The sequence below is a fragment of the Bacillus sp. AFS018417 genome (assembly GCF_002560985.1).
Lineage (GTDB): Bacteria > Bacillota > Bacilli > Bacillales > Bacillaceae_G > Bacillus_A > Bacillus_A rhizoplanae.
This window is the reverse complement of the sequence record NZ_NTTM01000023.1, coordinates 1-57671: the sequence shown is the minus strand read 5'-3', so window position 1 is coordinate 57671 and position 57671 is coordinate 1. Positions and strand designations below refer to the sequence as shown.

The 57671-nt window shown below is 37.7% G+C and carries 65 protein-coding genes, 1 pseudogene and 1 riboswitch (1 of these 67 running past the window's edge); of the genes and pseudogenes, 47 read left to right on the top strand and 19 right to left on the bottom strand.

Annotated features, from left to right (window positions below; genetic code table 11):
- Window positions 1–484: the 3' portion of a proline dehydrogenase family protein gene (locus tag CN326_RS10130; protein WP_098308881.1), read on the top strand. Its footprint begins 434 nt before the window's first position; only the last 484 of its 918 coding nucleotides appear in the window; its start codon lies beyond the left edge, outside the window; the stop codon is at window positions 482–484.
- 24 nt (window positions 485–508) lie between these two features.
- Here the strand turns inward: CN326_RS10130 and CN326_RS10125 are convergent, their stop codons facing one another.
- Together CN326_RS10125 and CN326_RS10120 are read right to left on the bottom strand one after the other, a co-directional pair.
- On the bottom strand, window positions 509–1348 hold the full coding sequence (locus tag CN326_RS10125; protein WP_098308879.1) for a D-alanyl-D-alanine carboxypeptidase family protein: 840 nt from the start codon (window positions 1346–1348) through the stop codon (window positions 509–511).
- Between the two features lie 83 nt (window positions 1349–1431).
- Window positions 1432–1578, bottom strand: a complete 147-nt coding sequence (locus CN326_RS10120; protein ID WP_090916082.1) for a YuzL family protein — start codon at window positions 1576–1578, stop codon at window positions 1432–1434.
- 261 nt (window positions 1579–1839) lie between these two features.
- Between CN326_RS10120 and CN326_RS10115 the strand changes: the two genes are divergently transcribed.
- The 10 genes from CN326_RS10115 to CN326_RS10070 all read left to right on the top strand — a co-directional run bounded on the left by CN326_RS10115 (window position 1840) and on the right by CN326_RS10070 (window position 12284).
- Entirely contained in the window at window positions 1840–4221 is a 2382-nt protein-coding gene (locus CN326_RS10115; RefSeq protein ID WP_098308877.1) for a 3-hydroxyacyl-CoA dehydrogenase/enoyl-CoA hydratase family protein, read from the top strand.
- A 15-nt stretch (window positions 4222–4236) separates the two neighbouring features.
- On the top strand, window positions 4237–5412 hold the full coding sequence (locus tag CN326_RS10110) for an acetyl-CoA C-acetyltransferase (RefSeq protein WP_098308875.1): 1176 nt from the start codon (window positions 4237–4239) through the stop codon (window positions 5410–5412).
- A 132-nt stretch (window positions 5413–5544) separates the two neighbouring features.
- Window positions 5545–7329 carry an acyl-CoA dehydrogenase family protein gene (locus tag CN326_RS10105; RefSeq protein WP_098308873.1) on the top strand — a complete coding sequence of 595 codons (1785 nt, stop codon included), beginning with the start codon at window positions 5545–5547 and terminating at the stop codon, window positions 7327–7329.
- A gap of 222 nt (window positions 7330–7551) precedes the next feature.
- Window positions 7552–8274: an MBL fold metallo-hydrolase gene (locus CN326_RS10100; protein WP_098308871.1), complete on the top strand. Its 723-nt coding sequence runs from the start codon at window positions 7552–7554 to the stop codon at window positions 8272–8274.
- Between the two features lie 3 nt (window positions 8275–8277).
- A complete protein-coding gene (locus CN326_RS10095; protein WP_098308869.1) occupies window positions 8278–8835 on the top strand; it encodes a TetR/AcrR family transcriptional regulator in 558 nt (185 codons plus the stop codon).
- Between the two features lie 99 nt (window positions 8836–8934).
- Complete coding sequence (locus CN326_RS10090; protein ID WP_098308867.1) at window positions 8935–9510, top strand: permease; 576 nt, start codon at window positions 8935–8937, stop codon at window positions 9508–9510.
- A 111-nt stretch (window positions 9511–9621) separates the two neighbouring features.
- Window positions 9622–9807, top strand: coding sequence for a hypothetical protein (locus tag CN326_RS10085; RefSeq protein ID WP_098308865.1), 186 nt, complete (start codon window positions 9622–9624; stop codon window positions 9805–9807).
- A 13-nt stretch (window positions 9808–9820) separates the two neighbouring features.
- Complete coding sequence (locus tag CN326_RS10080) at window positions 9821–10069, top strand: spore coat protein (RefSeq protein WP_098308863.1); 249 nt, start codon at window positions 9821–9823, stop codon at window positions 10067–10069.
- Window positions 10070–10299: 230 nt separating this feature from the next.
- On the top strand, window positions 10300–11250 hold the full coding sequence (locus tag CN326_RS10075; RefSeq protein ID WP_098308861.1) for an L-lactate dehydrogenase: 951 nt from the start codon (window positions 10300–10302) through the stop codon (window positions 11248–11250).
- A gap of 20 nt (window positions 11251–11270) precedes the next feature.
- Window positions 11271–12284 (top strand): PTS sugar transporter subunit IIC, encoded by a 1014-nt coding sequence (locus tag CN326_RS10070; protein WP_098308859.1) that lies wholly within the window; start codon window positions 11271–11273, stop codon window positions 12282–12284.
- 107 nt (window positions 12285–12391) lie between these two features.
- Here CN326_RS10070 and CN326_RS10065 read toward each other — a convergent pair whose 3' ends face one another.
- Complete coding sequence (locus CN326_RS10065) at window positions 12392–13030, bottom strand: phosphatase PAP2 family protein (protein WP_098308857.1); 639 nt, start codon at window positions 13028–13030, stop codon at window positions 12392–12394.
- A gap of 601 nt (window positions 13031–13631) precedes the next feature.
- On the bottom strand, window positions 13632–14078 hold the full coding sequence (locus tag CN326_RS10060; RefSeq protein ID WP_098308855.1) for a DUF3978 family protein: 447 nt from the start codon (window positions 14076–14078) through the stop codon (window positions 13632–13634).
- A 369-nt stretch (window positions 14079–14447) separates the two neighbouring features.
- On the opposite strand from CN326_RS10060, the gene CN326_RS10055 reads away from it, so the two are divergent.
- From CN326_RS10055 to yunB, 17 genes are all read left to right on the top strand, one after another.
- Entirely contained in the window at window positions 14448–14813 is a 366-nt protein-coding gene (locus tag CN326_RS10055) for an arsenate reductase family protein (protein ID WP_098308853.1), read from the top strand.
- Window positions 14814–14854: 41 nt separating this feature from the next.
- The gene (gene gcvH, locus CN326_RS10050) at window positions 14855–15238 is read left to right on the top strand and encodes a glycine cleavage system protein GcvH (RefSeq protein ID WP_098308851.1); all 384 of its coding nucleotides are present in this window, start codon (window positions 14855–14857) and stop codon (window positions 15236–15238) included.
- Between the two features lie 210 nt (window positions 15239–15448).
- On the top strand, window positions 15449–15793 hold the full coding sequence (locus CN326_RS10045; RefSeq protein ID WP_098308849.1) for a toprim domain-containing protein: 345 nt from the start codon (window positions 15449–15451) through the stop codon (window positions 15791–15793).
- An 11-nt stretch (window positions 15794–15804) separates the two neighbouring features.
- Window positions 15805–16104, top strand: coding sequence for a thioredoxin family protein (locus tag CN326_RS10040; protein ID WP_098308846.1), 300 nt, complete (start codon window positions 15805–15807; stop codon window positions 16102–16104).
- 142 nt (window positions 16105–16246) lie between these two features.
- Entirely contained in the window at window positions 16247–16591 is a 345-nt protein-coding gene (locus CN326_RS10035) for a hypothetical protein (RefSeq protein ID WP_098308951.1), read from the top strand.
- 126 nt (window positions 16592–16717) lie between these two features.
- Window positions 16718–16825: riboswitch (SAM riboswitch) on the top strand.
- A 311-nt stretch (window positions 16826–17136) separates the two neighbouring features.
- On the top strand, window positions 17137–18162 hold the full coding sequence (locus CN326_RS10025) for a methionine ABC transporter ATP-binding protein (protein WP_098308842.1): 1026 nt from the start codon (window positions 17137–17139) through the stop codon (window positions 18160–18162).
- A complete protein-coding gene (locus CN326_RS10020; protein ID WP_098308840.1) occupies window positions 18155–18820 on the top strand; it encodes a methionine ABC transporter permease in 666 nt (221 codons plus the stop codon). Before CN326_RS10025 ends, CN326_RS10020 begins: the two co-directional genes overlap by 8 nt.
- Window positions 18821–18920: 100 nt before the next feature.
- On the top strand, window positions 18921–19733 hold the full coding sequence (gene metQ / locus CN326_RS10015; RefSeq protein ID WP_098308838.1) for a methionine ABC transporter substrate-binding lipoprotein MetQ: 813 nt from the start codon (window positions 18921–18923) through the stop codon (window positions 19731–19733).
- Window positions 19734–19968: 235 nt separating this feature from the next.
- Window positions 19969–20754 (top strand): Fe-S cluster assembly ATPase SufC, encoded by a 786-nt coding sequence (gene sufC, locus CN326_RS10010; RefSeq protein ID WP_035433106.1) that lies wholly within the window; start codon window positions 19969–19971, stop codon window positions 20752–20754.
- Window positions 20755–20769: 15 nt separating this feature from the next.
- A complete protein-coding gene (gene sufD / locus CN326_RS10005; protein WP_098308836.1) occupies window positions 20770–22062 on the top strand; it encodes a Fe-S cluster assembly protein SufD in 1293 nt (430 codons plus the stop codon).
- Window positions 22062–23282 (top strand): cysteine desulfurase SufS, encoded by a 1221-nt coding sequence (gene sufS, locus CN326_RS10000; protein WP_098308834.1) that lies wholly within the window; start codon window positions 22062–22064, stop codon window positions 23280–23282. Before sufD ends, sufS begins: the two co-directional genes overlap by 1 nt.
- Window positions 23272–23703, top strand: a complete 432-nt coding sequence (gene sufU, locus CN326_RS09995; RefSeq protein ID WP_035433100.1) for a Fe-S cluster assembly sulfur transfer protein SufU — start codon at window positions 23272–23274, stop codon at window positions 23701–23703. Before sufS ends, sufU begins: the two co-directional genes overlap by 11 nt.
- Before the next feature lie 50 nt (window positions 23704–23753).
- Window positions 23754–25151, top strand: coding sequence for a Fe-S cluster assembly protein SufB (gene sufB, locus CN326_RS09990; RefSeq protein ID WP_098308832.1), 1398 nt, complete (start codon window positions 23754–23756; stop codon window positions 25149–25151).
- A 440-nt stretch (window positions 25152–25591) separates the two neighbouring features.
- Complete coding sequence (locus tag CN326_RS09985; RefSeq protein WP_098308830.1) at window positions 25592–27133, top strand: thiol-activated cytolysin family protein; 1542 nt, start codon at window positions 25592–25594, stop codon at window positions 27131–27133.
- Window positions 27134–27426: 293 nt separating this feature from the next.
- Complete coding sequence (locus tag CN326_RS09980) at window positions 27427–28842, top strand: bifunctional metallophosphatase/5'-nucleotidase (protein WP_369680112.1); 1416 nt, start codon at window positions 27427–27429, stop codon at window positions 28840–28842.
- An 80-nt stretch (window positions 28843–28922) separates the two neighbouring features.
- Complete coding sequence (locus CN326_RS09975) at window positions 28923–29225, top strand: YunC family protein (protein WP_098308826.1); 303 nt, start codon at window positions 28923–28925, stop codon at window positions 29223–29225.
- 52 nt (window positions 29226–29277) lie between these two features.
- On the top strand, window positions 29278–30015 hold the full coding sequence (gene yunB / locus CN326_RS09970; protein WP_098308824.1) for a sporulation protein YunB: 738 nt from the start codon (window positions 29278–29280) through the stop codon (window positions 30013–30015).
- Window positions 30016–30058: 43 nt separating this feature from the next.
- On the opposite strand, the gene CN326_RS09965 is transcribed toward yunB, so the two are convergent.
- Window positions 30059–31051: a M23 family metallopeptidase gene (locus CN326_RS09965; RefSeq protein WP_098308822.1), complete on the bottom strand. Its 993-nt coding sequence runs from the start codon at window positions 31049–31051 to the stop codon at window positions 30059–30061.
- Window positions 31052–31240: 189 nt separating this feature from the next.
- On the opposite strand from CN326_RS09965, the gene lipA reads away from it, so the two are divergent.
- Both lipA and CN326_RS09955 read left to right on the top strand, forming a co-directional pair.
- A complete protein-coding gene (lipA, locus tag CN326_RS09960) occupies window positions 31241–32137 on the top strand; it encodes a lipoyl synthase (RefSeq protein ID WP_098308820.1) in 897 nt (298 codons plus the stop codon).
- A 94-nt stretch (window positions 32138–32231) separates the two neighbouring features.
- Window positions 32232–32564, top strand: a complete 333-nt coding sequence (locus CN326_RS09955) for a DMT family transporter (RefSeq protein ID WP_098308818.1) — start codon at window positions 32232–32234, stop codon at window positions 32562–32564.
- 28 nt (window positions 32565–32592) lie between these two features.
- Here the strand turns inward: CN326_RS09955 and CN326_RS09950 are convergent, their stop codons facing one another.
- The 5 genes from CN326_RS09950 to CN326_RS09930 all read right to left on the bottom strand — a co-directional run bounded on the left by CN326_RS09950 (window position 32593) and on the right by CN326_RS09930 (window position 35816).
- Window positions 32593–33060: a YbaK/EbsC family protein gene (locus tag CN326_RS09950; protein ID WP_098308816.1), complete on the bottom strand. Its 468-nt coding sequence runs from the start codon at window positions 33058–33060 to the stop codon at window positions 32593–32595.
- Window positions 33061–33243: 183 nt separating this feature from the next.
- Window positions 33244–33468, bottom strand: a complete 225-nt coding sequence (locus CN326_RS09945; protein WP_176524581.1) for a hypothetical protein — start codon at window positions 33466–33468, stop codon at window positions 33244–33246.
- The gene (locus tag CN326_RS09940; protein WP_098308814.1) at window positions 33455–34021 is read right to left on the bottom strand and encodes a histidine phosphatase family protein; all 567 of its coding nucleotides are present in this window, start codon (window positions 34019–34021) and stop codon (window positions 33455–33457) included. Before CN326_RS09940 ends, CN326_RS09945 begins: the two co-directional genes overlap by 14 nt.
- Window positions 34022–34141: 120 nt before the next feature.
- On the bottom strand, window positions 34142–34918 hold the full coding sequence (locus CN326_RS09935; RefSeq protein WP_098308812.1) for a YhfC family intramembrane metalloprotease: 777 nt from the start codon (window positions 34916–34918) through the stop codon (window positions 34142–34144).
- 322 nt (window positions 34919–35240) lie between these two features.
- Window positions 35241–35816 carry a YhcN/YlaJ family sporulation lipoprotein gene (locus CN326_RS09930; RefSeq protein ID WP_098308810.1) on the bottom strand — a complete coding sequence of 192 codons (576 nt, stop codon included), beginning with the start codon at window positions 35814–35816 and terminating at the stop codon, window positions 35241–35243.
- A 370-nt stretch (window positions 35817–36186) separates the two neighbouring features.
- Between CN326_RS09930 and CN326_RS09925 the strand changes: the two genes are divergently transcribed.
- Complete coding sequence (locus CN326_RS09925) at window positions 36187–36489, top strand: YutD family protein (protein WP_098308808.1); 303 nt, start codon at window positions 36187–36189, stop codon at window positions 36487–36489.
- 54 nt (window positions 36490–36543) lie between these two features.
- Here CN326_RS09925 and CN326_RS09920 read toward each other — a convergent pair whose 3' ends face one another.
- The 3 genes from CN326_RS09920 to glpX form a co-directional block, all read right to left on the bottom strand.
- Window positions 36544–37044, bottom strand: coding sequence for an RNA-binding S4 domain-containing protein (locus CN326_RS09920; RefSeq protein ID WP_098308806.1), 501 nt, complete (start codon window positions 37042–37044; stop codon window positions 36544–36546).
- Window positions 37045–37415: 371 nt separating this feature from the next.
- On the bottom strand, window positions 37416–37682 hold the full coding sequence (locus tag CN326_RS09910; RefSeq protein WP_098308804.1) for a DUF3055 domain-containing protein: 267 nt from the start codon (window positions 37680–37682) through the stop codon (window positions 37416–37418).
- Window positions 37683–37697: 15 nt separating this feature from the next.
- Window positions 37698–38669, bottom strand: coding sequence for a class II fructose-bisphosphatase (gene glpX / locus CN326_RS09905; RefSeq protein ID WP_098308802.1), 972 nt, complete (start codon window positions 38667–38669; stop codon window positions 37698–37700).
- 148 nt (window positions 38670–38817) lie between these two features.
- On the opposite strand from glpX, the gene hepT reads away from it, so the two are divergent.
- The 5 genes and pseudogenes from hepT to CN326_RS25070 all read left to right on the top strand — a co-directional run.
- On the top strand, window positions 38818–39258 hold the full coding sequence (gene hepT / locus CN326_RS09900; RefSeq protein ID WP_098308800.1) for a type VII toxin-antitoxin system HepT family RNase toxin: 441 nt from the start codon (window positions 38818–38820) through the stop codon (window positions 39256–39258).
- A 201-nt stretch (window positions 39259–39459) separates the two neighbouring features.
- Window positions 39460–40095, top strand: coding sequence for a helix-turn-helix transcriptional regulator (locus CN326_RS09895; RefSeq protein ID WP_098308799.1), 636 nt, complete (start codon window positions 39460–39462; stop codon window positions 40093–40095).
- 92 nt (window positions 40096–40187) lie between these two features.
- Window positions 40188–40952, top strand: coding sequence for a TIGR01457 family HAD-type hydrolase (locus CN326_RS09890; RefSeq protein ID WP_098308950.1), 765 nt, complete (start codon window positions 40188–40190; stop codon window positions 40950–40952).
- 325 nt (window positions 40953–41277) lie between these two features.
- The gene (locus tag CN326_RS09885) at window positions 41278–42630 is read left to right on the top strand and encodes an MFS transporter (protein ID WP_483295641.1); all 1353 of its coding nucleotides are present in this window, start codon (window positions 41278–41280) and stop codon (window positions 42628–42630) included.
- Window positions 42611–42787: pseudogene (locus CN326_RS25070) on the top strand (iron ABC transporter substrate-binding protein); the annotation flags it as partial. The gene CN326_RS09885 and the pseudogene CN326_RS25070, both read left to right, overlap by 20 nt.
- A 28-nt stretch (window positions 42788–42815) precedes the next feature.
- On the opposite strand, the gene CN326_RS09875 reads toward CN326_RS25070, so the two are convergent.
- A complete protein-coding gene (locus CN326_RS09875) occupies window positions 42816–43397 on the bottom strand; it encodes an NAD(P)H-dependent oxidoreductase (RefSeq protein ID WP_098308756.1) in 582 nt (193 codons plus the stop codon).
- A gap of 182 nt (window positions 43398–43579) precedes the next feature.
- Between CN326_RS09875 and CN326_RS09870 the strand changes: the two genes are divergently transcribed.
- Entirely contained in the window at window positions 43580–44068 is a 489-nt protein-coding gene (locus tag CN326_RS09870) for a GNAT family N-acetyltransferase (RefSeq protein ID WP_098308754.1), read from the top strand.
- Between the two features lie 41 nt (window positions 44069–44109).
- Here CN326_RS09870 and CN326_RS09865 read toward each other — a convergent pair whose 3' ends face one another.
- Complete coding sequence (locus tag CN326_RS09865; RefSeq protein ID WP_098308752.1) at window positions 44110–44601, bottom strand: phosphatidylglycerophosphatase A family protein; 492 nt, start codon at window positions 44599–44601, stop codon at window positions 44110–44112.
- A gap of 116 nt (window positions 44602–44717) precedes the next feature.
- Between CN326_RS09865 and yutH the strand changes: the two genes are divergently transcribed.
- Window positions 44718–45719: a spore coat putative kinase YutH gene (gene yutH, locus CN326_RS09860; protein ID WP_098308750.1), complete on the top strand. Its 1002-nt coding sequence runs from the start codon at window positions 44718–44720 to the stop codon at window positions 45717–45719.
- A gap of 47 nt (window positions 45720–45766) precedes the next feature.
- Here the strand turns inward: yutH and CN326_RS09855 are convergent, their stop codons facing one another.
- Window positions 45767–46003, bottom strand: coding sequence for a NifU family protein (locus CN326_RS09855; RefSeq protein WP_098308748.1), 237 nt, complete (start codon window positions 46001–46003; stop codon window positions 45767–45769).
- 159 nt (window positions 46004–46162) lie between these two features.
- Here CN326_RS09855 and CN326_RS09850 point away from each other — a divergent pair, with 159 nt between their 5' ends.
- From CN326_RS09850 to CN326_RS09835, 4 genes are all read left to right on the top strand, one after another.
- Window positions 46163–47269 (top strand): RNA-guided endonuclease TnpB family protein, encoded by a 1107-nt coding sequence (locus tag CN326_RS09850; RefSeq protein WP_098308746.1) that lies wholly within the window; start codon window positions 46163–46165, stop codon window positions 47267–47269.
- 210 nt (window positions 47270–47479) lie between these two features.
- Window positions 47480–47788, top strand: coding sequence for a YuzD family protein (locus CN326_RS09845; protein ID WP_098308744.1), 309 nt, complete (start codon window positions 47480–47482; stop codon window positions 47786–47788).
- Between the two features lie 81 nt (window positions 47789–47869).
- On the top strand, window positions 47870–48160 hold the full coding sequence (locus CN326_RS09840; RefSeq protein WP_098308742.1) for a hypothetical protein: 291 nt from the start codon (window positions 47870–47872) through the stop codon (window positions 48158–48160).
- Window positions 48148–48945, top strand: coding sequence for a nucleotidyltransferase domain-containing protein (locus CN326_RS09835; RefSeq protein WP_098308740.1), 798 nt, complete (start codon window positions 48148–48150; stop codon window positions 48943–48945). The genes CN326_RS09840 and CN326_RS09835 overlap by 13 nt, the downstream gene beginning before the upstream one ends.
- A 48-nt stretch (window positions 48946–48993) precedes the next feature.
- Here CN326_RS09835 and CN326_RS09830 read toward each other — a convergent pair whose 3' ends face one another.
- A complete protein-coding gene (locus CN326_RS09830; protein WP_098308738.1) occupies window positions 48994–50064 on the bottom strand; it encodes an NAD(P)/FAD-dependent oxidoreductase in 1071 nt (356 codons plus the stop codon).
- A gap of 331 nt (window positions 50065–50395) precedes the next feature.
- On the opposite strand from CN326_RS09830, the gene CN326_RS09825 reads away from it, so the two are divergent.
- The 3 genes from CN326_RS09825 to CN326_RS09815 all read left to right on the top strand — a co-directional run bounded on the left by CN326_RS09825 (window position 50396) and on the right by CN326_RS09815 (window position 52163).
- On the top strand, window positions 50396–50635 hold the full coding sequence (locus tag CN326_RS09825; RefSeq protein ID WP_098308736.1) for a YuzB family protein: 240 nt from the start codon (window positions 50396–50398) through the stop codon (window positions 50633–50635).
- A gap of 266 nt (window positions 50636–50901) precedes the next feature.
- Window positions 50902–51768: a diaminopimelate epimerase gene (dapF, locus tag CN326_RS09820; RefSeq protein ID WP_098308734.1), complete on the top strand. Its 867-nt coding sequence runs from the start codon at window positions 50902–50904 to the stop codon at window positions 51766–51768.
- Window positions 51769–51809: 41 nt separating this feature from the next.
- Window positions 51810–52163 (top strand): HesB/IscA family protein, encoded by a 354-nt coding sequence (locus CN326_RS09815; protein WP_098308732.1) that lies wholly within the window; start codon window positions 51810–51812, stop codon window positions 52161–52163.
- 224 nt (window positions 52164–52387) lie between these two features.
- Here the strand turns inward: CN326_RS09815 and CN326_RS09810 are convergent, their stop codons facing one another.
- Window positions 52388–54715 carry an immune inhibitor A domain-containing protein gene (locus CN326_RS09810; RefSeq protein ID WP_098308730.1) on the bottom strand — a complete coding sequence of 776 codons (2328 nt, stop codon included), beginning with the start codon at window positions 54713–54715 and terminating at the stop codon, window positions 52388–52390.
- Between the two features lie 778 nt (window positions 54716–55493).
- Between CN326_RS09810 and CN326_RS09805 the strand changes: the two genes are divergently transcribed.
- Both CN326_RS09805 and CN326_RS24590 read left to right on the top strand, forming a co-directional pair.
- Complete coding sequence (locus CN326_RS09805; RefSeq protein ID WP_098308728.1) at window positions 55494–56729, top strand: helix-turn-helix domain-containing protein; 1236 nt, start codon at window positions 55494–55496, stop codon at window positions 56727–56729.
- A 310-nt stretch (window positions 56730–57039) separates the two neighbouring features.
- Entirely contained in the window at window positions 57040–57210 is a 171-nt protein-coding gene (locus CN326_RS24590) for a hypothetical protein (RefSeq protein ID WP_176524580.1), read from the top strand.
- Window positions 57211–57260: 50 nt separating this feature from the next.
- On the opposite strand, the gene CN326_RS09800 is transcribed toward CN326_RS24590, so the two are convergent.
- Window positions 57261–57671 (bottom strand): zinc ribbon domain-containing protein (locus CN326_RS09800; protein WP_141525018.1); only part of this gene is annotated, 411 nt, incomplete at its 5' end.

Genomic DNA, 57671 nt, shown 5'->3' with positions numbered 1-57671 from the left:
CTTCATGAAATTAAGAGAAGAATATGATAATGTTGGTACAGTAATTCAAGCGTATTTATATCGAACAGAGAAAGATATAGATGATTTGAATGCGTATCATCCAAATTTACGTCTTGTAAAAGGGGCGTATAAAGAGTCTGAAGAAGTTGCATTCCCAGAGAAGAAAGATGTAGATGACAATTATAAAAAGATTATTAGAACGCACTTATTAAATGGTAATTATACAGCAATCGCTTCACATGATGATGCAATTATTGAATATACAAAAAAACTTGCTGAAGAATACAACATTTCTCGTGATCAGTTTGAATTCCAAATGTTATTCGGCATTCGTACAGAGCGTCAACTTGAGCTTGTGAAAGAAGGATATAAAATGCGCGTGTATGTACCATATGGAAACGACTGGTACGGCTACTTCATGCGTCGCTTAGCAGAACGTCCAGCTAACGTAGCATTCGTATTAAAAGGAATGGTTAAAAAATAACCAAGGAAGTTTAAACTTCCTTGGTTATTTTAATTGTTCAAAAGCATAGTCCGCCATCTTTTTTGCATCAGGGTACAGTGTTTTGCGGCCAGAAGAGAGGACAACGGTAATAACCCTTTTCCCGTCTTTCTCATCTACTGTAGCGACTGTATATTCTGCTAATGTAGAAAGACCGCTTTTGCTTCCAATCGCATGTGGATCAGCGTACAGTTCTTCACGTCCATAGTTTGCGATTTTTTTCGTTTGCATGGATGTATGTATAGTTGTATGAATGGTATTCATATCTTGTAAGACTTCTGGATACTTTAATACTTTTTTTGTAATAAGTGCTAAATCATATGGTGAAATTTTATTTCCAAGCGCATCAGCCCCGCTTGCATTTTTAAACGTTGTATGTGTCGCTCCGAGCTGTTTTGCTCGTTCATTCATCATTTTTGCGAATTTTTCTTTGGAACCGGCGATATGTTCTGCGATCGATTCAGCGATTGGATCGGCGCTAATAACAAGCATCAACTTTAATGCCTCATCGCGCTTTAGCTTTTCTCCAGCATGTAGTGTAATTTTTTTACTTTGGCTTTCTGTTTTTATTGCATGTTCTGTAACGGTAATTTCTTCATCTTCTTTTACATTTTCTAGTAGAAGAAGAGCAGTCATCATTTTCGTTACACTTGCTGGGTAGGAGCGTTCATGTTCACGTTTTCCATATAAAACTTCTCCTGTATTTGCATCAATTGTCACGCCGTACTTTCCGTATATATCAGGCTGGGCAGCTCTGGCTACTTTTTGTCTGTGCGCATATAAGGAAAAAATCATCGCAATAAATAATGTAGCAGTAATAACAAGTAGTGTAATCGTTCGTTTCATTCTGTACCCTCTTTTATGTATGGAATAGGCAGCGATATAGCCTATTTTTCATTATGCCACGTTCGCTGCCTATAGTTGTACTCTTATTTTTCACCCATGTTTTGTTTTTTATATTGCTGATTGTTTCCTTGTCGGCCTTTTTCGATGCCGCGATCAACTGGACCAGCATTTCCTGTTACGCTTGTAGAACTAATACCTGCTTTTGATGGGTTTTTCTTAATTTTAGCCATAAGTTATGCCTCCGTGTGATCAATTTTATGGATTTTTAAAGTGTAACTAACCTTTTTAGGAGAAGGTGTTTTAAGAAAGGAAGTTCACTACATATCATGCCCAAAATATAAAAAAGAAATAAGTTCAGAAAATTTTATCTTTAAATATATTGCGAAAATTTAAACAATATCATATATTTATTAGTAGAGGCTCATTCATAGATTGCGACGTTTGTCGAAAAATTGAATGAGCATTCATTCAAGAATAAGGGGGAGAATTGGATGTTCCAAATTAAAAAGGCTGCAGTTCTTGGTTCTGGTGTAATGGGTTCTGGAATTGCTGCGCATTTAGCTAACATCGGTATACCGACATTATTGCTTGATATTGTACCGCCAACGCTTACAAAAGAGGAAGAAGCGAAGGGACTTACATTAGAACATAAAAGTGTACGAAATCGTTTCAGTAACGGAGCGCTGCAAAAATTGTTAAAGCAAAAACCAGCTCCTCTTACAATGAAAGAAAACTTAACGTTAATTGAAGCTGGCAATATGGAAGATGATATGGAGCGCCTTGCTGACGTTGATTGGATTATCGAAGTTGTTGTTGAAAATTTGGAAATTAAAAAGAAAGTATTTGAGAAAGTAGACGCTGTTCGCAAGTTAGGTTCTATTGTTAGCTCAAATACATCGGGTATTTCCGTTGAAAAAATGGTAGAAGGGCGTTCAGACGATTTCAAAAAACACTTCTTGGGAACGCACTTTTTTAACCCTCCACGTTATTTAAAACTTCTTGAGATTATACCGACAAAAGAAACGGCTCCTCATGTGTTAGACTTCATGAAATTATTTGGCGAAGATGGACTTGGAAAAGGTGTTGTTGTTGCAAAAGACACACCAAACTTTATTGGAAACCGCATCGGTACGTACGGACTGCTTGTAACGCTGCAAGAAATGCTAAAACGCGGTTATAGCATTGGCGAAGTAGATTCAGTAACAGGTCCGTTAATTGGTCGTCCGAAAAGTGCAACGTTCCGCACATTAGATGTTGTCGGATTAGATACGTTTGTTCACGTTGCAAATAACGTATATGAAAACGTACAAGAAGAAGAGCGTGAAGTCTTCAAAGTGCCAGCTTTCATGCACGACATGTTAGAACGAAAATGGCTTGGAAGTAAGACAGGTCAAGGCTTCTTCTTAAAACAAGGAAAAGAGATTTTAGAGTTAAATCCTGAAACGATGGAATACGAGGCTCGTAAAAATTTGAACGCGGCTTCTGTTGAATTAAGTAAACAGGAAAAAGGATTAGCAAACAAATTGAAAGCGCTTGTATACGCAAAAGACCGCGCTGGCGAATTGTTATGGAACATTATTACGCCAACTCTTCTATATTCAGCAAAGCTTATGAAAGAAATTGCTGATGATATTGTTGCAATTGATAATGCAATGAAATGGGGCTTTGGCTGGGAGCAAGGACCATTTGAAATTTGGGATGCAATTGGCGTTGAGAAGTCCGTTCAGAAAATGGAGGAAGACGGTCAAGTTGTTCCAGCGTGGGTAAAAGAAATGATCGAGAAAGGCATTACATCGTTCTATAAACATGATAATGGTGAGAGCTATTACTATGATAACGGTGAATATAAACAAATCGTTCGTAATAAAAAGGCAATTTCTCTAAAACAACTGAAAGAGAAAAATGGCGTACTGAAGAAAAATAGCGGTGCGAGCCTTATTGATTTAGGCGATGGCATCCTTTGCTTAGAATTCCATTCAAAGAGCAACGCAATCGGTATGGATATTACGCAAATGATTAATTACGCTGTCGATGAAGTTGAGAAGAATTATAAAGGACTTGTCATTGGAAACCAATCGAAGAATTTCTGCGTTGGTGCGAACCTTGCGATGATTTTAATGGAAGCGCAAGATGACAATTATTTTGAAATTGAGTGGGTCGTGAAAAACTTCCAAGATGCAATGATGAAAATGAAGTACTGCTCAAAACCAGTCGTGGCAGCGCCTTATGGGATGACACTTGGCGGCGGTACAGAGGTTTGCTTACCGGCAGCTAGCATTCAAGCGTCTAGTGAAACGTACATGGGATTAGTAGAAGTCGGTGTTGGTTTAATCCCTGGCGGAGGCGGTAACAAAGAGTTATACATTAAACATTTGAATAAAATGGCAAACGGTGTTGAGTTTGACCTGCAAAAAGTTGCAAATAAAGTGTTTGAAACAGTAGCGATGGCGAAAGTTTCAACATCTGCACAAGAAGCAGCTTCTCATAACTTCTTAGGCGATAAAGATGGTATTAGCGTCAATGGCGATCACTTACTATATGATGCAAAACAAAAGGCACTTGCTTTATATGAAGCGGGCTATAAAGCACCAATTCGTAAAAAGATCCCAGTTGTCGGTGAAACAGGATATGCAACGCTCGTGCTTGGGGCAGAAGCAATGCACTTATCTGGCTATATTTCCGAACATGACTTACACATTGCGAAAAAACTCGCATATGTCATTGCTGGTGGAAAAATCCCATATGGAACAGAAGTTGATGAACAATATTTATTAGATGTGGAACGCGAAGCATTTATCAGTTTAGTGAGCGAAATGAAATCACAAGCAAGAATGCAGCACATGCTTGTAAAAGGAAAACCATTACGTAACTAAGGAGGACGAGTGTTCATGAGAGAAGCTGTTATTGTTGCAGGGGCAAGAACGCCAGTTGGGAAAGCGAAGAGAGGATCATTAAAAACAGTACGTCCTGATGATTTAGGGGCATTAGTTGTAAAAGAAACATTAAAACGTGCGAATAACTATGACGGTCCAATTGATGATTTAATTTTTGGCTGTGCGACGCCAGAAGCAGAGCAAGGTTTAAATATGGCGCGTAATATTGGTGGATTAGCAGGACTTTCTTATAATGTTCCGGCTATTACAATTAACCGTTACTGTTCTTCTGGACTGCAAAGTATTGCTTTTGGTGCAGAGCGTATTATGCTTGGGCATTCGGAAGCAGTATTATCTGGCGGCGCTGAATCTATGAGTTTAGTGCCGATGATGGGACACGTTGTTCGTCCGAACAACCGTCTTGTTGAAGCAGCTCCAGAATATTATATGAGCATGGGACATACAGCGGAGCAAGTAGCAGTGAAATATGGAATTTCCCGTGAAGAGCAAGATGCATTTGCAGTAAGAAGCCATCAGCGTGCAGCAAAAGCATTAGCGGAAGGAAAGTTTGTGGATGAAACAGTACCGGTGGATGTAACACTTCGCACTGTTTCGGCAAATAACAAATTACAAGAAGAAACAATTGTGTTCTCACAAGATGAAGGTGTAAGAGCAGATACGACGTTAGATATTCTTGGGAAACTACGACCAGCATTTAACGTGCGCGGTTCAGTAACAGCTGGCAATTCTTCGCAACTGAGCGATGGCGCAGCAGCAGTACTACTGATGGATCGTGAAAAAGCAGTAAGCGACGGACTAAAGCCGCTTGGAAAATTCCGCTCCTTCGCAGTAGCTGGTGTACCGCCAGAAGTAATGGGAATCGGTCCAATTGCAGCGATTCCAAAAGCGTTAAAATTAGCAGGCTTAGAACTATCTGATATCGGCTTATTTGAACTAAATGAAGCATTCGCTTCTCAATCGATTCAAGTTATTCGCGAACTTGGACTAGATGAGGAAAAAGTAAACGTAAACGGCGGAGCGATTGCACTTGGACATCCACTTGGATGTACAGGAGCGAAATTAACATTATCTCTTATTCATGAAATGAAGCGCCGTAATGAGCAGTTCGGCATCGTGACAATGTGTATTGGTGGCGGAATGGGTGCTGCTGGAGTGTTTGAATTATTGTAAAAGCGAAATCACTATAAATAGATAGCATTTCAAAATGGAAGCGACTAAAGGGTATAAAAACAAACAAAGAAGGGCTAGCTTCTCTCACAACAAGAGAAGCAGCCTATGAAAATATGAAGGAGGAAATTTTTCATGGAAAAAATAGTAGGAAGTGCAGTAAAAGGCGGCAGCTTTTTAGTTGATGATTTTACAATTGATCAAGTGTTTACACCTGAAGATTATACAGATGAGCATAAAATGATCGCGAAAACGACAGAGGACTTTATCGTAAATGAAGTACTGCCAGAGCTTGAATATTTAGAGCAGCATGAGTTTGATCGTTCCGTTCGTTTATTAAAAGAAGCAGGTGAGCTTGGATTATTAGGTGCTGATGTACCAGAAGAGTACGGCGGCATTGGCCTTGATAAAGTTAGCTCTGCGTTAATTGCAGAAAAATTTTCGCGTGCGGGCGGCTTTGCGATTACGCACGGTGCTCACGTAGGGATTGGATCGTTGCCAATCGTATTATTTGGTAACGAGGGGCAAAAGAAACAATATCTTCCTGCATTAGCAACAGGCGAAAAGTTAGCTGCGTACGCATTAACTGAACCAGGTTCTGGATCTGATGCATTAGGAGCGAAAACAACGGCTCGTTTAAATGCGGAAGGTACACACTATGTATTAAACGGTGAAAAACAGTGGATTACAAACTCTGCTTTCGCTGACGTATTCATTGTATACGCAAAAGTAGATGGCGAACATTTCACAGCGTTTATCGTAGAGAGAGAATACGCTGGCGTATCCACAAGCCCGGAAGAAAAGAAAATGGGTATTAAATGTTCTTCTACTCGTACGTTAATTTTAGAAGACGCATTAGTGCCAAAAGAAAATGTGCTTGGTGAAATTGGGAAAGGTCACGTAATCGCATTTAACATTTTAAATATCGGCCGTTATAAATTAGGTGTTGGTACAGTTGGTTCGGCTAAACGTGCTTTAGAAATTTCAGCACAATATGCAAATCAACGTCAGCAGTTTAAGCAGCCAATTGCTCGCTTCCCATTAATTCAAGAGAAGCTTGCAAATATGGCAGCAAAAATTTATGCAGCGGAAAGCTCTGTATATCGTACAGTTGGTTTATTTGAAAGCCGTATGAGTACATTATCAGAAGAAGAAGTAAAAGACGGTAAAGCTGTAGCAGCTTCTATTGCTGAATATGCAATTGAGTGTTCTTTAAATAAAGTATTTGGTTCTGAAGTATTAGATTACGTAGTAGATGAAGGTGTTCAAATTCATGGTGGTTACGGATTTATGGCAGAGTACGAGATTGAAAGAATGTACCGCGATTCTCGTATTAACCGTATTTTCGAAGGTACGAATGAAATTAACCGCTTAATCGTACCAGGTACGTTCCTGCGTAAAGCAATGAAAGGTGAATTACCACTTCTCGAAAAAGCACAAAAACTACAAGAAGAATTAATGATGATGATGCCGGAAGAAGTAGGCGATGAGCCATTAGCACTGCAAAAACATTTAGTGAAGAATGCGAAGAAAATCGGCTTAATGGTAGCTGGATTAGCTGTTCAAAAGTATGGTAAAGCTTTAGATAAAGAACAAGAAGTTCTTGTGAATATTGCTGATATCGTAAGCAACCTATACGCAATGGAATCAGTAGTTCTTCGTACAGAAAAAGCAATTAAAACAACTGGCCTTGAGAAAAACAAACAAAAAGTTCTATACACTGAAGTATTCTGCCAAGAAGCATTCAATCAAATCGAAGCAGATGCGAAAGAAACAATTATCGCTGTAGAAAATGGCGATATGCTGCGCATGATGTTATCTGCGCTTCGTAAATTTACTCGTCACACACCGCTTAACGTAATTCCGAAGAAACGTGAAATTGCGGCGAAAGTGTTAGAGGATGAGCGTTATACAGTTTAATATGTAAAAAGCAGGAGTCGTTTAGAGCGGCTCCTTTTTTCGTGTTCATCGATATATCGGCGGAAGTAGTATATTTATCGGCGTTTCGATGATGTTCAACATGCGAATCGTTGAGCGACTCCTGCTTTTTTTTTGCCCAAAAATGGAATTTTCAGTGACAAAAACTAATACCATTAGTATAATAAAACTAACATCATTAGTTTTTAAAAGGGAGCTGGAAATATGAGAATGATGCATGAGAAAACGGTATATCAATTGTCATTTTTGCCAAGAGTGTTTCCTGTGAATTGTTACTTTGTGGAGGAAGAAGACGGTTTAACTTTAATTGATGCGGCGCTGCCATATAGCGCAAAAGGCATTTTACAAGCAGCTCAAAAAATCGGAAAGCCGATTACTAATATTGTATTAACACATGCACATGATGATCACATTGGTGCGCTAGATGCATTAAAAGAAGTACTTCCTGATGTTCCTGTTTATATTTCAAAGCGGGACGCACGTTTGTTAGAAGGAGATACGACATTACAAAGAGATGAACCAAATACGCCAATAAAAGGCGGTGTACCTAAAAAAGTAAAGACAAGACCAGATGTTTTATTAGAAGATGGAGATCGAATTGGATCGCTTCTTGCGATTATGACACCGGGACATACACCAGGTTCCATGTCGTTTCTTGATACGCGAAATAACACTCTTATTGTCGGAGATGCATTTCAAACAAGAGGAGGCACTGCCGTTTCAGGACAAATGAAATTTTGGTTCCCGTTTCCTGCGATGGCAACGTGGAGTAAAGAAGTAGCATTACAGAGTGCAGAGAGATTAAGAGAATATGGGTCTTCCTTACTTGCAGCAGGACATGGAAAAATGATAAAGGATCCAGCCACGGCAATAGACCGTGCGATTGAGGAAGCAAAGCGAAATATAGAAAGCATGAAAGAAGGTTAATTTATGTCACCGAGAATAGGGCTTACATTACAGAAAATCATCGATACAGCAGCAGAAATCGCAGATGTAAACGGAATGCAAGAAGTAACATTAGCGTCATTATCGCAAAGGCTAGGGATACGCTCTCCCTCTCTATATAATCATGTGAAAGGTTTACAAGACGTACGAAAAAACCTTGGTGTTTATGGAATAGAGCAGCTGCATGAGGAGCTGAAAGAGGCGGTAGAGGGTAAAAGTATGGATGAAGCAATTCATGCATTAGGAGAAGCGTACGTGTCGTTTGTCCGAAAACATCCTGGATTGTATGAAGCAACTTTTTTACGAGATGAAGAAGTACAACAAGCAGGAGATGGAATTGTAGAGCTTTGCCTTCATGTTTTACAACACTATGGTTTAGAGGGTGAAAAAGCAATCCATGCGACGCGTGGATTAAGAAGTATTTGTCACGGATTTGCGTCGATTGAACAGCAAGGTGGATTTGGATTGCCGCTGGATTTAGATGTGAGTTTACATTTATTACTGGAAACGTTTATTAAAGGGCTACATGTAATAAAAGAATAAATAAGGGGAGAGAAAACATGAATTTTTTGCTGTTCATGCTTCTTTTTACAGTAGGTTGCGGCTTGTTAGAGATGAAAGTGCAAAAGGATGTGAAGTGAAATGTTTGCAGGACATTTTGGCTTAGCTGCAGCAGTGAAGGCAAAGTCACCGAAAATACCGCTTTGGGCTCTCATGTTAAGCACACAACTATTGGACGTGATCTTTGTGCCGCTTTATGTTTTAGGAGTAGAGACAATAGAGCCTATTGGTGGTAATGGCTATGGTGAAGCAGTGATTCATGCGGATTATTCACACTCTTTAATAGGAGCACTGTGTATTGCCTTTTTTGCAGGAATAGTGGGTATGACGTTTTGGGGAAGACGAAGTGGCTTTGTTATTGGAGCGGTAGTTTTTAGTCATTGGATCCTTGATTTACTTGTGCATCGTGCTGATTTGCCATTACTTCCAGGGAATTTCGGAGACTTACCTATGCTTGGTTTTGAGTTGTGGCGATTTCCAGCTATTAGTATCGCATTGGAATGTATTCTTATTGCATTAGGTAGTATATCATACTTTCGATATGTTGTTTCGAGTGTAGAGCAACAAAAGAAATCTATAGCAAGAGTAGCCGGCGGTGTAGTAGTTGTGTTATTAATTCTTTCGTTAATTACAGATGTAGTTGGCTTTGCGGCTTGAGTATGAATAAGAGGGAACCTTAGAAGCGATCCTAAGTTTTTTTTAGTGCATACAATCTAAAAATAAATAGATACTAAATCTTGAATGAACAAAGAAAGGAAGGCTGTTACGATGCAAAATTTAAACGAGCTTGAAGTGGAGAATTTACGTCATCTTATTGGCGGGCATGCAACAGTTATTAACAAATTACAAGAGTATGCACAAGCATGTACGGATCCGCAGCTGAAGCAGATGCTGCAAAAAGATGTGCAAGATGCACAAAATACGAAACAACAATTAATGTCTTTTCTAGGATAGGGGGGTAAAGAACATGAATGAAAAAGATATGGTAAATGATTATTTAGCTGAATTAAATGCAAGTTTAACAGGCTATGCGAATTACATTGCTCAAACGAATAACGATCAATTATATCAAACGTTAATTCAAATTCGTAATCAAGACGAAATGCGTCAACGTAATCTGTATCAATTCGCAAAACAAAAGAATTATTATCAACCAGCAGCTCCTGCTAATCCAACGATTGTTCAGCAGTTGAAGAATCAATTAAGTGCACAATAAGAAAAGAGATTTTTTAAAACGGGTGACGTGATTGAGACGTTACCTGTTTTTTTGTGAAAGTAAAAAGTTCGTGACTTTGTCGAAATTATATGCAAGGGGACATAAAACGTCCATATTATTGTGATATATTTCACAAATTGTACATGGTTTCCATGGTAAAAACTTCTATAATAAAAAGTGTAAAGAACACAACAAAAAGAAAATTACACTAAGAAGCAGGTGAGATTGTCATGAATAGAAACACAAGAAAGATTGCGATTATTGGTACTGGATTAGTTGGATCAAGCTGTGCGTATTCTATTGTGAATCAAGGAATCTGTGAAGAATTAGCGTTAATTGATCTCAATCATGAACGAGCAGTCGGCGAAGCAATGGATTTATCACACTGTATTAATTTTACAAATACAAGAACAAAAGTATATGCAGGAACTTATGAAGACTGCAAAGATATGGATATTGTTATTATTACAGCAGGACCTGCTCCAAAGCCAGGTCAAAGTCGCCTTGATACTTTAGGGGCAAGTGCGAAAATTATGGAGAGTATCGTATCAAGTGTAATGGAGAGCGGATTTGATGGCATCTTCCTAATCGCATCAAACCCAGTTGATATTATTACTTATCAAGTTTGGAAATTATCAGGTTTGCCAAGAAATCGCGTCCTGGGTACTGGGACATCATTAGATTCTTCTCGTTTAAGAACAATTTTATCTGAAATGCTGGAAGTTGACCCTCGTAGCATTCACGGTTACTCATTAGGTGAGCATGGCGATTCACAAATGGTTGCTTGGTCACATGTAACAGTAGGTGGAAAGCCTGTCTTGCAAATTTTAGAGGAGCAAAAAGAGCGTCTAGGTGAAATTGATTTAGATGAAGTTGTGGAAAAAACAGCAAAAGCTGGTTGGGAAATTTATAAACGGAAAGGAACTACTTATTATGGTATTGGGAATGCGTTAGCTTATATTGCACGTTCTATTTTTAATGATGATCACTGTATTATTGCTGTATCAGCCGTTTTAGACGGTGAATATGGTGAGTATGAAATATCCACAGGTGTACCAGCTATCATTACAAGAGATGGTATAAAAGAACTTGTCGAACTGAACTTAACAGAAGCTGAAGAAAGCCGATTTGCAAAATCAAATGACATTTTACGCGACTACATGAAAACAATCGGTTACTAAACTAGAAGAAGGTGAAACAGATGAAGGAATATATCATGCCTCGTATATTCAAAGGATCTGCAGGAATTGCACAAGGTATTTTCGTATCTCTTGGAATTGGTTTGCTCATCGAAAATATAGGAAGAATTGCTGATATTCCTATGTTAATTACAATTGGAGTTGTTGCAAAATCACTTATGGCACCAGCAATTGGAGCAGGAATCGCTTTTATGCTTGGAGCAAATGGACTTGTCATTTTCTCAGCGATGGTTGCAGGAGCGATTGGAGCTGGATCAATTTCGATTACTGCAGCCGGCTTGATGATTAAAACTGGTGAACCAATTGGTGCGTTATTAACAGCAACACTAGCAGTTTATATCGGTAAACGATTAAGCGGAAAAACTGCTTTAGATATGATGCTTGTTCCGTTTGCTGCAATATTAGGTTCAGGTTTAGTTGGTATTTGGTTATCCCACAATATTAGCCCGGTTTTAAATGCGGTTGGAGCATTTATTAAAGATAGCTCAGCAGGCAGTCCGTTTATTGCTTCTATTTTACTTTCAGTTGTTTGGGGATTATTATTAATTTCTCCAGCGTCATCAGCAGCTTTAGCGATTGCCCTTAGCCTAGACGGCGTAGCAGGCGGTGCTGCACTTGCAGGATGCGTCGCTCAATTTATCGGATTCGCTGTTATCTCTGCGAAAGAAAATAATTTAGGCGGTATTTTGGCACAAGCCCTTTGTACACCGAAAGTACAGCTTCCGAATATTACTAAGAACCCGATGATTCTTGTACCAACTGTTGTCGCCAGTGCAATTGTAGGTCCTGTATCGGCGCTTGTATTCCAAATGACAGCGGGGAAAGAAATTGCGGGTCTTGGACTTAGTTCTTTAATCGCACCAATTAACTTAATTTCAAGCAAAGGATTAAGTGTTGTTCCAGCGATGGTAATTACTTATATCATAATTCCAGTAGCTGTTTCTTATATACTGTATATGATTTTGAAAAAAGCAGGTCGCATTAAACCTGGCGACATGACTGTACCGCAATCTTAAAGATTAGTAAGAGTGTGACATATAATATACCAATTTGAAAAGCTCCTTTTACATAGAGAAAAGCAGACTGAAGCCGCAGTCTGCTTTTGTTTTTATAGATTATACGATCATCCAGCAGGGGCTTTAACCTTTTGTTTACGTAATTCAAATACAGATTGCATAGCAGCATAAAGAAAACTTGCTACTACGATGCCTGTTATTACATCTATAAAGGCGTGCTGTTTTGTAAACAAAGTAGATAAAATAATGAGTACGCCAACAAATGTTAATAGACCATATTCCCATTTGTTTTGCTTTTTTCTCTTATATGCTGTAATCATAATGACAAATGTCGTGAGCACGTGAATGCTAGGAAAACAATTTACGGGTTGATCGATACTGTAAATAAAGCGAACTAAATTAGCAAACACATCATTGCCAATTACTTCAGGACGTGTTACCGTTGTTTGCCACATATAATAAATGCTAAAAGAAAGAAGGTCACCTAATATAACACTACTTAATGTAACGTAGTAGAGCTTTCGGTCAGCAAAGCAGTAATAAATTAGAGTACCGTATAGATAGGGAAACCAAAGTAAGTATGGAACGATAAATTCTTTTGTAAAAGGAATCCATGCGTCTATTTTTGTTGTTACATTCACAGCACCTACTGTTGATTGATTGAGTACGTCATAAAGAAGACCTACAAGTATGAGTAGCAATATATAACATAATGGAAGAAAGGATGAACGTTGATTATTCTCCATAGCGGTTCTCCTATTTCTAATGTAATGAGATAAAACTTGAGAAATTATAAATAGAAAAAATGTAAATGAGCTATCAATTTCCATTAAAGCGTTTTCACTATATCATATTGTAAGGTGACGATATTATTCATTTGTATTTTTGATAAAGAGAAGCTGTCAGTAAACAAAAGTCTGTTTAAGAGGTATGTTCGAATTTATCCCGCATTAACGGGCAGTAAGACCCCCGCACTGATGGAAAATTATAATAGAAAAATATAAACGAGCTATCGATTTTCATTAAAGCGTTTTTACTATAGTATATTCTAAAGTTAAGATATAGATCATTTGCATTTTCAATAAGAGAGAATTGCCATTAAATAAATGTTTGATTAAGACGTACGTTCGATTTTGTGGTCTTAATCAAACGTTTGTTTAAGAGGTATGTTCGATTTTATAATACTAATTAAACGTTTGATTAAGATATATGTTCTATAATGCTGCGCACCTTGTTTGAAAAAATAAAAAAACACTTCTCAAAAAAAATGAAGTGTTTTTCTGTCTCTAAATATATTATAATAAAAATAGTTAGAATTTTGTTATTTCAATAAAATATCATATAAGCTTAAATAGATGTATTATATTCATTTATGTATTTAGTTACGCTTTCATTTAATGTTGCAAAAAAGTCTGGGAATTCTGAACTATTCGTGCGAATATTATCTATATGTTGTAAAGAGAGTTTTTCGTTTAAGAGAAACTCACCGTGATGTCCAAATACCTGTATATTAGCATTCATTTGTCCTGAATCTTCTTGTGTTGATACGAGAATGTAGTGAAATGCTTTTACAGGAATGACATATGTTTTGCGATATGTATTCGTACTGTTTATTCCGGTTTGCTTTATCACTTGAAACTGGAGAATGTCTTTGTTTATAGCAACAGACAATGTTGTTGACTTTAACTTTGTGTCTGTTAATTCATCAAGTTCTTCAAGTTGAAAGTGGATTGTAGTTTGATCTGAATGATGTTGAATTTGTTGCTGGATGACTGAGTGAATTTGTAGGTCCATATAGTTAAATAATCTCCTTTTCTTTATGTACTATCAAAGACAAAAATATAGAACAAAAGAATTAATATAACAGTTTCAAGCAGTAAAAAAGATTAAACATTTGTATTCTTCCTTAAAGAGAATACATGACAAAATACTAAAAAACAATATAAATTGATTTAATATTGAGCGTTTTAAAAACCATATATTTAACATAGTTAATATTATGTTAAATAATTTCTTTAGGGTAGTAAAGTATTTTTTGAGAATTTAAGAAAAATAAAAGATTTTGCAGGATAAAAGAAATTCTTAGCGAATTAAGTTAAAGTTTGAAATGAAAAAATATTTTCTATATGATAAGGTAAAGGTTAGTGAAAAGTAGGTGAATGTATGCCAGTAACATTTTATTCATATCCAAAATGTGGAACATGCCAAAAGGCAAAAAAATGGTTAGAAGCAAATGATGTAGCATATGAAATGATTCATATTGTTGAAAATCCACCTTCTAAGGAAGAACTTCGCAGTTTATATGAAAAAAGCGAATTGCCATTAAAAAAATTCTTTAACACAAGTGGAATGCGTTACCGCGAGCTTGGTTTAAAGGATAAGCTAAAAGATGCAAGTGAAGAGGAAATGTTGGACATGCTCGCTTCTGATGGCATGTTAATCAAACGACCAATTGTAACAGGCAGTAATCATGTAACAGTTGGCTTTAATGAAGAGCAATTTGAAAGCGTGTGGAAAAAGTACCGATAAGGTATTTTTACATAATTAATACATTCATTGGAGGTACAGACATGAGCATTCCAAAACAATTACGTTACTCTGAAGAACACGAATGGGTAAAAGTTGATGGCAACCAAGTTGTTATCGGTATTACAGATTTCGCACAACACGAATTAGGAGATATCGTATTCGTAGAACTTCCTGAAGTTGGTGCAACAATCGAAGCTGACGAGCCATTCGGAAGCGTAGAATCTGTTAAAACAGTTTCTGAGCTATACGCACCTGTAGCAGGTAAAGTTGTAGCAGTAAACGAAGAATTAAACGACAAGCCAGAGCTTGTTAACGAATCTCCATACGAAGGTGCATGGATGATTAAAGTTGAGATTGAAGATGCAGGTCAAGTGGATAACTTATTAACTGCAGAACAATACGAAGAAATGATCAATCAAGACTAAGATGGAAAGGGCAGCTAATAGCTGTCCTTTTTTATTTATGTCAGCTCTAGTAGCTAGAATGTTCGGTGGCTTCACTTCTTCCTCACATTCTGAACGAGCCACTTCCGCTTTTATTCACAAAAATAAACAGGAAACAACATTGAAATATCGAATATACTATATACTAAAGGTAAGGTTGTATCATAGTATATGGTGATCGGGTGATGCCAAGTGGTCTATGTGGAAAAAGTAATTATTGTTGAAGGTAAATCAGATAAGAAGAAGATTGAAACGATTATTAGAGAACCGGTGGAAATTGTTTGTACAAATGGTACAATTAGTTTGTCGAAAATGGATGAACTTATTGATCAGCTGTACGATAAAGAAGTGTATGTGCTTGTGGACGCAGATGATGCAGGAGAGAAGCTACGCAAACAATTTCGCCGAGAATTTCCACATGCTGAACATATTTATATTGATCGTTCGTATCGTGAGGTTGCAACTGCACCATCAAATCATTTAGCGAACGTTTTATGGGGAGCTGACATTGACGTTTATACAGAATTTTTACGGTAAGGAATGGTAGAATGATCGATTTGACAGGAAATGAAGCTGTAACTGCAGTTGAAAATCAAGATAAAACGGTGTTATACGTATATACGCCAATGTGTGGTACGTGTCAACTTGCTAAAAAAATGTTAACAGTTGTTGAAGCTGCATTACCTCATTTGGAAATTGGGATGCTAGATTTAAATTACGCACCGCATTTTGCGCGGGAGTACGAAATTGAAAGTGTTCCGTGTTTACTTATATTTGAGAAAAATCAACTTATGAAGAAAATATATGCATTTCAATCTGTGGAATATTTATATATGGAATTACAATAGGCGGCAAATACTTTGCCGCCTCGACATATTTCTTGGGAAATATAAGTAACAAGTGATTTTTTGTCGAGAGAAAGATACAGGAGAGCTCGTTATAGAAATGGAATGGTATTATGTAGAACGTGATATGAGGAGTGTGACGGAGATGAAATTGTATTCACTGCTTCAATCATTTGTAACATATGCCAATACGCAGTATCATTTAGAACCGCTACTGCCGCGATTTGAGCGGGCTGTTTGTTTTATTTTTCAAGATGAGCGTTATTCCTTGAAAATTTCAAGAGATAAAATTGAGCTTACGAATGGTGCACTGGGAACGGAAGAACTTGTTTGTTTTCGAGAAGATGACCTGCAGTTATTAATTACAGGACAAGTTCGTTTGCAGTCACTATTGCGTAGAAAGGCCATTACATATAGAGGGACATACCAAACAATGTTATTATTAGAATCTGTATTTCATATTTGTAAACCGCTACGAGTTGGTGCTTAAATTTCAGAAAGTTTCTTCTTTACGAAAATTTCTGTTGACATCTATTCCATGCGTTGATACAATTCAAAACATGAAATAATGAAAACTTCATAACGACAAAATCAGACGAAATTTATATCTGATTTTCTCTTATCAAGAGAGGTGGAGGGACTGTGCCCGATGAAACCCGGCAACCGTCAACTTATGTTGAAATGGTGCCAATTCCTGCAAAGCGAATGCTTTGAGAGATGAGAGGAAAGGATAATAGTAATTTATGTATATAAACCTTTCTGCTCATTTTAAAGCAGAAAGGTTTTTTTGTTGTTTCAGTGTAGGAGGACGCTCAAACAACAACTTCATTTATCCCGCATTAACGGGCAGTAAGCCCCCACCGGAAGGTTCAGAGAGAGGCAAGGAAGATAGGTGGGGGATAACTACCCGTAAAAGCCCGATTGGTTCAACTAACCATCAGTGAGAGATGAAAAAACTCTCCACTGATGGAAGTTTCACTTTATCGGTATAGCGGAGAGCCGCTTACACTTTTTAATTAAAAAGGGGTGACATCAATGATTGTGTTAGAAAATGTAAAGAAAATATATCGCTCCAAAAACGGCGATGTTACTGCTGTTGATAATGCGAATTTACAAATAGAAAAAGGTGAAATTTTCGGTGTTATCGGATATAGCGGTGCCGGAAAGAGTTCCTTAATTCGCTTGTTTAATCAATTGGAGAAACCAACGTCTGGAAAAATTACTGTTGGAGAGCGTTTGATTTCAGCAATTAGAGGAAAAGAACTGCGAGAAGCGCGTCAAGAAATCGGGATGATTTTCCAGCATTTTAACTTGCTTTGGTCACGAACTGTTCGTGAAAATATTGCTTTTCCGCTTGAAATTGCTGGAGTGACAAAAGAGAAAAGAACACAGCGTGTAGATGAATTAATTCGTCTTGTTGGTTTAGAAGGGCGAGGAGATGCGTATCCATCTCAGCTGAGTGGTGGACAAAAGCAGCGCGTTGGGATTGCGAGAGCATTAGCAAATAACCCGAAAGTATTATTATGCGATGAAGCGACATCAGCACTAGATCCAGAAACAACAGATCAAATTTTAGATTTGCTTCTCGATATTAATAAACGCCTCGGTTTAACGATCGTACTCATTACACATGAAATGCACGTTATTCAAAAAATTTGTAACCGCGTTGCTGTTATGGAAAAAGGAAAGATTGTTGAAAGCGGCAGTGTGTTAGATGTATTTCGTAATCCGCAGCAAGACATTACAAAGCGTTTTGTTAAACAAATAACAGATTCTGAAGATACAGATGAAGCAATTGAACAGTTAGTAGAGAAATACCCGGAAGGAAAAGTCGTGAAACTGCAATTTATTGGTGAAGCGGTGGAAAGACCAGTTTTGCAAGAGTTAATGAAGCAAGATGGAGTGGAAGTGAGCATTCTGCAAGGGAATATTGCTCAAACAACAAACGGGGCGTATGGAAGTTTAATTGTTCATTTAAAAGGTGACGAAGATGTGGTTGCAGAGGCAGTTGCAACGATTCAACAAGAGCAAGTAGAGCTGGAGGTGATTGCACATGGATAATTTGTTTCAAAATGTCGATTGGACAAAAATGTTAGAGGCTACGCAAGAGACGTTATACATGACGGCAATTGCTACACTTGCAACGTTTGTATTGGGTCTTATTCTTGGATTAGTACTGTTTCTCACAGGAAAAGATAATCTATTGGAGAACAAACCAGTCAATATTGTAATTGGCGCGTTTGTGAATATTTTCCGTTCTATTCCGTTTATTATTTTAATCATTTTACTGATTCCATTTACGAAGTTTCTTCTTAATACGATTCTTGGAGCAAGTGCCGCATTGCCAGCATTAATTGTTGGAGCAGCACCGTTCTATGCGAGAATGGTTGAAATTGCACTTCGTGAAATTGATAAAGGCGTTATTGAAGCATCGAAAGCGATGGGAGCAAAGACGAGTACAATTATCTTAAAAGTATTGATACCAGAATCTTTGCCAGCACTTATTTCGGGTATTACGGTAACGGCAATTGCACTTGTAGGCTATACAGCGATGGCTGGAGTTGTTGGAGCAGGCGGTCTTGGTACACTTGCTTATTTAGAGGGATTCCAACGCAATAATGGCGATGTCACTCTCATGGCAACAATTCTTGTGCTTATTATTGTATTTATTATTCAAATGTTTGGTGATTTTCTTACAAAGCGACTTGATAAAAGGTAAAGAGAAGCTAGTTATTATTTGGATAAAGAGTTTTCGTTTCGTACGAAAACTCCATATAGATTTTATATTTTGAATATTAAAAAAGAGAGGATGTTATAACATGAAGAAGGTATTATTTTCAGCACTTCTTGCTGTATTTGTGTTTGCATTAGCTGCTTGTGGTGGCGGCGGAAAAGATGAAAAGAAACTTGTAGTTGGTGCTTCTAACGTACCGCATGCAGTTATTTTAGAAAAAGCGAAACCACTATTAGAGAAAAAAGGTATTAAATTAGAAATTCAACCATTCCAAGACTATGTATTACCAAACAAAGCGTTAGCTGATAAAGAAATTGATGCTAACTATTTCCAACACATTCCGTATTTAGAGAAAGAAATTCAAGAAAAAGGGTATAACTTTGTAAATGCAGGGAAAATTCATTTAGAGCCTATGGGTATTTACTCTAAGAAATATAAAAGTTTAAAAGATCTTCCGAATGGTGCAACAGTGATTATGAGTAATAACGTAGCAGAGCGTGGACGTATGTTAGGACTTCTGCAAAAAGGCGGCGTTATCAAACTTAAAGATGGTGTAGATATCGTAAAAGCGACAGAAAAAGATATTGTAGAAAATCCGAAAAACTTGAAATTTAAAACAGATGTTGAGCCAGGGCTTACACCGAAATTATATGAAAACAATGAAGGCGATGCATTATTCATCAACTCAAACTACGCAATTGACGCAAAATTAAATCCGACAAAAGATGCAATTGCACTTGAAGGATCAGACTCTCCTTACGCAAATATTATTGCTGTTCGTAAAGGTGACGAAAACAGAAAAGAAATTAAAGCACTTGTCGAAGTATTACACTCAAAAGAAATTCAAGATTTCATTAAGAAAGAGTACAAAGGAGCTGTACTTCCTGTAAGTGAATAAGATGAAAAAAGGGCTGGGATTTTTCAGCCTTTTTTCTTTATATAAGTAGGAAGAAAGGTGTATCATAATATAATGTGCAGAAAATACCTGCTCGTATTTGTAGAAAAATTGTTACATTTTTTCAACGTTTGCGATATCATTTTATTTGATATAAAATTAGAATGAGAATAAAATGAGAATGTGAACGTTTTAGGAATTTTTAAAATGTATATAGATGATTAATGGAGGTATTGAGATGGCTGGTTCTACATTAACGATTAAAGATTTACATGTATCAATCGATGGCAAAGAAATTTTAAAGGGTGTAAACCTTGAAGTAAAAGGTGGAGAAATCCACGCAATTATGGGACCTAACGGAACGGGTAAATCAACTTTATCTTCTGCAATTATGGGTCACCCAAAATATGAAGTAACACAAGGCAGCATCATCATCGACGGTGAAGATGTATTAGAAATGGAAGTAGATGAGCGCGCACAAGCGGGTCTATTCCTAGCAATGCAATATCCAAGTGAAATTAGCGGAGTAACAAACGCTGACTTCTTACGTTCTGCAATTAATGCACGCCGTGAAGAAGGCGATGAAATTTCTCTTATGAAATTTATCCGTACATTAGATAAAAACATGGAATTCCTAGAAATGGATCCATCAATGGCACAACGTTACTTAAACGAAGGTTTCTCTGGCGGTGAGAAAAAACGTAATGAAATTCTTCAATTAATGATGATTCAGCCAAAAATCGCAATCTTAGACGAAATTGACTCTGGTCTTGATATCGATGCATTAAAAGTTGTATCTAAAGGTATTAACGAAATGCGCGGCGAAGATTTCGGTTGCTTAATGATCACGCACTACCAACGTTTATTAAATTACATCACTCCAGATCATGTACACGTTATGATGAATGGTCGTGTTGTGAAATCTGGCGGTCCTGAGCTTGCACAACGTTTAGAAGCTGAAGGTTATGACTGGATTAAAAAAGAACTAGGTATTGAAGACGAAACAGAAGAGCAAGAAGCGTAAGAGAGGAGCATAAACATGACAATTGGTACATTACCTTTCGATCAAGATTCTATCCGTCAGCATGCAAGCGAAGCGAACGAAGCTGCTTGGTTGACTGAGTTCCGCTTACAAGCTCTTGCAAAGGCAACTGAACTTCCAATGCCAACGCCTGATAAAACAAAAATTGATAAATGGGATTTTATCGGCAAAGGTCACACTGCAAAGCAAGAGCCTGTAAGTTCTTTAGAAGAACTTCCAGAAGCAGTGAAAAATTTAATTGACGAAAATAATAGCGTTCTTGTAGGGCGTAGCGGTACAACTGCATTCGTTTCTTTATCAGAAGAGGCGAAAACAAAAGGCGTTATTTTTACAGATATCGTAACAGCTGCAACTGAGCATGCTGAACTAGTACAAAAGTATTTAATGAAAGACGGCGTGAAAGTTGACGAACATCGTTTAACAGCGCTTCATGCTGCACTAATCAACGGCGGTGCGTTCGTATACGTTCCGAAAAACGTTGTTCTTGAAACACCACTTCAAGCTGTATTCTTAGTAGACGGTGAAGAAGCAAATGTATATAACCATGTATTATTTGTAGCAGATGCAAACAGCTCTGCAACATATGTAGAAAACTACGTGGCAAATGAAAATGTTACTGGTATTGCAAATATCGTGGCAGAAGTAATTGTAGAACAAGGTGCACAAGTGAAATTTGGTGCAGTTGACTTATTAGCAAAAGATGTAACATCTTACGTAAACCGCCGCGGCGTAGTTGGACGAGATGGACGTTTAGAGTGGGCATTAGGTCTTATGAACGATGGAAACACAATTTCTGAGAACGTAACAAACTTAATGGGCGACGGTTCATTTGCTGATACAAAAACAGTAACAATTGGCCGTGGTAACCAAACACAAAACTTTACAACAAAAGTTGTTCACTTCGGTAAACATTCTGAAGGCTTTATCTTAAAACACGGTGTACAAAAAGATAGCGCAACATCTATCTTTAACGGAATTGGTAAAATCGAGCACGGTGCTTCTAAATCAAATGCACAGCAATCTTCTCGCGTTCTGATGTTAAACGAAAAAGCACGCGGCGATGCAAACCCAATTCTTTTAATCGATGAAGATGATGTAATGGCAGGTCACGCAGCTTCTGTAGGACGCGTAGATCCTACACAACTATACTACCTAATGAGCCGTGGTATTCCGAAGAAAGAAGCAGAACGTTTAGTCATCCATGGATTCTTAGCACCTGTAGTAAATGAGCTTCCAATCGAAGGAGTAAAAGCACAGCTTGTTGAGGTAATTGAAAGGAAAGTTCGCTAATGGATATTCATGAAATACGCAAACAGTTTCCAATTCTTGATCAAAAGGTGAACGGCAAACAACTTGTTTATTTCGATAGTGCGGCAACTTCTCAAAAACCAATTCAAGTTATTGAAACGTTAGAACGTTATTATAAAGAATATAACTCTAACGTTCATCGCGGTGTTCATACGCTCGGTACGAAAGCAACCGATGCGTATGAAGGTGCACGCGAGAAAGTTCGTAAGTTTATTAATGCGAAGTCTATGGAAGAGATTATTTTTACGCGCGGTACAACAACAGCGTTAAATACAGTCGCGGCAAGCTATGGTATGGAACATGTAAAAGAAGGCGATGAAATTGTCATCTCTTACATGGAGCACCATAGTAACATTATTCCTTGGCAACAAGTTGCGAAGAAAACAGGTGCAACATTAAAATATCTTCCGCTTCAACCAGACGGGACAATTTCATTAGAAGATGCTCGTCAAACGATCACGTCAAATACGAAAATCGTAGCTATTATGTACGTATCAAACGTACTTGGAACGATTAACCCTGTAAAAGAAATTGCAGAAATTGCACACCAAAACGGAGCAATCATGGTCGTTGATGGTGCACAAAGTACACCGCATATGAAAGTGGACGTACAAGATTTAAACTGTGATTTTTACGCTTTATCCGCTCATAAAATGTGCGGACCTACAGGTATTGGCGTATTATATGGTAAGAAGGAATTGCTTGAAAATATGGAGCCAATTGAATTTGGCGGTGAAATGATCGATTTCGTAGACTTACAAGAGTCTACATGGAAAGAGCTTCCTTGGAAATTCGAAGCAGGTACACCGATTATCGGCAACGCAATCGGACTTGGAGCTGCAATTGATTTCTTAGAAGAAATCGGTCTTGATAATATTGAAAAGCATGAACATGAATTAGCGCAGTATGCTTTAGAAAGACTATCAGAAGTAGACGGTGTTACAATTTATGGTCCAAAGCACCGTGCAGGTCTTGTTACATTTAATATTGATGACGTACATCCACACGATGTTGCGACAGTATTAGATGTAGAAGGTATTGCGGTTCGTGCAGGTCATCATTGTGCACAGCCGTTAATGAAGTGGCTCAAAGCTTCTTCTACAGCACGTGCAAGCTTCTATTTATATAACACAAAAGAAGAAATTGATACATTTGTCGAAGCGCTGACGAAAACAAAGGAGTATTTCACAAATGTCATTTAATAATTTAGATACGTTATATCGCCAAGTTATTATGGATCATTATAAAAATCCGCGTAACCATGGCGTATTAGAAGATAGTGTTACGGTTAATTTGAACAATCCAACTTGCGGTGACCGCATTCAACTTACAATGAAAGTAGAAGACGGTATTGTTCAAGAAGCGAAGTTTGAAGGAGAAGGCTGTTCCATCTCTATGTCTTCCGCTTCTATGATGACGCAAGCCGTAAAAGGAAAGAAAATTGAAGAGGCACTTCAGCTTTCAAAAATTTTCTCGGATATGATGCTAGGAAAAGAGTATGATGACAGCATTGATTTAGGAGATATCGAGGCATTACAAGGTGTATGCAAATTTCCAGCGCGTATTAAGTGTGCAACATTAGCTTGGAAAGCGTTAGAAAAAGGCTTGAACGAAGAGAAGTAATGCAAATGAGTTCCTAAATACGAAGTTTATCCAAGGAGGGACATACGAACATGGCGAAGCAGCTGCCAGATATCGGCGATTATAAATATGGTTTCAAAGATAAAGACGTTTCGATTTTCCGTGCTGAGCGCGGTTTAACAAAAGGAATCGTAGAAGAGATTTCACGTATGAAAGAAGAACCACAGTGGATGTTAGACTTCCGTTTAAAATCACTGGATCACTTCTATGAAATGCCAATGCCACAATGGGGCGGAGACTTAAATGATTTAAATTTCGATGAAATTACGTACTACGTAAAACCATCTGAGAAATCTGAGAAGTCTTGGGATGAAGTACCTGATGAAATTAAAGCAACGTTTGATAAATTAGGTATTCCAGAAGCAGAGCAAAAATATTTAGCGGGTGTATCTGCACAGTACGAATCTGAAGTTGTATACCACAACATGAAAGAAGACCTAGAAGAGCTAGGAATCGTCTTCAAAGATACAGATAGCGCATTAAAAGAGAACGAAGATATTTTCCGTGAGCATTTCGGAAAAGTAATTCCGCCAACTGATAATAAATTCTCAGCATTAAACTCTGCAGTTTGGTCTGGTGGATCATTCATCTACGTTCCAAAAGGTGTGAAAGTAGAAACACCGTTACAAGCGTATTTCCGTATTAACTCTGAAAATATGGGACAATTCGAGCGTACGCTTATTATCGTAGACGAAGGCGCACACGTACACTACGTAGAAGGTTGTACAGCACCTGTTTACACAACAAACTCACTTCACAGTGCGGTAGTAGAAATCATCATTAAGAAAGATGCATATTGCCGTTATACAACGATCCAAAACTGGGCAAACAACGTATACAACCTAGTTACAAAACGTGCAGTTTGTGAAGCAAACGCAACGATGGAATGGATTGACGGTAACATCGGATCGAAATTAACGATGAAATACCCAGCTGTTATCTTAAAAGGCGAAGGCGCTCGTGGTTTAACATTATCTATCGCGATTGCTGGTAAAGGCCAACACCAAGATGCTGGTGCGAAAATGATTCATTTAGCGCCAAACACATCTTCAACAATCGTTTCTAAATCGATTGCTAAACATGGTGGTAAAGTAACATACCGTGGTATCGTACACTTCGGACCAAAAGCGACAAACTCTCGCTCTAACATCGAGTGTGACACATTAATCATGGATAACCAATCTACATCTGATACAATTCCTTACAACGAGATCAAAAACGATCATGTATCACTTGAGCACGAAGCGAAAGTATCAAAAGTATCAGAAGAACAATTATTCTACCTAATGAGCCGCGGTATTTCTGAGCAAGAAGCAACAGAAATGATCGTAATGGGCTTCATCGAGCCATTCACTCGCGAACTTCCAATGGAATACGCAGTAGAAATGAACCGTCTAATCAAATTCGAGATGGAAGGTTCTATCGGTTAATTTAAAAGCGGAAGCGCCCTGTTTACAGGGCGCTTTTTTACTTGGAAGCAAATATATCAGCCGTTTCTCCCGATATATTGGAGTTATTCTTGAAATAACGGTGCTTTGACACGATATAAAGTGAAACTTCCATCAGTGATGCTTTTCTTACTGATGGTATAGGCTTGAAGATGTTAAGAAGTAAAAAAGGATCGGGTGCATGAAAGTAGCTGAAAAACTATCTGAAAAAATTTTATCAATATACAAAAATCAAAATTTTATGATATAATTTTTTGAAAAAAGGAGGTTAGTTTTTAGAGAATTCTAAATTTTATTGAGGGAATAAAATTTCTAGTATGTTTATTAGTTAGTTTATGCACTATTAATTATTCGTTTATTTCCTTCGCTGAAACTTAAACAAGTAATTCAGCTGATGCAACAAAATTATTCTAAAAAAGGAGTTGAATTTTTTGAAAATTATAAATAGCGTCAGAGGAATAAAGTTTCTAGTATGTTTATTAGTTAGTTTATGCACTATTAATTATTCATTTATTTCCTTTGCTGAAACACAAACAGATAATTCAGCTGATGCAACAAAAAATGCTAGTGGAATTGATACTGGCATAGCAAATTTAAAGTATGATAGTAGAGATATTTTAGCAGTAAATGGTGATAAAGTTGAGAGTTTTGTGCCGAAAGAAGGTATTAATTCAAATGGTAAATTTGTAGTGGTTGAACGTGAGGAAAAATCACTTACAACCTCGCCGGTGGATATCTCAATTATTGATTCTATGGTTAATCGTACATATCCAGGAGCAGTACAACTTGCAAATAAAGCTTTTGCGGATAATCAACCTAGTTTATTAGTAGCCAAGAGAAAACCTTTGAATATTAGTATAGACTTACCTGGCATGAGAAAAGAAAATACAATAACTGTCCAAAATCCAACATATAGTAATGTGTCTGGAGCAGTAGATGATTTAGTATCTACTTGGAATGAAAAGTATTCAACAACACATACCTTACCTGCAAGAATGCAGTATACAGAGTCTATGGTTTATAGTAAATCTCAAATAGCAAGTGCTCTTAATGTTAACGCTAAATATCTTGATAATGGACTGAGCATTGACTTTAATGCGATTGCAAATGGAGAGAAAAAAGTGATGGTTGCGGCATATAAGCAAATATTTTATACCGTAAGTGCAGAACTACCTAACAATCCATCAGACCTTTTTGATAATAGCGTTACTTTTGAAGAGTTAACTCGTAAAGGGGTAAGTAATACGGCTCCGCCTGTTATGGTGTCAAATGTAGCTTACGGCAGAACAATTTATGTAAAATTAGAAACAACTTCTAAGAGCAAAGATGTACAAGCTGCCTTTAAAGCCTTACTTAAGAATAACAGCGTTGAAACAAGTGGACAGTACAAAGATATTTTTGAAGACAGTACCTTTACCGCTGTAGTACTAGGCGGAGATGCAAAGGAGCATAACAAGGTTGTTACAAAAGATTTTAATGAAATACGAAATATAATTAAAGATAATGCAGAATTAAGTCCTAAAAATCCAGCATATCCAATTTCATATACTAGCACTTTCTTAAAAGATAATGCGGTTGCTACTGTTCATAACAATACAGATTATATCGAAACTACATCTACAGAATATTCTAGTGCTAAAATGACGCTTGATCATTACGGTGCATATGTTGCTCAATTTGATGTATCTTGGGATGAATTCTCGTATGATGAAAATGGAAAAGAAGTATTAACCCATAAAACTTGGGAAGGAAACAACAAAGACAAAACTGCTCATTTCTCTACAGTCATACCACTTCCACCGAATTCAAAAAATGTAAAAGTGGTAGCGAGAGAATGTACAGGTCTTGCATGGGAATGGTGGAGAACTGTTATTAATGAACAAAATGTTCCATTATCAAAAGAAATCAAAATTTCAATTGGAGGAACGACATTATACCCAAGTGCTAGTATTAGTTATAATTAAAGGTAATGTATATGTCAGAAGCGCCTTGTTTACAGGGCGTTTTTTTCATGGGCGCAAATATAACGGTGCTTTGACACAATATAAAGACCTTCTGAAGAAGTTCGATAGGCGAGAAGCTTTTGTTAATTACAATCATGCTGCATCTTCTCCTTAACTTTTAAAGAAGAAACTTTTGCTTTTTCCATTAATGAGAGTACAATGTAAAATAGCAAGAAAAGACGAAAAGTATTTACAGGATTCGAGCTTGCATATAGCGTAAACAAGAAGTATGGAATTGAGAGGAGGTTTTTTCTCTGAATATAGATACGGAAGTAACAATTCATCTTTATCATACAAATGATATACATAGTCATTTTGAAAATTGGCCGCAAATTTCTCGGTTTGTTGTAGAAGAGAAAAAGCGTCGTCTTGCTGCTGGTGAAGCGGTCTTTACATTAGATATTGGCGATCACGTTGATCGCTTTCATGTGATTTCTGAGGCAACGAACGGAAAAGGAAATGTGCAGCTATTAAATGAAGCGTTGTACGATTATGTAACGATTGGGAACAATGAAGGGATTACACTTGCGAAGGAGCAACTGGATCATTTATACGACGATGCAAATTTTGAAGTGCTCGTTGCCAATTTATTTGAAACAAATCAAACACGTCCTAGCTGGGTAAAACCATACGTGCTGCAAACACTTGATAATGGGGTTACAATTGCTTTTATCGGTTTAACAGTGGCATATCCTGACTTTTATGCGAAGTTAGATTGGCATATTGAAGATCCGTTTCTACATTTGGAAACAATTTTAGAAGAGGTACGTTCAAAGGCGGATGTCATTGTTGTATTATCTCATTTAGGAAAGAATGCAGATGAATATATGGCAGAGCATTATGATATAGATGTTATTTTAGGTGCACATACCCATCATTTATTTGAGCGCGGTGTATTAGTGAATGGAACGCTTCTCTGCTGCGCAGAGAAGTGGGGACATTATGTGGGGCATGTGCAAATAACGGTGGACTTACAAACAAAGCAAGTGACGAAAAAAGATGGACGAGCAATTAGTGCGAAGCGATTAGGCGCATATGGAGAGCCCAATATTTTATTAGGAGAGCTTGAACAAGAAAGTAAGTTCATCATGGCAGAGCCTGTTGTAAGTTTAAAGGAATCGTTAGAAATAGATTGGTTTCAGGAAACGAAATTTGCTCATATGCTTGCCGAATCCCTCCGAGAATGGTGCGATGCTGAAATTGGTATGGTGAATGCTGGTGTATTACTCGAAGGATTACAGGAAGGTATAGTTACCCGAGGAGATATTCATCACATTTGTCCACATCCGATTAATCCATGCCGCTTGCAAGTGAAAGGGAAAACATTGCGAGATGTTATTTTGAAAGCACGACGTCCAAACATGGAACAGCTTGAAGTAAAAGGTTTAGGTTTTCGCGGGAAAGTCATGGGGAAAATGATGTATGCTGGCGTAGAAGTTGTGCCAGATACGATTCCGGGTAATAAAATTTTACTCGAAGACGTAATCATTAACGGGGAATCATTAGATCTAGAACGAATCTATACAGTAGGAACGATTGATATGTTCACATTCGGTTACTTATACCCAGAGCTTGCGGTCGTGCCAGAAAAAGAATATTATATGCCGGAATTGCTCCGTGATGTTTTGAAGGATACATTAATGAAATGTGCATCATCTGTAAAATTATAGCCTACTGATTACAGTAGGCTTTTTGTATTCACATTCTTTTTTCTACTCTCATACAGATAAAGGAGAGAGGAGTGTGAACTATGGTTAATATAGAACCAATTATAATAAATGAATGCACGTTTATAGCAGTGAGTGTAAAGCTTCCAAAGACAAATTTGTTAGCAGTTATGAGTGATAAAGGATATATTATGTGCGGGGCGTTAGATGTGGGATTGTTAAACGAAAAGTTAAGCGATCGCGGCATTCTTGCAGGGCGCGCTGTTGGCGTAAGAACGATTGAACAGTTGTTAGAAGCACCACTTGAATCGGTTACGATTGAAGCAGAAAGGTTAGGAATTACAACTGGCACAATTGGAAAAGATGCACTGCTAAAAATGATCTAAATATATCGTCCCTCTTTTTTGCATATACATGTGTAAGAAGGAGGGATTTGTTATGCGTGCGTTTCGCCCCCGGACTTCTCGGTTTCGGAAAGGACCACTGCCATTTCGGTACGTATTGCTTATTTCATTTGCTATTTTTATTATACTAACCTTACAAGGATTGTGGCTTGTGAACAAAAGCATTCAGCCAACATTAATGAAATATGCAGAAATGCAGACGAAGCAAACTGCGACAGTTGTGATGACGAAGGCTGTGAAAGATAGGATTGCACAAGGGATTAATGTTGACTCATTAATGAAAGTTCAAACGGATAAGAATGGAAAAGTATCTACAATCGATTTAAATACAGAAGCAGTGAATGAGATTTTAACATCGACAACAACGTACATAGAGAAATATTTACATCAAGTCGAGAAAGGGGATACGAAAGGGTTAGGATTATCAGAAGATGACGGAACTGCACTATCTGTTCCTCTTGGTAGAATTACGGATAATGCATTGCTTGGTAACATAGGACCAGATATTCCAATTACGTTTACAACAATCGGTCATGTATCCACAAATATTAAACAAGATTTTCAGCAGCAAGGAATTAACAATACGGCTATTAAAATTGTGATGGAAATTGAAGTGGCTCTTCAGGTTATTATTCCGTTTCATACGAAGGAAGTAACTGTGAAGCAAGATATTCCAGTAGCCACGCGCATTATTCAAGGAGAAGTGCCTGGCTATTACGGAAGCGGCGGAGTTGTTGTACCGGAGAAGAAGGAGAAAAAAGCGGATAACTGAGGTTATCCGCTTTTTCATATTTTTCATAACCGCCGCACTGCGGTTATCTTTTTGAATTCATTCGTTCTTTCCGCTCCCATAAGCTTAAATGCATGTACGGATCAAACGCCCATTCTGTATAGCCGTTATCTTTATACAATCCAAAGTGCAAGTGAGGCGGGAATTTACCTGCTGTTCCAGGCGGACCATAACCAGTGCTGCCGACAAATCCAATGACAGTTCCAGGCTCGACGATTTGTCTAAGCTGTATTTCTTTGGAAAATCCGCCTAAATGTGCGTAGTAATGGTAGTTATTATATAAGTCACGAATACCAATGCGCCAGCCGCCAAGACGATTCCAACCTTTCGTTTCAATAATGCCATAGCAAGTAGAACGAACAGGTACACCATAGCCGGCGAAAATATCTGTTCCTTCATGCATACGCCGTCCGCCAAAGCTTCGTTTAGCACCAAATGTACTGCGGTAACTATGATCGCTGCGAACAGGCAGAGGGAAAGCGTTACCTTCCAAATTAATCCGATTGTAATGTTTGTACATACGAGTATAACCTAATATTAACTCTACTGTTTTAGCCCGCTGATAATATTCCCACAACATAATTTTTAGCTGTTCTCGATTTGTCCCACGTTTCCCTAATATGGTAGCCATTGTATAGAGAACATCTTTTTCATTATTTGCGTCTGCCAATCCATCGTTGTCTCCGTCTAACCCCATGCCTCCAAATAAGGAGATTGTGTACGGTTTTGTATCATGGGGGTCTGGATTTGCTGGTCCGGACCATACTTCTGGTTTGAAGTAAATAGAGATAATGGCATCTGGCTTTTTCGGAATATCGCGGCGAACAGCACGGATATTTCGCTCGTATTGATCGATGGCAGCAAAGTAGTACCATGGAATAAGAGAGAATGTCTCCATTTCTTTATATAATGTCATTCGCTTCATGTATATATCTTCTTGTTTGTTTTCTTGCCCGTATACAATGTTTGTTTGAAGAAGAAAACAGATAGAAAGCAGAAGGAAAAATTTTCGATGCACGGCAGTAAGCTCCTTTCGAAATCACTACCTTTAGTGTGGGATATACACGATATTTCATTATAAGTAATAATTGGAAGGAATTCTTAGAATCTTCATTTGAGCAAATCGCTTTCATGCGATAGAATAGATATGTTACATTGAAAGAAGCGAACATGGTAAACTATTTCATATTGTGCGGAGTTGATGAACATGACAAAACAAACAGAATACAAGCGCAAGCCCGAGTGGTTAAAAATTAAATTAAATACAAATGAAAACTATACAGGCTTAAAGAAAATGATGCGTTCTAAGAACCTTCATACCGTTTGTGAAGAGGCAAAGTGTCCGAATATTCATGAATGCTGGGCTGTTCGTAAAACAGCAACATTTATGATTTTAGGTGCAGTTTGTACACGTGCATGCCGCTTCTGTGCTGTTAAAACAGGCTTACCAACGGAGCTTGATTTACAAGAGCCAGAACGCGTAGCAGATTCTGTAGAACAAATGGGTTTAAAACACGTTGTTATAACAGCAGTTGCACGTGATGATTTGAAAGATGGAGGGGCAGCTGTTTTTGCGGAAACAGTGCGCGCAGTTCGTCGTAAAAATCCATTTACGTCTATTGAAGTTTTACCATCTGATATGGGCGGAGTAGAAGAAAATTTAAAAATGTTAATGGATGCACGTCCTGATATTTTAAACCATAACATTGAAACGGTACGTCGATTATCTGACCGAGTTCGCGCTAGAGCAAAATACGATCGTTCTCTAGAATTTTTACGTCGTGCTAAAGAAATGCAGCCTGATATTCCGACAAAATCAAGTATCATGCTTGGGCTTGGTGAAACAACGGAAGATATTATCGAGGCAATGGATGACCTACGTGCAAACAACGTTAATATTTTAACGCTTGGTCAATATTTGCAACCGTCTAAAAAGCATTTACCAGTTATTAAGTACTACACACCAGCAGAATTTGCAGAGTTAAAAGAAATTGCACTTAGCAAAGGATTTAGTCACTGTGAGGCTGGTCCGCTTGTACGTTCTTCTTACCATGCAGATGAGCAAGTACAATCTGCAAAAGAAAATACAGTAGAAGCAAAATAATGAGGAAATCCCTCTTAGTGAATCGGCTAAGGGGGATTTTTTTTGAACAAGATATCAGTGTAGAAAATACGATAGAGCATAAAGGGGGAAGTCTATGAAAGGATTTGTTTTTTTAGCGCTTGCAATTGTGAGTGAAGTATTTGGGACAACGATGCTGAAGTTGTCAGACGGATTTACGAAAGTATGGCCAAGTATCGGTGTTGTTCTTGGTTTTACATCTGCATTTTATTGTTTATCCCAAGCGTTGCAATACCTTCAACTTAGCACTGCTTATGCGATTTGGTCTGGAGTTGGTACAGCGCTAACGGCATTACTTGGTGTTCTCATTTGGAAGGACGCTTTTACATGGCAAACGTTCGTTGGCATAGTGCTTATTATTGGCGGAGTTGTTGTATTAAATATGTCGGGTTCGGGTGCACATGGATGAAAAAAGAACTGAAATTTTCAGCTCTTTTTCATTCATATTCTAATACGGTATTTCCACATGTGGATAACACTTTACGTAATTCTTCTGTGGATAAAGCAATTGTAAATTCAGGGACACCAGGTGAAATCAATATTTTTTCGTATTGATAGATAGAAGAATCCACAATAATTGTTACATCCTCTGTATAGCCAAAAGGAGCAACACATCCTGGGAGGCATCCTGTTGTCGTTCTTAGTTCATCAGGTGAACAAAGAGAGACGCTTGTACCGATCATATTTTTCATTTGCTTCATATCAAGGCGAGTTCCTTCTAATGTAAAAAAGACATAGTAAGCCCCGGATTTCGTTTTTAAAAAGAGACTTTTACTTGGTTCACCATCTAAACCGAGACGTTCCCGAATCATTCGATCTGTTTCATAATTTAAAACAGGTTCATGTTCAAATTTCTCATATAAAACATTCGTTTTATGTAGTAATGAGATGACTTCTTCGTACATTGGAATACAAGCTCCTTTCTTTTCACTTATCGAGTGTTTTCCATAATTTTTTGAATTTTTTTGTTTACCCCGCACTAACGGGCAGTAATATTTAGCGAAAGAAAAGAAGTACTAATTGCCCGTAAGAGCCCGATTGGTTCAACTAACCTTTTGGAGAAGAGCACTCCAAAAGGAAGTTTCATTTTATACACATATGTCCTGGAGCTGTAATGGGGCGTATTCAGCTGGAAGGTATTCAATACATACTTTTCCATTTACGTCTAACTTTTTGAAGACAAGTCCTTCTCCCATTCGCTGTTGCAACCATGCTTTCTTTTGCAAAACTCCGTGTGCCATTCTTTTGTCAGATATAGCACAGCAAATATGTTCTGATTCTAGATTATCAGTAGTTACGTTAATTCGTTTCACAATGTATTCCCCACAATCTGTGGATAGTCGCTGTACCATGTTCTAACGTAATTTCGTATACGTCTGGATTGCTTAAGCTTTCCCATGTGGAAAAACCAACGTTTTTGTCAAAAAGCCTTAAAATGAGCGTGAACAAGTTACCATGTGTAACGAGCATTGTTACTTTTTTCGTATCTTCTTGTAATATGCTGTGGATAAGTGGCTGTACTCTCTCCGTCGCTTGGCGCGTCGATTCTCCGCCAGGAAATGCGACATCTATTTCTATAAATGTTTGCTCTAGCATTTGTAGCCAATTACTCATTGGAGCGCCGCTCAGTATACGCTCAGTTAACCGCACATCCTCTTGAATAGGGAGCTGCATATGTGACGCGTAAGGTGTAATGGATTGAACAGCACGAGTAAATGGGCTAGAGATAATGTTTTCGATAGGGAGCTGTTCTGTGATGAGAAAATCTGCAAGAGATTTAGCTTGTTGCTGACCTGCTGCTGTAAGTGGTGCATCATGTTCTTGCCCAGTTGCAGTGCAATGGCGGACAACAATTAATTTCTTCATGATTTATCCCTCACTTATGAATAGACGAATTTGTACGTACTTCGACAAATAGAGTGAGGAATCCTCCTTTCTCTAGTTATTGGTAACTGAAATCAAAATAAAAAGCTAAGCCGATTCGGCTTAGCTTGCATGTTCTGCTAGGAATTTTGTTTTCATTTTACGAATTAGGATGTAAGCACCAATGCCAAACAGTATCATAATTCCTTCCGTTACGAACAAATTGATTTGTCTGCGTTGGTAAAGCGCTGCGAAAAAGTCAACAAACGAATGAAGAAATACTGCCAGCCCTACAAACATATACTTCTTATGCTTTACGCCATATAAGACAAGCATTGTAAGAGCAATTTGCATGATAAAAGCAACGATCCGCTCTACTCCGCCAAGTAAATAGAAGTAAGGCGGAGTATGTAGTAATGCATCTTGGACAGCGCTGAGCTGAGGTACCTTTTCAATCATTTTGGAGAAGGTTCCGTTATTAATAGAGAAAGCAAATACAAGACTTTGCACTCCGGCAGTCGCCCCAATTAATAATGATTCAATCCCTCCGTGACCGATTCCATAAGCAAGGCCGTCTTTATACTCCTGGTACTTCTTGAGTAAAAAGAAAAAGGCGATAAAACGTGCAAGTTCTTCAAAAATACCAGCAGTTAATCCGCCATATATAGCATAGATAAACGGATTTTTTAGTAGCTCAGTTGCTGCTGGATTTCCAAATACATAGACATGTAACGTTTTTTCTAAAATTTGTGAGAATCCCAAAAAGAATACAATCCCGACACCGACAATTTTTAAAGAGATTCCATACTTCTTTCGACAGTAAACGAGAGCAATGATTGGGATAAGAACTGAAATAGCAATTTGCACAATCATACTTCCAATTGTTGCATTTGAAACCATACATTTCACCACTTTCTAATATATATACTATTTCTATTATGCAGGAAAAACGGTGAAATGTTTAGTAAATAACCTGAGAGTATATTCTCAGGTCATTTAATGTATCCTGTTATTAGTAATAATTTAGCAACATTAAAGGAGTGCTAACTGCCGGCATGCGCCCGATTGGTTTGGGAAAGAGCACTCCAAAAGGAAGTTTCACTTTACCCCGCACTAACGGGCAGTAATATTTAGCGAAAGCAACGAAGTGTTAACTGCCCGTAAGAGCCCGATTGGTTCAACTAACCTTTTGGAGAAGAACGCTCCAAAAGGAAGTTTCACTTTACTTCATTGTGTTAGGCAGTGTAGTATTTTGCGTGTTGTTTAAATGCGGATTTTTGCTCATTTCATGCTTGAGCATATCGAGTGTTTGTGCATATTCTTTATCATTTAATGTGCCGGATTTGAGTCCTTGAATTTGTGATATTAATTTTTGATCTGTTGATACATATGCTTTGTAATAGCGGGGAACAACGGACAATGCTGCTTTTTGTACTTGATCAGCGACTAGAGCCGGATCTGTCGTGTTTGCTCGGTATACAACAAATACTTCATCATCTGTTACAAGTGTTGCGGCATTTATAACGTCTGGAAGTTTCACTGTTATATCTGTAATCATTTCTGCTAATCGTTCCTTGTTAATCGTACCGACTTGGCGATTCGACACTTCATCTTTTTGTTTTTGAGAATAGCCGACTCTTGTCAGCATTCGGTTTGGCACGTCCTTCCCGTATATGTCTTTATGCTCAGACACAAGTACGCGGCTTCCTTCTTCCTGTTTCATTTCCGCTTTGTTGTTTGTTTGACATCCAGCAAAGATGGAAAGGGTGAGAAGGGATAGGAGCAGTTGTTTTTTCATGATTGTTTCCTCCTTATTGATCTCGCTATTTGCGGGCAGTAATACCCACATCTCAAGATTCAAGGAAAAACGAGGAAGGTAGGTAGGGGATAACTGCCCGAAAAAGCCTAATTGGTGAGAGCTTTATTCATCCCGCCCTAACGGATAGTAAGGCTCCCCCTCAAGATTGTGAGAAGTCAAAGAAGATAGGAGGGAGATAACTGTCCGTAAGAGCCCGATTGGTTCAACTAACCTTTTGGAAAAGAACGCTCCAAAAGGAAGTTTCACTCTATAGCATTTCCCACTTAGGAGGTTTTTTGTATTTGAAATTGTTGGTTTTGTGGCTTTATGATACGATAAAAAGAAGAAAGAATAGGAAAGGGAATGGAAGATGGAGCAGAAGCAGGAGATTCGCACTACAGTTTACGTGAATAATATCCACTATGAAGTCATACAAGAAAATCGAAATGGATTTAATGAAGAAGCATTTAAAGCTCGTTACGCAGAAATTTTAAATAAATATGATTATATCGTGGGTGATTGGGGGTATGATCAGCTACGATTACGCGGCTTTTTTGACGATAGCAACCAGCGTGCAACGTATGATACGAAAATTAGTACGTTATCGGAGTATTTATACGAGTATTGTAATTTTGGATGTGCATACTTTGTACTGCGAAAAGTGAAGAAGTAAAAGAATTCCTCTTACACCGTTGTAAGAGGAATTTTTTTAACATTGTTATATCAATTACAGGTATATAGAAATACAATCGCCAGCTGAAAGTTTGGCATTTTGCTTAATGCGTTGACCGTTTAAGTGAATAGATCCGTCTTTAATTTTCTTTATGATTACCGTACGGCTCCATTCTGAAATATAGGTCGCGAGTGCTTTGTCGATGCGAAACAATCCATGCACGGATTCTAATAGGATGGTTAGTTCCGTCAATCCTGCGTTTTCATAGGGCAGGATTGAAATGTTGTGTATCGTTTCTTGGCTTTCTTTTTGAAGCATATCGACTGTTTCAACATGTTCAGAATACGTTTTATAAATGTGTAATTTCTTATTCCATGTATGTTCTTTTTCGCATTTGTAAATCGCAAAACGATAAATGTTTTTACCATTCGCGTTATGTCTACGAATATGTGTATCAGTAAACAGGACTGTATGACCACAATTTTTACAATGTTTTTCTACAGTATCTTCTAATTCTGTCTTATATAAATTCCAAGAAAGTTGTATGTTCTGCATTTTCCTTCACCTCGTATTTAGATAAAGGAACGTGGGACATCTATTTGGATGTCTTGCAGTATGAAATATAGAAAAAAGAGAAAAATAAAAGAAGATTCCCCTGTGAGGAACCTTCGTAACAATCATACTACAGATGTGCTACGTTCCTTTGTAATGGGAATTGGGCAGACTACTCCCCTGAAAAAAGCGTTGTGCTTTTTTGAGAGTAATACTATCCAGTTGCTGCTCCATTACAAAGTATATGTTGGCATACGTAGTGTAACATCCTTTCTATCCAAATAAATTTGTCGTTATTATATCACATTAAACTGAAAATTCGAAATATATAACATAAAAAATCACCAACTCTGTTGTAAGTTGGTGATTTAAATTTACATCAGTTCAAATAAAAATGAACGTAATTCTTCTGCATTTTCTTCTGAAATAGAAAATGCATGTTCTAAGTAGCCGGGTTCTTCTAAGTCGTCACGACCGATAATGGCAAATTTATTGCGCTGTATATCAAGGACGATAGTTTTACCATAATGACGGTCAGAATACAAAAGTGCTAAATCGTGGCGCTCGTTTTCTCCCATAAAGCTTACGAAACGCGTTTTTGTTTCCACTGTATCATCGTAAAGAAAAAAACGTTCTCCCATGAACATGACTCCTTTTTAAATATCTAAATTTAAGTGTGGTTTATGATCTAAATGGTGGTGCGTTTTAATAAAGCGCACTGTTCTTGTTTTATAGCGCATAACGATAGAATATGTTTCTGCTAAATCTCCGCCAAGGAATTTCACACCATCTAATAACTCGCCAGCAGATACACCTGTTGCTGAGAAGATTGCATCGTCACCGGATACTAAATCATCTAGCATAAGAAGTTGACGTGGGTCTTCTAAGCCCATGGCATGGCAACGTGCTTCTTCTTCTTCATTCATTGGAACGAGACGTGCTTGCATTTCTCCGCCAAGACATTTGAGTGCAGCAGCAGAGATAACGCCTTCCGGAGCACCGCCAGTACCGATAAATAAGTCGATTCCTGTTCCAGGAAGGGCTGTTGCGATAGATGCACCAACATCACCGTCACCGAATAATTTTACACGTGCACCTTTTGCACGTACTCGTTCGATGATGTCTTGATGACGTTCACGCTCTTGTATGATAACTGTTAAGTCACGAATTTTTTTATTGTTTGCTTCGGCTACAATTTCAATTGTCTTTTCAATTGGATCATCTAAGCTAATTTTACCAGCTGCATTTGGACCAACTGCGATTTTTTCCATGTACATATCAGGAGCGTGTAGAAGGTTTCCTTTATCAGCGATAGCGATAACAGCCATTGCGTTTGCAAGACCTTTTGCTACGATATTTGTTCCTTCTAATGGATCAACAGCGATATCTACTTCTGGACCGTTTCCTGTTCCAAGCTTTTCACCAATGTAAAGCATTGGTGCTTCATCAAGTTCCCCTTCTCCAATCACAACAGTGCCTGCCATGTTCACAGAGTCAAACATCGTACGCATTGCAGTTGTTGCAGCATCATCTGCTTCATTTTTCTTACCGCGACCCATCCATTGTGCGGATGCAAGGGCTGCTGCTTCTGTTACACGGACAATTTCTAATGCGAGTTCACGTTCCATGGTGCCATTCCTCCAATTCCGAAAATCATACACGTATAACTATAACAAAGAATGGGAAAAAGGTGAATTCGAAAAATTGTCGATTTTTTTCGAATAAAGGGGTACAATTGGGAATGAAAATGCTTTAATTTCCAGGTAGGTGACATATATGTACTTTGTAGACCGTAAAAAAATTGAACAAATGTTACAGTGTTTAGAGAAAGTTGTTGCAGCATTTCAAACAAAACAAGAGTACCGCGGAGCGCTTGATGAATATGCATTAGAGCGCATGGCACATCTTATGATTGATTGTATTTTAGACGTAGGCAATGCCATGATTGATGGATTTATTATGCGTGATCCAGGTAGTTATGAAGATATTATTGATATTTTAATGGATGAAAAAGTGGTTACGAATGAAGAAGGAGAGCGTTTAAAAGAAGTCGTTCGTCTTCGTAAAATGATTGTGCAGGAATATGTAAATATGAACCATACAGAAGTGTATGATACAGTACAAAAACATATTGATATGATCAAACAATATCCTGCCAATATTCGCCGTTATTTAGAGCAAGAACTTGGTCCTGTATCTGCATTTGCAGGAGAGTAAAGTGAAACTTTCATCAGTGAGGGATTCATCCCCACTGATGGAAAGCTCTCAACAGTCAGTCCCCACCTCTCTTTTTTGTTTTCTCACAATCTTGAGGTGGGGGTTTTACTGCCTGCGGATAGGGGGATAAATTCATGTGGCTCTAATGGACAGTGATGTACTTTGCTCATTAAAGCTTGTTAAAGGGAAGAAGGTAGAAAAATGGGGGAAGCAGCACGTTCTACAAAAGAAGAAATTCTTCAACTTTTGAAAGTAAGGGGAGAACAGACTGTTGCGGTATTAGCGGAAGCATTGCAAATTACGGAGATGGCAGTGCGTCGTCATGTAAGTAGGCTTGAAAAGGAAGAGTTGATTGAAACGAAGATGGTGCGTCAACATGTCGGGAGACCGATGTATGTCTATCGTTTAAGTACGAAAGGAGAAGACTTGTTTCCGAAACAATATAAGCAGTTTGCAGTCGAAATGTTAGAAGACTTGCTGCATATTGGCGATGAGGAACTCGTTAAGAAGCTTTTAAGGGCACGTACGAAACGTATGGAAGAACAATTGGCAAACCGTATAAATCGAAAAGAAACAACAGTAGAGCGATTAAAAGAAATTGCAGTCATGCAAGAGAAAAATGGTTATATGGTGCGTGTGCAGCAAGAAAGTGAGCGCTCCTTCCTATTACAAAAGCAAAATTGTCCGTTAATAGAGGTAGCTGAAAAATTTCCGCAAATTTGTCATGATGAGAAAAATATGTATAATACACTGTTGCCAGATGCTGATGTGAAAGTATTATCTAATATGTGTGATGGAGATTGCTTCTGTTCGTATCAAATAATAGAAAAAAAATGAACATTATGGGACGCTTTTTGAAAAAGCGTTTTTTTCTTTTTGGAAAAAGGATACGATAAGAGGAGAGTATGTATCAAGAAGGAGTGGCACCTATGTATAAAGGCTATTTAATTGACTTAGACGGAACAATGTATCGAGGCGAAGAACGAATTGAAGAGGCAAGTGATTTTGTAAAGGCGCTGCAAGAGCGTAACTTACCATATTTATTTGTTACGAACAACTCAACGCGTAGACCAGAGCAAGTTGCAGACAAGCTTGTGCAGTTTGATATTCCAGCTAGCGCAGAACAAGTATTTACGACAAGCATGGCAACAGCGAACTTTATATATGAAAGAAAGCAAAATGCTTCTGTATATATGATTGGAGAAGAAGGTTTGCGCGATGCCCTTGTGGAAAAAGGATTCACACTTGTGGATAGTAATCCGGATTTTGTCGTCGTTGGATTAGATCGCGAAGTTACATACGAAAAGCTAGCAAAAGCGTGCTTAGCCGTTCGTAACGGGGCAACATTCATTTCAACAAACGCTGATATTGCGATTCCAACAGAACGCGGCTTATTACCAGGGAACGGTTCTTTAACATCCGTTGTAGCAGTATCCACAACAGTAAATCCAATTTTCATTGGTAAACCAGAATCCATTATTATGGAACAGGCTCTAAAAGTGCTTGGTACAACGAAAGAAGAAACGTTAATGGTTGGGGATAACTACGATACAGACATTTTAGCTGGTATGAATGCGGGGATGGATACGCTTCTTGTCCACACAGGAGTCACATCTGTGGAAAAATTAACAGAATATGATGTGCAGCCAACGCATGTTGTCCACAGTTTAACAGAGTGGATTGAGAAGATGTAGGAAGAGATAGGCAATCGTAAAAGGTTGCCTATTTTTTTTATAACAAAAAATTCGTTCTGGTGATACATATGGTCGAATTGTGTGAAGTTTTATTCCTTCCTTGCTGAACAGGTGAATGGTATAATATGGAACAAATGTGATAAGGAGGCGTATTTATGAAGTGCACAAAAATGATGGGGGTACAAATTTAAGGGGAAAACGCATCATTTACCCTATAAACTGCGTGGTTCCCCCTTAAGATGGGGGTATCATCCTAGTGGAAAAAGATTTACAACAATTAAAGAATAGTAATATATCAACTACAGTAACCGATTTACCGAATTATGTGTTTACTGATGTGAAGAAGGCTTTTCTATGGCTTGGCTTTCTTGCTTTCTTCAGCGTATTGAACGAAATGGTTTTTAATGTAGTTTTACCGGATATCGCGAAAGACCTTGGTATATCACCGTCTTTGGCTAACTGGGTAAATACAAGTTTTATGCTTTCATTTGCTATTGGATCAATCACGTACGGAACAATAAGTGATAAATATGGTGTGAAGAAATTACTTGTTTTCGGTCTGCTAGTTTATAGTGGTGGGTCACTTTTAGGTGTGTTGGCACATTCTAATTTTTTTGCTGTAATTGCTGCGCGTTTTATTCAAGGTGTTGGTGCATCATCAGTGCCGGCGCTTATTATGGTAATCGTTGCACGCTACGTGAAATCAGAGAATCGTGGTAAAGCATTTGGTATAATCGGCTCGTTGGTAGCTATGGGAGAAGGAATAGGCCCAGCTCTTGGTGGGACGGTTGCCCATTATGTACAGTGGCCATTTCTTTTTCTGATTCCGATGCTGACACTTTTCACTATCCCCTTTTTTCTAAAAGAACTTCCTAATGAATCCACAAAGGGAGAGAGGATAGATACTTGGGGATTAGCGTTACTGTCCTGTGGGATTGTCACATTTACTATATATACAACGCAATATAACTGGTTGTATTTGTCGATTAGTTTTGTGTTGTTTGCAGAATTCGCTTTGCATATACACAAGGCTGAATCGCCTTTTATAGAACCACGATTATTTATAAATCGAAAGTTCATATTGGGAGTTCTAACTGCTTGTATTCTGCTAGGTACTGTGGCAGGTTGCATATCAATGATCCCTTATATGATGAGAGGTGTACACCAGCTATCTGCAAGTATGATTGGGTGGGTTATATTCCCAGGAACTATGAGTGCAATGTTATTCAGTATAGTTGGTGGTAACCTAGTTGATAAACGAGGAACTACATTTGTGTTATGGATGGGCTCATTTTTCATTATTGTGAGCTTTTTTATCATTTCATTATTTGCGGATCAAACACCATGGTTAGTTTCTGGTATGTTGATTCTAATGTTTGGTGGACTCTCCTTCGTTAAAACAGTAATTTCCACGAGTGTTGCCGATGCTCTGGAGCCGAAGGAAGTCGGCGCAGGTATGGGATTTCTCAGCTTCGCCTGCTTCTTAGCGGAGGGATTAGGGATGGCTATTGTTGGTGGGTTGTTAACAAAACATATTCTAGAATATCCGTTATTTTCCACTATACAAAATGCTAAAGCGTACTTGTATAGTAATTTACTACTTGTTTTTATTGTTACCATATTAATCGGAGCAACTATCTATACAGTAGCTTATAGTCGAAGAAGGGAAAGGCGATAAAACATTCGTACAGGGACAATTTCCGCAAGAGAATGTCTTTTTGGATCGCGGTATAGAAAAGTGGAATAACAATGTAAACTTATTAATTAGAAATGAAGATATAAAAGAGTTAGAAGAGGTCCTGCAAAGATATATCCCTAAAATTATTGGAAATTAAAAATCCACCTTCACAAGGTGGATTTTCGTTAAAACAAACGATTCACTAGTTTTTTCACTTCTTCAAGGTATTGTGTTCTCACTTCGTTATCCACAGAAGGAACGCTCGTATAGAAAGCGTGCTCGACTGTTTCAATACCAGTAAAATCAAAAATACCTGCATCAGTTGTTTTCTTCATTGCTTCAAACATACCGCTTGCATCGTAATTCTCTTTTGAATTGCCCATTGTGGATAATAATACCCCTTTTTTACCTGTTAAAAATTTATCAACGCCATTTGGGCCGTATGTAAAAGCAAATCCTTGGCTAAATACACGTTCTACATACCCTTTTAAGATAGCGGGAAGGCCTGCCCACCAAACTGGATAAATAAATGTGATCACATCTGCCCACGTAATATGTTCTTGTTCTGCCTTAATATCAGCCGGCGTATTTCCTTGTGAAAAGGAAATGAAATCATCGGCAGCTAATACAGGATTGAAGTTTATAGCATATAGATCGCGAACACGTACTTCATGTCCTTTTTCTTGTAACTGTCCTTGAAATGTTTCTAAAATTGCATGATTAAAGCTTTGTGGATTCGGGTGTGCATAAACGATTAAATGTTTCATTACAATTCCTCCTGCCTGTGGATATGTTAGTAGTATGTTCAAAGTGTGAATAAAACATATTTTGTAACTATTGTAGTTACAATGTGTTGAGAAGTCAAAGAAGATGCCTCTTACAGATTAAGAAACAGGAGTTTTCCTAGCGTGAGCGAATATGTAGAAGGAAAGAGAAGGTGAACGTAGGAATGAACATTCATAGACTTACGCTAGAAGAAGCGCAAAACATAAATGTGTGGCAATATGATGCACCGTATGAATTATATAGTTTTACCGGAGCGTCTGAAACGCTGGAAGAATTGCTCGACGGTACATATTATGGCGTTCGTAATGAGCATAATGAAATCGTCGGTTATTTTTGTTTTGGGGATAACGCACAAGTGCCGGGCGGAAGAGAGGCAAAGTTATACACAGGTGAGTGTGTTGTGGATATTGGGCTTGGAATGAAACCGGCGTTAACTGGAAAGGGATTGGGGATATCTTTTTTACAAGCTGGACTGCAGTTTGCGAACGAGCAATTTAGACCAGAGAAAATCCGTTTAAGCGTAGCTACTTTTAATGAGCGTGCAATCGCTCTGTATATGAAAGCAGGTTTTCAAAAGAAGACTTCTTTCATGAGCAGGGGAAGGGAATTTTTACTTATGGAGTATGACGCGGCGGAATGTAAAAACAAATAAGAAAAACCAGCTTAAAGAAGTTGGTTTTTCCTGTTTTTGTACTATTCAGCGTGTGCAGCTCTATGCGCTAAACGGCTGGATGCAGCAGCGGCAATTGCTCCGACGATATCATCGAGGAATGTATGAACTTTACCTGTGGATTTGTCATTTAAATATTCTAAAATACCTGGTTTTAATTTATCGATATAGCCAAAGTTTGTGAAACCGATTGAACCGTATACGTTGACGATAGATAAGGCAACGACTTCATCTACACCGTATAATCCTTCGTCACGATGTATGATGTCTTGAAGAGGAGCGCTTAACAACCCTTTTTCGGCAAGGACGTCCAGCTCAATTCCTGTAATGAGTGCATTTTGCACTTCGCGTTTGGATAAGACGCGTTCTACGTTATAACGACACTCTTCCATTGCTAAATTGGGATGATATTTTTTTTGAAGAAAATGAACGAGATCTGCAATATCGTCAATTGTTACACCGCGTTCTTGTAGTAATTGTAATGCTCTTTCTTGTAGTTCATTTCGTTGTGTCATGATTATCACCTTTTTTTCTTTTTAATATTGTATACGTATATGTGTACTATGTGCATAGGAATGAAAGTTAATCAGAAGCTCATATATATATAGAAAAAATATAGGTGGCGAGTACGATGATTCAACATATTTATGAGCATTACCATATACACGTCAAAGAATTTACAACCCTCGGTCCCTATAAAAGCTTTTGGGTTCGAAATAAAACTTATGTGCTTCTTGCTACGGGAAACTTGCAAGAAGAAGAGCTTTTTGAAATGAAGAAGTTAAGTGATTATATGAATCAGCAAGGCGATATTACAGTTGCGACGTTTGTTCCAAACATACAAGGTTATTATGTTAGCGAGATAGAAGATACAAATTATTGTTTGCTGAAAGGAATGCGTATGTTAGAGCGCAATGTAATGTCTTCAGGAAGCGAGCTATCGTTATTTCATAAGCGCGGAGCATTCTTTTCTGATGATATTGAACATCTCAGCCGAATTGGTGAATGGAAGGCGCTGTGGGAAAAACGATTAGATCAGCTCGAACGCTTTTGGCAATCAAAAATAGTGAGTCACCCTACTGACATGTTTGAACAATTATTTATCGAATCATTCCCTTACTATTTAGGTCTTGCCGAAAATGCGATTCAATATGTAATGGATACAGAAATTGATGATATTCCTCAACGCGCTGACGCCGCAACGATTTGTCAAGAACGATTTACGCCATTACTTTGGCAGCAAACGAAGCGATTAAAGCTGCCAGTTGATTGGGTATACGATCATCCAAGCCGCGACTTAGCAGAGTGGGTCCGTCACGTTTCTTTTGAAAAAAGAGCGAACTGGGAAGAAGAAATTGCTCAATTTGTAACCGACTATGAACGTAACTATCCATTATCTTCTTTTGGATGGCGGCTGCTATTTGCGCGTCTTCTCTTTCCTCTTCATTACTTTGAAACAATTGAAGGGTATTACTTAACTGGAAGCGAGACGCAGAAATATGTATATCAAGATCGGCTAGAAACCATTTTACAGCGGGTAGATCAATCGGAACAATTTCTTCAGCACTTTTATGACCTTATTCGTTTACCTGTTGATAAGTTAGGAATTCGTAAGTTAGATTGGTTAACATAATATGTAATTTAGAAAAAAGAGACCATAGTGGGTCTCTTTTCTTTAGCTTAAAATACTTGTTCTACTTCGATTACGCCTGGTACTTCTTCTAAAAGTGCGCGTTCGATACCAGCTTTTAATGTGATTGTAGAACTTGGGCAGCTGCCGCAAGCACCTAGAAGGCGTAATTTAACGATACCCTCTTCAACATCTACTAATTCTACGTCACCGCCATCACGAAGTAAGAATGGACGTAATTTATCTAATACTTCTGCTACTTGTTCGTGTAAGTTTTCGTTTTCCATTTTTATCGACTCCTTTCATTAGTTTTATTATAATCAAGATGCGGGGGAAAATCTATTTTTAACTTTCATTGGAAAGAAGTCTCATACAACAGGTGGTTCGCCCATTGAAGTGATAAAGACATATGTAGAAAATCAAGGTATGAAATGAGGTGATTCGATATGGCAAATAAAGCGTACAAATTCCGTTTGTATCCAACACAAGAACAGGAGCAACTTTTCGTAAAAACCTTTTGTTGTGTTCGTTTCGTCTACAACAAAATGTTGGTGGAACAAAAGGAAACATATGACAAGTTCAAAGAAGACAAAGAAACCCTAAAGAAACAAAAGTTCCCTACTCCTGCCAAGTATAAAAAAGAGTTCGCATGGCTCAAAGAAGTAGACAGCCTTGCATTGGCAAACGCAGGGCTTAATTTGCAAAAGGCATATAAAAACTTCTTTTCTGGGCGCGCTGAATTTCCGAAGTTCAAAACTCGTAAGGCGAGACAATCCTATACAACTAATGTGGTTAATGGAAACATTATGCTTTTGGATGGCTATATCAAATTACCGAAATTGAAACTAGTGAAAGTGAAGCAACATCGAAAAATTCCCTCACACCATATCATCAAGTCTTGTACGATTTCTCGAACAAAAACAGGAAAATACTATATTTCTATTCTCACTGAATATGAACATCAACCTATACAAAAAGAAATACAAGCTGTTGTTGGATTAGATTTTTCTATGAACGGCTTATTTGTCGATAGTGAGGAAGGTAAGACAGCCAATTACTCTCGATTTTATCGACAAGCCTTGGAAAAGTTAGCAAAGGAACAGCGTATTCTATCACGCAGAAAGAAAAGTTCTAATCGTTGGCATAAACAGCGTCTGAAAGTAGCGAAGATACATGAAAAAATTGCGAATCAACGAAAAGATTTTCTACATAAGGAATCGCAAAAATTAGCGAAACAGTATGATTGCGTGGTTATCGAAGATCTCAACATGAAAGGAATGTCACAAGCCCTTCATTTTGGCAAAAGCGTTGCTGATAACGCATGGAGCATGTTCACGACATTTCTTCAATACAAGTTAGAGGAGCAAGGGAAAAAGCTTATCAAAATAGATAAGTGGTTTCCATCATCTAAAACTTGTTCATGTTGTGGTCAAGTAAAGGAGTCTCTTCCTCTCTCTGAACGCACATTCCACTGTGATTGTGGTTTTGTGGCAGACAGGGACTGGAATGCTTCTATCAATATCAAACGTGAAGGATTGCGATTGTTAGTATAATCACATACAGAGCATGGAACAGGCTTGGTAGCTAAGTAAATTTCGTATCGTTAGGCACGATTACCTTAGAAGCCCCCATCACTAAGCAAAGCGTAGGTGGAGGGTAGTTCACTATCTTTCTTATGTTGTCCAAATAGTTTATAGAGAATTCCTTCTTATATGTGACAATAAGATGCAGAAAAAAATGTATGTGCGAATGGGGGAGAAAATATGATTAAAGTTAGCGTCTATGGGGCAAAGGTTGTATGTGCTAGCTGCGTTGGGATGCCGTCATCAACGGAAACGTATGAATGGCTGCAAGCAGCAATTGGAAGGAAGTATGAAAGACAAGAAGAGAAATTTCACTTTGAATATGTGGACATTCACGAGCAGCAAGAAGAGGAAGAAAAACGAGCTTTTGCTGAGCGTGTGATTGAAGAAGACTTATTTTATCCTGTTGTTCTTGTGAATAATGAGATTGTCGGAGAAGGCAATCCTCGCTTGAAGGATGTATACGAAGAAATTGAGAAATATTTATAATATAACTTATAACTCACAGAGCTCTTGCAACGTAGATTACGAAACGCAAGGGCTTTTTCCGTATTCGAAAGGGTGGATGAGATGAAGAAGGGCTTTGTAATAGGGAGTATAGGGCTTTTTGCAGTCAGCGGTATTGCCTATATGGAAGGAGATGCAGCGATGATTTACTCGTTAGCAGGTTGGCTGAGCCTCTTTTTCTTAGCTAGTGCAGCATTTCTTTGTATAGATGGATTCATTTTAGGAGCGCGGGGGACATTTGCTTCAGCAAAGCCAAGGCGAAAAGAATCCCGTTTTCAATCTGCTAAAACGAATGTGTTTGCAGTGATTCCAAATGTGGTAGCTGCGTTAGGGGTATACTTATGGGTATCGTAACGGAGCATTTTGTACCAGAAGAAGTAAAGGTCTTATTAGAGCAGTATGTGAATGGACTTCAGGAAATCGTTTCTAAAGAAAAACTAGTTGGCGTGTATTTGTATGGTTCATTAGCATTAGGAGCTTTTCATTTGGGAATGAGTGATGTTGATTTTGTAACGGTGACAACAGAACAAGTGAGTGAAGCAGAGAAAGTGAAGATACGTGAACTACATAAGAAACTCTATAAACATGATCTTGGTAAGCGAATGGACGGTATGTATATTCCGCTTGTTGATTTAGGAAAGCAAAATCATGAAATGTCACCGTATTTATATTGTTCAGATGGAAAAATGAATGAAGGGCATTGGGATATTAATTCTGTGACGTGGTGGACATTAAAAAATCAAGGTATTACTGTTTGGGGTAAACAAGCAAACGAACTTCCGTATGCAATCACGTGGAATGATGTTGTGAACACAATGAAATACAATGTGGAACAATATTGGAGTGAGAAAGTAAAGCGTCCGTATTTATTTTTATCTACAGAATGGGTGGAGTTTGCAGTTGTGACAATGGGACGTATCATATACACGTTAGAGACGGAACGGATTGTTTCTAAAGATGAAGGGCTGCAATACGTGATGCAATCTTTTAAGCAATGGGAACCGCTGTTGCAAGACGTATATCGAATTCGTCACAAAGGAGGAATGAAACCGTCCTTATCGAGATGGAGACGTGCTGAGATGACGAAGAAGTATTTATTGTTTGGGATAGAGGGATGTAAGAAGAGGTGGGGAAGATAAAGTGAAAACAAAAAAACAAGAGCTGCACGTGCGCTCTTGTTTTTTTGTTTAACCATTATGATGCTTATACATCCAAAGAATACCTGATTTTAAAAGGCGAGGTACGCGGCCCATTAATGGCTGATTTGCGAGTAAACCGAAGCCGTGTTTTTTACCGAGAGAACCAAGAACACCTTTTAATTTAATAACAGGTAGTTCTTCTGGTAATGTTTCATTATTCCAACGTTTTAATAATATTTGGACAATTTGCTCGCCTTGTCCTTCTGCTAGCTGAGCAGATGGTGCGTGCGGCAACGCAGCGCAATCACCTAACACATACACATTCTCAAAATCTGGAATATTATGATATTTTGTTAATACAACACGACCGCTATTATCGTGCTCGACAGGTAGATTACGAACAACCTCATTTGCTTGAATGCCAGCTGTCCATACGATTGCGTCGCATTCAAGTGGTTCATCGTGGTTATACACAATATTTGGCTCCACTTTTGTAATGTTCGAGTTGCGAATGATTGTAACATTATGTTTCAAAAACCACTCTTCTACATATCTACTTAATTTTTCTGGGAATGGGAAAAGAATGCGATCTTTTCGGTCAAATAAATAAATGTTTAAGTCTGGACGGCTTTCACGAAGTTCACTTGCTACTTCAACACCGCTTAGTCCAGCTCCTACAACAGCAACTGTTGCGTGTGGCTCTAAACCGTTTAGTTGTTGATATGTTTGACGAACTTGTTCAATGGATTGAAGGCTATACGTATGTTCTTGCGCTCCTGGAACGTTGTGATAGTTGTCTTCACAACCAAGTCCAATAATTAAGTCATCATAATTCACAATTTCACCGTCATCAAGATGAACGGCTTTGTTTTCTAAATCAACATTAGTTATCGTCCCGTATTGAATATTAAGTCGTGGATGTTCTGGAAATGGAATGCGAATATGCGTTTCAGAAATCGTTCCTGCTACTAATGCGTAGTATTCTGTTTTAAAACAGTGATACGGCACTTTGTCGATTAATGTCACTTGAACATCATCCGGAAGTTGGTTGCTCGGAAGAAGACGCTGTAAAACTCTCATTCCACCGTAGCCCCCACCAAGTATTACGAGGTGCTTCATGATGGATTACCCCTTTTCTGTTGAAATATCCCCTAATCATAAAAAGTTTTTATATTACAAAAATATTTTGACTTTACCCACTCAAATTATATCGAATTCAGAAGCAAATAACAATGTATGAATGCATAATCTGTTGTACAATAAGAAGAAAAGTGGGGCGATTTGTGAAAAAATTGTAGAATGTTGCAGTTTTCGACCGAAAAGTGCTTTTTATTAAGGATTAACGCATAAAACGATTGAAAATTTTAGTCGTTTCAGCTCGATTTATACAACATCTTAGTTTTACTGTTATAAAACAAGGGTTAATATATAGAGGTAGGGGGGAATAAGGGTGATTAAACCGTTAATTGAATTTTGTGTTGGCAACCTTGCAAGTGGTGCGCAAAAGGCAAGGGAACAACTAGAGAAAGATCCGAATTTAGATGTGATTGAGTATGGTTGTCTTGGTTATTGCGGTATTTGCTTTGAAGGACCGTATGCACTTGTGAACGGTGAAGTTGTAAAAGGTGAAACACCGGAAGAACTTGTGAAAAATATATATGATTATTTAGATGAAAATCCGATGTTTTAAGGCGTTGCAACGAAGCAGCGTCTTTTTTATTTGGATACATAAAATCATCTCGAAGGAACAGGCTAATTAGTGCAGCAAGTACTGATATGTATATATATAAAAAGAAAGCCCTTTGTTGAAGGGCTTTTTTCTTACACGATACGTGTAAGCACGACCTTGTTACGCCAAAATTGTCGTTGAATATGAGAAACGGGGGACATTCTTATTGTTTTCCAAAAGCGCTCATTTTATACTTATAACAATAAAAAATTTTGGAGTGAACCAATATGGAACAACTTTTTTTCACGAAAATGCACGGTCTTGGAAATAATTATATTTATGTAAATATGTTTGAAGAACAAATTGCAGAAGAGCATATAGCGAAAGTTGCTGAAAAAGTGTCAAATGTGAATACTGGGATTGGTTCTGACGGAATGATTCTAATTTGTCCATCTGACGTTGCTCCTGTAAAGATGCGTATTTTTAATAAAGACGGTTCAGAAGGAAAAAGCTGCGGGAATGGACTGCGATGCGTTGCAAAGTACGCATATGAGCATAAATTAGTAGAAGAGACTGTTTTTACAATTGAAACGTTAGCAGGAATTGTTACAGCAGAAGTAGTAGTTGAAGATGGAATTGTAACTTCCGCTACAATTGATATGGGTGCGCCGCGATTAAAACGCACAGATTTACCGATGTTAGGTGAAGGAGAAACACCATTTATTCGTGAAGATTTCCTTTACAGCAATCACCGCTATGCATTTACAGCTGTCTCAATGGGAAATCCGCATGCTGTTATTTTTGTAGATGATATTGACGAAGCGCCGCTTACAACATTAGGCCCTGTGCTAGAAACACACGAGATGTTTCCGGAAAGCGTGAATGTAGAATTTATTGAAGTTCTGAATCATCATGAAATGTATTTCCGTGTATGGGAACGCGGTTCTGGTATTACACAAGCGTGTGGAACAGGAGCATGTGCCGCAGTTGTAGCTGCAATCTTGAATGGAAAGATGAAGCGCGGACAAGAAATCACTGTTCATTTAGCAGGCGGAGATTTAATGATTACGTGGACAGAAGAAGGAACAGTTTTAATGAATGGTCCTGCAGAGGTCACTTGCAGCGGTGTATATTATTATAAGATTGAAGAGTAAAGATGTATAATAGAACGAAAGAAGAAAGGAAGGTGGATTCTATGATTACTGTAACAGAACAAGCTGCATATCAAATTAAAGATATGTTAAAGGATGCTGAAGATGGAGAGAAATACGTTCGCCTTGCAGTGCACGGCGGTGGATGTAGCGGTCTTTCTTACGGCTTAGGATTTGAAAGAGAACCAAATGAAGACGACACAGTTCTTGAATTTTTCGGTGTTGAATTTGTTATTGATAAAGAAAGTGCTCCAATTGTAAAAGGAGTAAAAATCGATTATAAACAATCGATGCTTGGCGGCGGGTTTACGATTGATAATCCAAATGCTATCGCATCATGCGGATGCGGTTCATCTTTCCGCACAGCAACGAATGCTGGTAAGCCTGAAGAGTGCTAATGCAATGCTTTTCGTATAGAGATATGGGTTTCCAATCAAATATGAGGCACTGCTAAAGAAGTCTTCCAATTGATCTTTAGTTTGTTATAAATGAAAAGAGCGACCGTAATGGCCGCTCCTTTTTTGATTCATATAATCAGTGTTATCAGAAGTTATTGTTTAATGGTACCGGTTAATCGTGCGTTTTTAGCCTCTCGGCACATTCGCATTAAATATTTTCTTCTCTACTTTTTCTTTGATACTTGTATTTGTATTTCATTTTTCCTGTTATCTACTCGAAGAACATCAATTTGCACACCGTTCTTTGGCAATAATTTTCCGCCGCTTGGATTAAATGGTGTAGAATAATCATTTTGATCGTTAAACGTACTGATGCCTGGGCGGGAATCTAGTTCAACTTTGTAAGGAAATATCCAAGAAAATCCGGTGGCATCATACTTCGATGTAGGGGTAAGGCCGAAAGCTGCATCTGCGATTTGGTGCTGTATTGGTCCTATAACTGAAAATTTTTTCATCTCACCGTTCGGATAACTGAATAGAAAATTCAGATAAATCGGATCTTGATGAGCATCTACTATTCCTAAGAACCCATGTCCTGGGTGAGATCCTGTCATATTGTCTGTTCCATAACTGCCATCATAATACCACACAACCATCCCAGGGTCATACGGAATATCTTCTGAATAAGCAAGTGATTTATCTACTCCATTATGTGTACGATATTCTGCTAAGTAGTAATTTGGAAATGCGACTGGCGCACCGTCAAACTCTTTAAACCCATTTAATGTAAACTGGGAACTTGTTTCTGCATCATCTTTAAAGATTACACGATCATCTGCTGCAACTTTAATATTATCTACATAAAATCCTTCTTTCGCTAATCCCTGGTCCGTTACATACTGGAACTCAATTTTAATTTTCTTGCCTGCAAATTGAGAAACGTCGATTTCATCTTTTACCCATTCATTATTTGTAGTATCTGAAAATACCTTTATTTGCACAGGTTGAGTTGAACCCTCTTCATATACATTTACATATAGGTAATCATAATCACTCTCAATATCGCGCCATGAATCAAATGTTAATTTTGCATGAGAAGTATTCGTTAAGTCAATAACAGGAGATGTCATACTCGTTTTTAACCTGTCTCCTTTTGTAGAGAAGTATGATTTTGTTCCTAGCGGTTTCGTCGGAGCATCTTTTAAAACATCTGGTAAATTAATTTTTAATATTTTCCCATTTTTTGAGTCTGCAACCGCTTCTTTCAATTTTACATTTCGAGCTTCTTCTAAATTCGGAAAATCAATAACAGTTGGTTTTGGCCAATTACCTCCATAGTTTTCATAGAAAAATAGCTTCGCAAATGGACTAAACCCTGTAGGTTCTGTGCCTGGAATTTTACCGCCCCAGCTCCCCGCACTCATAATGGACCAATTTGCAACAGGCGAACCCCCTCCAGTGTATCCAGTATCATATTCATCTGGTAAACCTAAATTGTGCCCATATTCGTGTGCAAACACACCAGCTGCTCCATCTTCAGGCTGCATAATATAATCGTATGCTTTTAAATTTGTTCCCGGAATTTGTATTGGCTCAGCTCCAATGACAGAACGATGGGACCATAATGCATTCTCCCCTACAGACCCGCCGCCTGCCGCTTCATCTGGACCGGAATGAACAATAAATAGGTTGTCCAGCAAGCCGTCTGGTTCCATTGTATTTCCATCCCCATCCAAGTCATATGGATCACGTTGATCATATTTTGCCTCATTGCCAGCAATTTGATTCCCTGCAGCTTCCAAAGTTTCTCTAACGAGCTCTTGTGGTCTTGCATCCTTTGCTGCTCCTTTTGGTGCCCCGTAATAAGCCATATCATTCTTAGCCATAACCCAAGGTGTTACCTCACCATCAACATGCCAGTACCCTGCTGACTGTTGTTCATAATACTGGGTTACAGATATGAAATTTCTTCCTTTATAATCTTTGTATCCATCAGGATTAAAGATTAAATTTTTATAATGTTCTTGGTTAAAGTCAGAAACCCAAAGACTATTGCCAAACCCATACAACGTAAAAAGAGGATCATTTTCATCAGGCTCAGGCAGTTTATTATGATGAAAATCAGGAAATTCAATAAGTGCAACAACTGAATTATCTACAAATTCTTTTTTCGTGGTACCTTTTTCAGGGGTTGCTTCCTTAATACCAGCAACTTTTTCTTCTGTGTCTTTTTGTACAGCTTTTTTACCTTTATACGCTTTTAAACCAAACTTACTTGATGTATCAATACCTTCTGTCTGACTAAAAGGTGTTGTTTTTCCTTTTGTAACATATTCTTGAATCTTTTTTTCAATTTCTTGAGGATCTGCATTTTTATCTATCTGTCCACTATCTATTAAATATTTCTTTAATGCTTCTTTATTTACGACTCCCCAGTCTGCTGTTTGCGTTATTGACTGTTTTTCTGCAAAACTAGTAGTTGGTTTAGCTGCAAGCCCACCTAAAATAATAGAAGTTGATAACACAGCAATCATTGATTTCTTAAACTTCATAGCTTTACCCCCCTCATATATTCTTAATAAAACAAATATCTTTTTATATAATTAAAACGTTTTTTGTTTTTTATTACTTGCTTTCTCCCTCCCCCAAGTAAAGATAATGCTAAAGCACCTGATAATACCGTCATTCCAAATTTGTTCTTAATTGATATACTTCTCCCCCGAAAAATTTATTTTTATGTATGAGATATACATAAACGCAGTGAAATTTCCTTCTTTATTAAAGAACATACTGTTAAACTTCTTCTTCATCTCAATCATGATGGCCTTATACTTATTCAAGAAGATGTATGCAATATCAATGTGTCTATAGTAAGAGTAATTTATTTTAAATATTATGTAAATTGGGGTAATATAAATTATTAATCTTAATATTTAGGAATAACCATTCGTAAATGCTGTATTTGCCAAGCCCACAAAAGCAGCATCATATTCAACAATTTGTACAGCAATTTGAGCTCTTAAGAAACTTTGTCGTTTTTCAGAATATTGTGTCTAAATTTGGAGGTTGTGATATAATTAAGGACAAGTTCTAAAATAGACCCAAAATAAAATTAAAGGAGGACAAAATCTTTATAGGGTACGTGAATGTTCTTTAAAAGATGATTATTAAAGGGGATAATCATGGAAAAAGTACAAATGAGCAATGGGAAAACAACAGCGATTCAATTAAATTAGGAGCACAAACAAAAAAGATAGAGTGATGATCTTAATTTTATAAATATCAAAAGGCGGGTGTATAATTTTATAGATATCAAAGGGTGGGGATATAATGTACGAAGGGAAAATCATTAAGTTTCATCGTGAAAAAGCTGGATTAACGCAAGAACAACTCGTAAAAGGAGTTTGTTCTGTTACTCATATTAGCAAAATCGAACGAGGGGTTACCGAGTATTCTCCAGAAATTATAACGCTTCTGTCCGAGCGCCTTGAAATAGATATAAATCAGGAAATACACTCCTTTCGTAATATTGAAAGACAACTACATCGTTGGCATGATTTCATTATCATGGAATGTTTTGAAAAGGCAGAAAAAATAAAAACTGACTTTGAAAAGATCAAATGGTTATATCTATCTGACTATCACTTACTCTATAAACTGTTACAAGCAAAATACTATCTCTTACATAAAAATGAAAAGAGTGCATACGAAATAGCAACAGAGGTACAAAGAAACTATAAAAAACTAACCTCTTATGAACAGAATTTATTTAAACATATAATGGGAAAATGTTATTTATTAAAAAAAGACATTCCAAGCGCAATCAATACTTTAAAAACAATCGATGCTGAAGAATATAATAACCTTGAATATTACTATGATTTAGCTCTTGCCTATTATGAAACGAACTCTAAATTGATGGCATATTACTATGCTGAAAAAGCATTGCAATTTTTCAAAGCAAGTAGCAATTTCCGAAAAGTCATTGATACAGAAATACTTATGTTGATACTAGTAGAAGAAAATGAGTACTTTGATTTCAAAGAAACAATCGAACGATATGAAAATCTAATTCAAAATTGTGATTTATGCAACGTTCCGCATAGGAAGGCTATCGTCTTACATAATTTAGCAATCCGATATTTTGAGAGAAAAGAATATAACGCAGCGAGTGAATTGTACAAAAAGGCGATTGATTTAAAAAAGGAGACTTTGCCCAAAAATTTAAATTCTTTATATGGCTATATTCAAAGTTGTTTTAAAGGAAATTTATTATCTAATAAGGAATTATTACGTCTTACTCATGAAGGCTTGGCCAGTGCAACAAATAATAATGATTTTTTATCTACCATACTTTTTAACCTTCTTGTTTATCTAATAGAAGACAAAGAAGATTATTATTATAAATATATAGAAAATTATGCTTTACCATTCTTTCGAGTGAATAATTATGTAAATTTATTGCAACTTTATAAAAAGGAATTATTTAACTATTATTTTAAAACGGGGATGAACGACAAAGCTTTAAAAATCGCCTACAATTTAATCAATAAAGAAATGAAATAAGAAAGATAAAGGGCGGAAACAATAAGGTGATTTTAGTAATCTGAAGGAGCTTTAGCTTAACACTGAAGCTCCTTCATTCGTATAACGTTGGTTATAGGAAATTAATAAAAGCCAGCAATGCATCTGCCAAATTCCAAGCTTGAATGTTGTTTGTTCTTTTTAGAGATAGGGTAATATCCTTTCGTGCCAACAATAGCAACATCTTTTTCCTGCGCTTCTCTTTCAATCTTGAGGTGGGGGTCTTACTGCTCACGAATAGCGGGATAAAATCATGGCAAAATTCTAATACTAATAAAAAGAGGTGATTTTGATGGGGAAATGGAATGAACAGGCGGCACCAAATAATAATTTGCCATCCAGCACAATCCGGTCATCTGAATTGCTGCTAGGAAAGAAAGCAGACCATGAATTTTCAGAGGAGCTTTCCGATGGCGGAGAAAGAGATAAAAACATTCAGATACTCAAAAACAGTCCTAAATGAATACTCCCCCACTTAGCGGAGCTGGAAGTGGGGGTTTCTAACGTTTCGATCTAACGGAGGATTAACGTTAGTGGAGTTAACACACTGGCGAGCTGTTTCACACCTAACCCCTCTATCCCGTTTGTCCATGCATTCGGGAATGCTTTTCGTAAAATATTAGCCGCGGCGTTTACGTCTGCATTAATGAAGATTCCCTTTGCAGAACGATACATACCACGCTTGATTCGTTTTCCTGAAAAAGTTGCATGCTTGTCATTTGTTCTATACGTTGGAATGAAGTCAAGATCCAAAAAACTTGCTTTGGATGTATACGATTCTTCGATTACAATCACTTCGATACCTACTTTTTTTGCTTTATATGTAATCATTTGAATCAATACACTGTGTGGGATATGACAAAACGTTTGGTTCTGTTTCTTTCCCATATCCGTTTCCTGTTTCCAATTTTTGTTCTGACCAAC

Coding starts and splice junctions, on each gene's coding strand:
- CN326_RS10090 (WP_098308867.1), top strand. CDS start 8,935: ATGTTTGCAGGACATTTTGGCTTAGCTGCAGCAGTGAAGGCAAAGTCA.
- CN326_RS09940 (WP_098308814.1), bottom strand. CDS start 34,021: ATGAAGAAATTAATTGTTGTCCGCCATTGCACTGCAACTGGGCAAGAA.
- CN326_RS10080 (WP_098308863.1), top strand. CDS start 9,821: ATGAATGAAAAAGATATGGTAAATGATTATTTAGCTGAATTAAATGCA.
- CN326_RS10105 (WP_098308873.1), top strand. CDS start 5,545: ATGGAAAAAATAGTAGGAAGTGCAGTAAAAGGCGGCAGCTTTTTAGTT.
- metQ (WP_098308838.1), top strand. CDS start 18,921: ATGAAGAAGGTATTATTTTCAGCACTTCTTGCTGTATTTGTGTTTGCA.
- CN326_RS09935 (WP_098308812.1), bottom strand. CDS start 34,918: ATGGTTTCAAATGCAACAATTGGAAGTATGATTGTGCAAATTGCTATT.
- CN326_RS09810 (WP_098308730.1), bottom strand. CDS start 54,715: ATGAAGTTTAAGAAATCAATGATTGCTGTGTTATCAACTTCTATTATT.
- CN326_RS10040 (WP_098308846.1), top strand. CDS start 15,805: ATGATCGATTTGACAGGAAATGAAGCTGTAACTGCAGTTGAAAATCAA.
- sufD (WP_098308836.1), top strand. CDS start 20,770: ATGACAATTGGTACATTACCTTTCGATCAAGATTCTATCCGTCAGCAT.
- CN326_RS09835 (WP_098308740.1), top strand. CDS start 48,148: ATGGGTATCGTAACGGAGCATTTTGTACCAGAAGAAGTAAAGGTCTTA.
- CN326_RS09875 (WP_098308756.1), bottom strand. CDS start 43,397: ATGAAACATTTAATCGTTTATGCACACCCGAATCCACAAAGCTTTAAT.
- CN326_RS10035 (WP_098308951.1), top strand. CDS start 16,247: ATGAAATTGTATTCACTGCTTCAATCATTTGTAACATATGCCAATACG.
- CN326_RS10115 (WP_098308877.1), top strand. CDS start 1,840: ATGTTCCAAATTAAAAAGGCTGCAGTTCTTGGTTCTGGTGTAATGGGT.
- CN326_RS10055 (WP_098308853.1), top strand. CDS start 14,448: ATGCCAGTAACATTTTATTCATATCCAAAATGTGGAACATGCCAAAAG.
- CN326_RS09830 (WP_098308738.1), bottom strand. CDS start 50,064: ATGAAGCACCTCGTAATACTTGGTGGGGGCTACGGTGGAATGAGAGTT.
- CN326_RS09845 (WP_098308744.1), top strand. CDS start 47,480: ATGATTAAAGTTAGCGTCTATGGGGCAAAGGTTGTATGTGCTAGCTGC.
- CN326_RS10100 (WP_098308871.1), top strand. CDS start 7,552: ATGAGAATGATGCATGAGAAAACGGTATATCAATTGTCATTTTTGCCA.
- sufS (WP_098308834.1), top strand. CDS start 22,062: ATGGATATTCATGAAATACGCAAACAGTTTCCAATTCTTGATCAAAAG.
- CN326_RS09895 (WP_098308799.1), top strand. CDS start 39,460: ATGGGGGAAGCAGCACGTTCTACAAAAGAAGAAATTCTTCAACTTTTG.
- CN326_RS10065 (WP_098308857.1), bottom strand. CDS start 13,030: ATGGAGAATAATCAACGTTCATCCTTTCTTCCATTATGTTATATATTG.
- CN326_RS09865 (WP_098308752.1), bottom strand. CDS start 44,601: ATGACACAACGAAATGAACTACAAGAAAGAGCATTACAATTACTACAA.
- CN326_RS10120 (WP_090916082.1), bottom strand. CDS start 1,578: ATGGCTAAAATTAAGAAAAACCCATCAAAAGCAGGTATTAGTTCTACA.
- sufU (WP_035433100.1), top strand. CDS start 23,272: ATGTCATTTAATAATTTAGATACGTTATATCGCCAAGTTATTATGGAT.
- CN326_RS10110 (WP_098308875.1), top strand. CDS start 4,237: ATGAGAGAAGCTGTTATTGTTGCAGGGGCAAGAACGCCAGTTGGGAAA.
- CN326_RS09910 (WP_098308804.1), bottom strand. CDS start 37,682: ATGGGAGAACGTTTTTTTCTTTACGATGATACAGTGGAAACAAAAACG.
- CN326_RS09890 (WP_098308950.1), top strand. CDS start 40,188: ATGTATAAAGGCTATTTAATTGACTTAGACGGAACAATGTATCGAGGC.
- sufB (WP_098308832.1), top strand. CDS start 23,754: ATGGCGAAGCAGCTGCCAGATATCGGCGATTATAAATATGGTTTCAAA.
- CN326_RS10125 (WP_098308879.1), bottom strand. CDS start 1,348: ATGAAACGAACGATTACACTACTTGTTATTACTGCTACATTATTTATT.
- CN326_RS10025 (WP_098308842.1), top strand. CDS start 17,137: ATGATTGTGTTAGAAAATGTAAAGAAAATATATCGCTCCAAAAACGGC.
- CN326_RS24590 (WP_176524580.1), top strand. CDS start 57,040: ATGGGGAAATGGAATGAACAGGCGGCACCAAATAATAATTTGCCATCC.
- CN326_RS09805 (WP_098308728.1), top strand. CDS start 55,494: ATGTACGAAGGGAAAATCATTAAGTTTCATCGTGAAAAAGCTGGATTA.
- gcvH (WP_098308851.1), top strand. CDS start 14,855: ATGAGCATTCCAAAACAATTACGTTACTCTGAAGAACACGAATGGGTA.
- CN326_RS10095 (WP_098308869.1), top strand. CDS start 8,278: ATGTCACCGAGAATAGGGCTTACATTACAGAAAATCATCGATACAGCA.
- CN326_RS10075 (WP_098308861.1), top strand. CDS start 10,300: ATGAATAGAAACACAAGAAAGATTGCGATTATTGGTACTGGATTAGTT.
- CN326_RS09840 (WP_098308742.1), top strand. CDS start 47,870: ATGAAGAAGGGCTTTGTAATAGGGAGTATAGGGCTTTTTGCAGTCAGC.
- CN326_RS09870 (WP_098308754.1), top strand. CDS start 43,580: ATGAACATTCATAGACTTACGCTAGAAGAAGCGCAAAACATAAATGTG.
- CN326_RS10060 (WP_098308855.1), bottom strand. CDS start 14,078: ATGGACCTACAAATTCACTCAGTCATCCAGCAACAAATTCAACATCAT.
- CN326_RS09930 (WP_098308810.1), bottom strand. CDS start 35,816: ATGAAAAAACAACTGCTCCTATCCCTTCTCACCCTTTCCATCTTTGCT.
- CN326_RS10020 (WP_098308840.1), top strand. CDS start 18,155: ATGGATAATTTGTTTCAAAATGTCGATTGGACAAAAATGTTAGAGGCT.
- CN326_RS09925 (WP_098308808.1), top strand. CDS start 36,187: ATGGAGCAGAAGCAGGAGATTCGCACTACAGTTTACGTGAATAATATC.
- CN326_RS09850 (WP_098308746.1), top strand. CDS start 46,163: ATGGCAAATAAAGCGTACAAATTCCGTTTGTATCCAACACAAGAACAG.
- CN326_RS10085 (WP_098308865.1), top strand. CDS start 9,622: ATGCAAAATTTAAACGAGCTTGAAGTGGAGAATTTACGTCATCTTATT.
- yutH (WP_098308750.1), top strand. CDS start 44,718: ATGATTCAACATATTTATGAGCATTACCATATACACGTCAAAGAATTT.
- CN326_RS09920 (WP_098308806.1), bottom strand. CDS start 37,044: ATGCAGAACATACAACTTTCTTGGAATTTATATAAGACAGAATTAGAA.
- CN326_RS09855 (WP_098308748.1), bottom strand. CDS start 46,003: ATGGAAAACGAAAACTTACACGAACAAGTAGCAGAAGTATTAGATAAA.
- dapF (WP_098308734.1), top strand. CDS start 50,902: ATGGAACAACTTTTTTTCACGAAAATGCACGGTCTTGGAAATAATTAT.
- CN326_RS09975 (WP_098308826.1), top strand. CDS start 28,923: ATGGTTAATATAGAACCAATTATAATAAATGAATGCACGTTTATAGCA.
- sufC (WP_035433106.1), top strand. CDS start 19,969: ATGGCTGGTTCTACATTAACGATTAAAGATTTACATGTATCAATCGAT.
- hepT (WP_098308800.1), top strand. CDS start 38,818: ATGTACTTTGTAGACCGTAAAAAAATTGAACAAATGTTACAGTGTTTA.
- CN326_RS10070 (WP_098308859.1), top strand. CDS start 11,271: ATGAAGGAATATATCATGCCTCGTATATTCAAAGGATCTGCAGGAATT.
- CN326_RS09815 (WP_098308732.1), top strand. CDS start 51,810: ATGATTACTGTAACAGAACAAGCTGCATATCAAATTAAAGATATGTTA.
- glpX (WP_098308802.1), bottom strand. CDS start 38,669: ATGGAACGTGAACTCGCATTAGAAATTGTCCGTGTAACAGAAGCAGCA.
- CN326_RS09955 (WP_098308818.1), top strand. CDS start 32,232: ATGAAAGGATTTGTTTTTTTAGCGCTTGCAATTGTGAGTGAAGTATTT.
- yunB (WP_098308824.1), top strand. CDS start 29,278: ATGCGTGCGTTTCGCCCCCGGACTTCTCGGTTTCGGAAAGGACCACTG.
- CN326_RS09950 (WP_098308816.1), bottom strand. CDS start 33,060: ATGTACGAAGAAGTCATCTCATTACTACATAAAACGAATGTTTTATAT.
- lipA (WP_098308820.1), top strand. CDS start 31,241: ATGACAAAACAAACAGAATACAAGCGCAAGCCCGAGTGGTTAAAAATT.